This is a genomic window from Roseomonas elaeocarpi, from assembly GCF_042433915.1.
GTDB lineage: Bacteria > Pseudomonadota > Alphaproteobacteria > Acetobacterales > Acetobacteraceae > Roseomonas > Roseomonas elaeocarpi.
In genome coordinates, this window is record NZ_JBHLUN010000010.1 from 1 (window position 1) to 53944 (window position 53944).

Sequence of the window (53944 nt, forward strand, 5' to 3'; positions counted from 1 at the left end):
CGCCACCCGACTTCGCCAGCACCTTCGTGATCGCTGCCGTCAGCGACGTCTTGCCGTGATCCACGTGCCCGATCGTGCCGATGTTGCAGTGCGGCTTCGTCCGCTCGAACTTCGCCTTCGCCATGTGTGTCCTCGTACCTGCCTACGGTTCAGGGCGTGGTGCATGCGCCCCGGAGAAAAGCACCCCCAAGGAAACGTCAGTGACTGCGAAGTCGGGAAGTCCCGTTGGGGTTCTTGATTGGAGCGGGTGACGGGGATCGAACCCGCACAACCAGCTTGGAAGGCTGGGGCTCTACCATTGAGCTACACCCGCGCTCCCGTTGAGACGGGGAAAATGGAGGGGGTTGGATTTGAACCAACGTAGGCGCTAGCCAACGGATTTACAGTCCGTCCCCTTTAGCCACTCGGGCACCCCTCCGCACTGGCCCAGCCTGTGGGAGCGGCGCCGAGGTATCCGGTTTGCCCCCGGGGTGTCAACGTGGCCTGAGCAACTTTGCGCAGGCCCGCGCCGCGATGGGCGCCCCTGCCCTGTCGGGGATGCGAAAAAGCCGGTGTCCGGGCCGGGCGTGGGCGCCTAAACAGCGCCACCCGAAGAGTGTTTTCCCGCGCCGGCACGCCAGCACCCATGGTGCGACGCCACGCAAAGGGGCGGAAACGCGAGACCAGCCAGGACCACGCCGATGCCCACCACCCGCCGACCGGGCCCGCCCGGCCCCGCCCGCCCCGCCCGCGGCCCGTCACGCCCGGCCGATGCGGAGGGCCCCGCGCGCGGGGCGCGGCCGGCGCGCGGCAAGCCGGGTGAGCGTTCGGGCGAACGGGACGAACGCGGCGCGCAGCCCCCGCGTCGTGGCCGCCCCACGACGGAAGCGCCGTCCAGGCTGGCCAGCAAGAACGACGCGCGGGAGCGGCGGTCCTTCGCCGGCGACGAGGCCGGGGAGCGGGGCGGGCGTTTCGCGAAACCCGCCGGACGCCCCGCGGGCCGTTCCACCGGGCACGAGGACGGGCGTCCGGGCGATGCTGGCCGGGTGGGCAGGATGGGGCGCTCCGGCGGCGTCGCCCGTGCCGGGACCGGTGGCGAGAACCGCTCCCCCCGCGCCGAGGCCGGCCGTGATCCGGCGCGGCGCGGCGCGGCCGCTTGGCAGGAAGACGACCAGCCGCGCGGCAGGCCGGCCTCAGCCGAGCGCCGCAGCTTCGCCCCGCGCGGCGAGCCGGCCGAGGAGCGCCCCTTCGCGTCCCGGCGCGGCGAATCCCCGGCCGGTGCGGAGGCTCCGTCGCGCCCGGGCGGTCTGGTGAAGCCCGAGGCCGGGACGCTCTGGCTGCACGGGATGCACGCCGTGGCGGCGGCGCTGGCCAATCCGCGCCGGCAGCTGCGCCGCCTGCTGCTGACGGCCGAGGCGGAGGCCGAGCTCGCGACGCGCCTGCCCAAGCCCTGGCGCCTGCGGGCGGAGCGGGTCGAGGACCGCAGCCGCTTCCACACCTTCCTGCCCGAGGATTCGGTGCACCAGGGCGCGGCGCTGCTGGTGCAGCCCCTGCCCGCCGCCAGCCTGGACGCGGCGCTGGCCGCCTCGGACGGGCCGGTGCTGCTGCTGGACCAGGTGACCGACCCGCGCAACGTCGGCGCGATCCTGCGCTCGGCCGCGGCCTTCGGCGCCGCGGCGGTGGTGATGCAGGACCGCCATGCCCCGCCGGAAACCGGTGCGCTGGCGCGTGCGGCCTCGGGCGCGCTGGAGATCGTGCCAGTGGTGCGCGAGGTGAACCTGTCGCGCGTGATCCAGCAGCTGCAGCGCAACGGGGCCTGGGTGCTGGGGCTGGCCGGCGAGGCGCAGCGCACCCTGGCTGAGGCCGTGGCGCGCGACCGCCGCAACGTGCTGGTACTGGGTGCCGAGGACAGCGGGCTGCGCCGTCTCCAGCGCGAGCATTGCGATGAGCTGGTGCGGCTGCCGATCTCGGAGGCCATGGAAAGCCTCAACGTGTCGGCGGCAGCGACCGTGGCGCTCTACGAGTTGGCGCGGGACCGGGTGGCCTGAGCATCGCGGCGCCGCTCACCAGCCGTTAAGCCGAGGCGATGCAGAAAGATCCTGGGGGCGGTGGTCGCCCGAGGGTGAGGTGGTTCGGATGCACGCGTCGGACGGTGGGGCGGACTGGTGGGGGCTGAGCGACGAGAGCCAGCTCGCCTTGTCACGCGAAGCGCTGCGCCGGGCCTCCGAAACCCTGGCCGCGCATGCGGAACTCCTCGCCGAGGAAATGGAGATCGGCACGCTGTGCGACCGTGGCGGGCCCGACGCGCTGCGGCTCTTCGCGGCGGTGGTACGGAGCACCAGCAACGACGAGCTGGTGCCCCATGGCCGGGCCTGACGCCCACCCCGGCCGCTCCCTGCGGAGGCGCCGGGGGTTGGACGCTTGAGATGGGCAGGCCGTCGGTCTAGGAGAGCCGGGCGGCCGGGTTAGCACAGGGGTAGTGCAGCTGATTTGTAATCAGAAGGTCGGGGGTTCAAATCCCTCACCCGGCACCATAATTACAACGGTTTAGCAGCCTGCAAGCGAGCGAAGGCGGGACTACCCGGCTCTCCCGGACTCTTTCCGGACTCTTTTGCGCCAACTCCCTCCAGCCACGCCCGAGCCCCACGCGCCCAGCCCGGCCAGAAAAAGATTCGGCGTTTATCGCGGCATCACACGCGTGACCCCGGATCGGTCGCGGCCCCCAGTGCCCCAGAGATTTGCCCCCCCCCCCGGGGGTGGGTTGGTTGACCCGGCCGGGCACCTCGACCGTCCGTTCCGACCACCTCGCCGCACAACCCGGAGGCGAGTTCCTGTTCCGCGCCAACGCTGCGCGGTATCTACCCCCTTGCAGTTTTGTGGTGTTCCAGGTGTTCCAGGTGTTCCACCCTTATTAAGTCTCTGATCCTAAAGTGGATACCATGGAACACCTTGCCCTCGATCTTGGAACACCTCGATTTTGAGGTGTTCCAAGAACACGGCGTTCTTGATCTTAATGATCAACTAAAGGTCCGGTCTGTAACCTTATGAAGGCCTATCTCGGGTGTTCCGGATGGCAACCATTGGTTGAATAAGTGCCCGGATTAGCCGCCGATGGCGGGGTGCGGGATGGACGCGGATAGGAGCCTGCCGGCCAACCCCGGCCATCCCGCGCGCGGGACTAGGCTGCGCCTTCCTCGGCATCGAACAGGCTGGGCAGGATAGGATAGAGCCGCATCTTCGGATTGCCGGGCGGCGTCATGGACCGTGAGTGCTTGCCGCCCTTGTCGGGTGGCATGAGGTAGCCCCGAGCGGCGAGCACGCCTGTGGCGTCGCGCACCATCAGCCCCTTCAACGCCTCCTTCATGCCGTCCGGTGTCAGGTAGTAGTGCCAGGCAAAGGCGCTGCCCTCGGCCGCCTGCTGCCACCGCCGCCAGCCCGCACGGTTGACGGTGCGGTATCGCTCCGCTGGTGGCATGTCGGGGCGCGTCTGTTCGTCCTGCGCCTCGCTGGCGGCATCGCGCCACAGCTCGAAGCGCGCGGCACCATGGGCGTTCAGGAATCCTTGCAGCGCCACCACGGCCTGCGCGTCCTCCTTCGCCCCCACCGTGCCGCGCTCGCTCAGCCACGCCCGGAAGCACGTCGAGGCTGCTGCCTCGGCATCCGTCTCAGGCCACGGTGCGATCCCGGCCCGCGCCGCCATTTCGCCCGCCACCGCCGCCAGCGCGAAGGAGGCCGCCACGCTGCGAACCTGTCCGCCGGCCGCCTCGGGCAGCATGGCCCGCATCATGCTGTCGCGCTCATCCCGCAAGGCCGAGCAGAACCCCGCCTCATCCCGTTCCAGCTCGGACAGCAGCCAGCCCAGGAAGGCCCGCCCCGGCGCGCCGTAGCAGGCGGCGGTGGCAGCCTTGATGCGTTCCGCGAGGTTGCCCGGCCCGGCCTCGCCGTGCAGCGCCTCGAACAGCCCCAGGCCCGCGCCAGCGTCGGCAGGCACGTCCACGAGGCGCACTTCCTGCCCGGCGCGTGTGCGCTTGCCCGCTTCCGCGTTCTTGTCGGCAATCCCTTCCTCGCCGGTGGACAGGATCAGCACGCGCCACCGCAGCTCGGGCCGCGTCGCACCGCTGCGGGAGGCCCGTGTCTTGCCCCGCCCGTTCGCCAGCATGTACGCCGCCTCGCCAGCGTCGCGGGCATCCATCTGCCCCAGCTCGTCCATGGGCAGCAGCGCGTCGGAATGGGCTGCAGCCAGCCCTTCGATACCGTTGGACGTGGCCCGCCACTGCCGCACGAACCCCTGCGCCCCGCTGCCCGGCTCGCCACCCCACACAGAGGCCGCGACCCGCAGCGCCGTGGACTTGCCCAGGCGCGACGCGCCCTTGATGTTGAACCCGCCGCCATCCGCACCGGCCAGCATCATCAGCGGGCCAGCGAAGGCACAGGAGGCCGAGAACACCAGCCGGGAATTGCCGAGGCACAGCGCCCCGACCTGATCCCGCCACTGCGCCAGCGTGCCCGCCTGCCGGAAGGCGTGCGTCGCCCGTTCCTCGGCTGCCAGGATCACCCGCTCGGCCGTGGTGCCGAACACCTCGTCGGGCAGCACGAACACCAGGTTGCCACCGATGCGGTGCCAGCCCAGGCGCGGCACCGAGCGCGCACGCTGTTCCGAAATGACCGCAGACAGGTACTCCATCATGGCGGCACGGGCCTGCGGCTGCGGCGCCAGCGACAGGCCCGCATCACTCAGCATCTCACGCACCGCCACGCCGTCGCCCGCGAGATTCCGGCGCGGCAATGCGACCTCGTGCCGCTCGCCGTCACGGTCGCGGAAGCCCAGCAGCAGGCCCCAGGCACCGCCTTCCTCGTCGCGGGTTTCCGCCAGCAGATCGAAGGGGCCGCACAGCCACATGTCGGTTTCGCGGCTGGCATCGCGGGCCACGCGCCACAGCCCGTCCCGCTCCATCTTGAACCGGCCTCCCAGCCGATCCGGTGGCGACGGTGGCGGCTTCGCACCGTCGTTGGCGGGCGGCGGTGGCGACGCGCTGGGCTTCGCGGCGGAAGCGCCCTCGATCGCGCCGCGCACGGCGCTCCGGCCGCCCTTCTTCGCCGCGGTCATTCGCCATCCCCCGAGGTCAGCACATCGTTAAAGTCATCGGCGCCATCAGGCGGGAATGCGACGCGCACGTTGCGTGCCTCGCCAGCGAAGCGGTCGATCGCGCGCTGCAATCCGCGCGCGGCGGCCGGATTGTCACCGTCGTTGTCGGCGCACAGGATCACCGTGCGAACTGCTGGCGGCAGCTGCACCGAGCCCATGTTGCCCAGGCTCACCGCAGCCAGTACGCGCAGCTCCGGGCACGCCAACGCCACCGACAGCCCCGTCTCGATGCCCTCAGCCAGCGCCACCGTTTCGCCGTCGCGTGCCTCGCTCAGCGGCCGGCCGCTGGCGCCGCGCCACAGCCGCACCGTGCCGCCTGCGAAGCCGCCCAGCACCTTCTTCGCCTTCGCCAGCGACGCCTTGCGCCATGCGCCGTCAATCTCGGCCAACCAGGTGCGATGCGTGGCGACGTGCACGCCGTCGGGGCCGTGGATCGCCGCCAGCATGGCGGGCAGCGGGCACCCGACCTCCTGGCACCACACGTTGGGATGGAAGCGCAGGGCGCGCGGGACACGGCCCAGCTCGGCCAGTTCAATCCCCCTGCCCGCGAGGTAGAGCGCGGCCGGGGTGCCGGCGATGTTGTGCAGGGTGTCCGGATGGCCGAACAGGCCGCGCGCGGCACGGCGGCGGCCTTCCGCCTCGGCCTCGGCCGCCGCATCGTCGGCCGGCGCTGGCGCACGGCGCACGGTGGCGGGCACAGGCCCGGAGCGAGGATCTTCCGGCAGGCCCAGCCAGCGCCGCGACCACCCCATCGCCGCCTTCACGTCGCCGCCGAACAAGACCGCCGCCACGAGGTCGAGGGCATCGCCGCGCTCGCCGCTGGCGAAGTCGGACCACACGCCCGCACGCTCGCCGTGTAGCCGCACCGCAAGGGACTGACCCTTCTCGCCCGCTAGACTGCCACAGCGCCACTCAGGGCCGTCCCTGCGGCCGCCGGGCAGCAGTTCCCCCGCCAGCGCCGGCATCCGCCCCGCCAGCGCCGCAGCGAGGTCGCGGGCGTCATGTCGCGGCGCTGGCCTCATGCCGGCGCCTGCGCGGCTGCGGCGCCATCGGCGGGTGGTACCAGCATCGGGGGCGGCACGGCCTGCGGGTCGGTCATGAAGCCGATGCGGTGGCGCGTCAGCAGCTTGAGCAGCACGTCGACGCTGTGGTTCGGCTCCCCATCCGAGGGCATCTCGTGACCGGCTGCCGCACAGCGCAGGCAATGGGCCGCCTGCTGTGCCCAGTGCCGGATATCCCAGGGTCGCCATGGAAGCCGCTCGTGATGGATGAACGGTGTTTGCTGGCGCGGGACGCTGTGACGCTCGCTGGCCGCGCGCTGCATGGATGCGGCGATGGCCTCGCAACCCCAGGACGCCGGGACCAGCAGCGTATGCCACTCGCTCCACTGCGGGATCGGCCACAGCAGCGGATCGTGCGCGTGGACCTCGGCCACCGCCGCGTCCAGCAGGGCGGCGGATCGTGGCCGTTCCAGGAAGGCGTTGCCGGGCCAGCCATTGCGGCCGAGGTCCCGCGCCAGCGCCTCGCAGGCGGGCAGCAGCGCCGGCAGGCGGTGGTCGGGCTCGATCAGGCCCAGGGCGGCCAGACCGGACAGGTTGTGGCGCAGCGTGAAGGCGTGGACGCGCGGCGGACGGAACCTCATGCCCCGCACCCCCGATCTGCCATGCTGGCGCGCACAGTTGCGGCCGAGGTCGAAGTTGCCAGCCGCAGCCGCAGCCAAGTGTTGAGGTCGCTCAGCGGGTAGAGGGCGCGGCGCCCCACCAGCGAGAACGGCGGCCCCGCACCGTCGAGGGCGAGGCGTTCCAGCGTGCGGACGGACAGGCAGGCATGATCGGCGGCCTGACGGCGGCTCAGCCACCGATCCTCGGGGCGCGGTGCGGCCCCTGTCGTGTCTTTCATGGTGTCGGCTCCATGCCGCCAGGAGGCCCGATTGCGTCCCTGGCGCCGACACCAGTGCGGCACCACGCCGCATGGAGTCCTTGGAGCTTGTGGCGTTCTGGCTCAGGACTCCACAGGCTCCATGGCGGCGCCAGCCACGTAGGATGGGTATCGCTCGCTGAACCTGTCACGGAGGCGCTTGGCCCTGCTGTCCTCCGAACCGTTGCCCGCTGCCTTGTGCGCGAGCGCACGGGACGCATCAGTCATGTTCCGCGCCTGCTTCTCACGGATCATCTCGGCCATTTCAGCCACCAGCTTTGCGCCGGCCTCCCGGTAGTCGGGGCGGCCATGCACCTTGCGCTTCGCTGACGGCATCAGCGGCACAGGGATGGGCACTGGCAGCCTCGCCTCGGGTACCGCCACCGCGACGGTCGCAGGTGCCGCGATTGGCACGCCGGGCTTCACCCGCAGCCCGATCAGGACCCGCACCTCATCCGCTTCCAGCGAGCCGAGAAGCCGCCCATTCGGAGACAGCCACACACATTGATCGGTGGCGAAATCGGGGTCGATGAAGTGCAGGTTGGCTTTCACGAGAGAGGGACGGTCACTGGCGCGGATGGCGGCTTGATCATCCTGGATCAGCTCGCGCAGGTTCAGTGGTGCCACCCACTCGGCGTGGTCCTTTGCGGGGTCGCTGGCTGTAACCCGCAGCCGCCCCACCTGGATCTTGCCGAACAGCCGCCCCTCGGCCGCTGTCCACAGCGCGTCAGCTTCGTCGTCGTCACTTTCGCTGTAGCGGCCGAACGTCAGGGTGCCGGGCAGGAATCCCACGCTTCTGCACGGATAGCCCTGCGCTTTCAGCTGCGCGAGGCGCCGTACCTTGCCGGGTGGACAGCAGGCCAGCACAGCGTCCGGCCAGCGAAGACCAGCGTCCGGCCACCGCACCCGCACGTCATGGAAGGCGGGGCCGCCGCTTTTCGCGGCCGACGCCACCGCACCGTCCGGCCGGTCGCGCACGGCCAGCTGCGGCCATAGATCGGCGTCGATCTCCCGCCACGGGCCATCCGCCGCCCCGGCCCGGCCGTGCGCCACCAGGAGGCCGGCGTACAGCTCGGCCCACATCCTCGCCCTCGGCGCCGCCAGCTGTTCCGGCGTGGCACGCGGATCGTAGAAGCGCGCCCTGTCTTCCTCGGGCGTGAAGGCGTCCAGCGCGTCGCGCAGCGGCAGCCCGTACAGCTCCGCAGCGGACGCACCGCTCCCGTATGTTGTCATCGCCGCCTCATGCCGGCCTGTCTCATGCGAAGAAGACGGCGCGGCGGGCCGGGCATGAGGTCCCGGCGTTCGGCGGCCAAACCTAGCCGCGCCGAGGTGAACCTGCGCGAAGTCGGGCAGGCTCGGCAAGGAAGGCCGCACGGTGGCAGGCGTCATGCTTCGATCACCCCTGGCGCCAGGCGCACCAGGTCACGGCGCAGGCTTTCGGTCAGCCGCGCATCCGCCACGCCACCGCCCGTCTCGCTGGCGCGCACCAGCTGCGCCGCCTTCGCGCACACGCCCGCCAGCCCGGCCGCCGGCACCAACGCCATGCGGTCCACGATGGCGGCCCAGGCGTCGAAGGCGGCATCACGCGCCACTGCTGCGGCGACCTCGCTCTCTGTGCCTGCGGCGGCGCTGTAGGCGCAGCACGCGGCCTCTTCCTGCTCCAGCGCCGTGCGCAGCTCGACCGCGAGGTAGAGCAACAGCGAGTCGGGATCGGCGGTGGCCCCGGTGACCGCGGTGGCGGCAGCCTGGATGCCGCCGGCCGCAGCGAGCCCGCCACCGATGCCAGCCAGCGCCAGCGCGCCCCAGGCGCGGCGTGGAAGCCGGGCGCTCATGCCTCACCCGCCAGTCGCAGGAGGTCGTTCAGGAGGTCCCAAGCCCAATCTGCGGCCACGCAGCTGTGCGGCTGCTCGCTGCCGTCAGGCATCAGTGCCTCGCGCTTCGCTGCACGGGCCTTCGCCAGCATCCCGGCCAGCGTGTGCGCCTCGGCGCCGCCGATCGCCCTCACGCTGCCCAGGTAGGCGATGGCGAGCGGGCATTCCTCAGGCTCGAGGCGCCCGCCGTCCCGTTCGTAGGCGGCTTGCGCGACCTGGTGCTCAGCGCACAGGCGCAGCAGCTCGGCGTCGGGGTGGGCAGTAGCGACGGGCGCGGCCGGCACCGCCACCAGGGCGGGCGCGGCGGCCATCAGGGCGCGGCGATGGATGCTCTTCATCACGCATTGCCCTCCTCGTGCTGGCGGGCGATGCGGCTGAACGCCTCGGCCATGCCGGACGCCTCGCCCAACTGCTCGGCCAGGTGGTTCACCACCCATTGGAGGGCGCCTTGCAGCTGGTCAGCCTCGACGCCACCGCTCCGCAGGTCCTCGGCCTCGGTGAGGACGCGGACGGCGTGCAAACCGCTCCTCACGTCGAGCAGCAGGCCATCAAGGTCATTGAAGGTCGGCACAGGGGCCGGCGTGTGACGGGCCATCAGGCAGCCCTCCGCAGGCGGCGGTGGCGCACCACCGGCAGGGCGGGCGCGAGGGGCTGCAAGCTGGCCTCGTCGGCGTCGCCTTCCTCGTCGGGTTCGGGCTCCAGGTCGCAGAACGGCGCGTCGATGGCATCGAGCAGCGCCATGGCGCGGTCGATGATGTCGAGCAGTTCAGCCCGGCGGCGCGCGGCCTCGGCAGGCGTATAGAGGGATGGGGTCGCGACACGGCGTGCGCGCTTTGGCGCACCCGTGCTAAGGGCGTGATCAGCCATGATCCGGTTGCCTCATGCTTCCGGGTTGCGGTGAGGCCGGGTGGAGTGTTGGTAGCACGCCTCCCGGCCGCTGTTCCTTGAGGAACGGCACAGGTTGTGCCATCGTCAACCTATGAGCGCAATTCCAAATGACACAATAGATGCCATTTCGGCTGCGCAGGTCCGTGCAGCACGCGCTCTGGTGGGTATGACGCGCGAGGTTCTCGCGGAACAAAGTGGGGTGCCCATGCGGACCCTCGCCCGGCTTGAAATGGCTGAGGGCATGCCCCAACGCCGCACGGTGGCGGCAATCCGCACCACGCTAGAAGCAGCCGGCGTCGAGTTCATCGCGGAGAACGGTGGCGGTCCGGGTGTCCGGCTGCGGAAAGTGGCCGTATGAAGCTGCCGCTCGCCGCGTTTGTCGCTCCGTTGCTGGCCGCTCTCGGCGGCTGTTCGAGCGCCCGGCCCCCCTCGGCTGTTGAAACGGAGCTTGTGCGGCTCGCCCAGAATCGTCAGTCCGGTGACGCGCAGACTGTCTCAACGATCCTGGGAGCAACGCTGACACGGAAGGATCAGTGGAGAACCGAGACAGGGGCGGATTGCAAAGATCCCGCTGATATCAGAACCTTGATAGGCGAGCAGTACGCCGCCGCCAAACCTAGCGCTGGACGCTGGGATACGATCTTGTTTCGGCAAGACCGGGATGAGCTTTGCGACGGAACCATCCGGCACGCCGACCGCCTCCAGCTGCGCGGCCTTCGCATCCCCGAGTGCTCATCTTTGGCCTCGCTCAGCGATCGCTTCTCCACCGCTCTCCCCTGGCCTGGCACTGATGGAATCCCTTCGTTCATGGCGAGGGACTACGTGAATCCTGCTCTCGGCTCTTCAGTGAGGGCCGGCTTCGAGATGGTGGACTGGAACGACAAATCCGACTGCATCAGGAATGCGTACGTGCTCGCATTTTATCGGACGCGGCTATGAGCCTCGGTAAGAACGTCTCCCGCCTCCTGCCGGTCACCGCATTGGCGCTAGCTTCCTGCGCCGCCATACCGGAGAGACCAGAGTGCGTTGCTTCGGCTGAGCCACAAAGCTGGAACCAGACCGTTTCGCGGCGTCTTGCCTGCGTTGCTGAGTATCCAAATCCAACGGCCGACAGACCGGATTGGGCTGTGGGAACAGCGATCCTTCGGGCTGACATAGACCAGCAAGGCAACGTCTCCAATGCCACCGTGGCGCGTAGCTCAGGCTGGCCGCAGCTGGATCAGGCCGGCTTGAAGGCGTTACAGGCCGCCAGCCCGCTTCCGCCACCGCCACCGCCGGCGATCGATGAGAAGCCTGTTACGGGCATCAACGTGCCTTTCACTTACCGCGTCAGACCGCGGCCGGGCTCAGCATAGTGATGATTGACCTTCGTGGAGTTCGCCACAGCCGAAGTGTTGGGGTGCTTCCGCCCGTGCTCCTGCTGGTTCTGAATCTGGCCGGGTGGACGCCGCCGGCCGCTGCACAGCCCGCCGTCGATCCCGTCGCAGCCTTCGGTTCAGTCTGTTCCGATCTGAACAACGAAGAGAACCTGCGGCGCCAAGCAGAGGCTCAGGGCTTCCAGCCTGCCCCAGCCGCGACGGCGACGCAGATCCTCAGGGGTGAGAGGGGCAGCGTGTGGTACCGGCAGAGCCCCAACGGCACCACAATCCTCATCTCCCGCCCCGGGCAACACCGTTGCGAGATGGGATTGCAGCGCGCCGACGGGGCCGAGGCTGAGCGGCAGTTCGTCAAGCTGGCGGAGGGCATAGGCCGTCCAGAGGTGGCCGTTACGCGCGAGATCGACCGGGAGTTCCAGCAGGACGGCCGCACCTATCGGCAAATCCTCTACCGGCTCGCGTCCCGCGTCCGCCACCCGAACCAGCCCGACCGCGCCATGACGTACACGGGCAGCCAGTCGACTCCCGCTCCTGGGAAGCCGCAGGTGCTCATGTCCATGCAGATGACGCAGCCCAAGGGGCAATGACGACGGCCGATGCGGTGGCGCTACCGCTGCTCTAAGGCAAGGTCTTTTTTGACCTGCCGACGCCGGCCGCAGGCGTGTCAGCGAGGATCGCGACGCCCAAGAGCCGGCGCGCACGCCTCTCGTCCCCCACCGTCCGCCGCCGCCGCTGAAACCAGTCCTCGAAGCGTCGCAGCTCCTGGTCGATCCGCTCGTCGAGCTGGTGGAACTCGACGCGGTTGTTCGTCTCGCGGAAGGCGTGCCCCCAGCCGCGAACCTGGTCGTCGAGCAGGGTCAGTGTCTGCGCGTAGCAGCGCTCCCGCGAGCGGTGGTCCAGCACGCCACTATCCATGGTCTGCCTGGCCTGCTTGATCGTGTCTTCCACCATCTTGAGCAGGCTCGCCTTTGCTGCCCGTGACGGGGCCACGTAGCCGGGCCGCAGCGCAAACGACAGGAAGTCGAAGCCGGTGGCGGTGGTGCCATGCGCGGCCTTGGGATCGTCGCCAGCGAAGGGGTCACGTGCCGACAGGCCACGTGCCTTCAGCATCTGCAATCCCTGCTGGAACGCGCGCTGTGCCGTGCGGCGATCCTGCGCAAGCACCACGAAGTCATCAATGTAGCGCACGGTGACGGTGCCCGCGGTGTTCAACGCCCGGTCGAAGTCATGCAGCAGCAGGTTGCCGCACCACGCGGACAGCGAAGATCCCTGTGGCACGCCGGTCGTAGCGTCTGGAAAGTAGTGAAGCCACCCTCGCTCCCGCAGCTCGGCCTCGTTGGCGAGGTCAGTTCGCAAGGCTGCGCCGAGCATGGTGGCGAAGGCAGCATCGCCCGTTTCCTGCCGCACCTGGTCAAGGATGGGTGGCCGGGGGATGCGGGTGAAGAAGTCGCTGATGTCGGATCGCACGAAGTACCGGGCGCCGGCCTGCATGGCGGCCTGGATCAGCCGCACGGCGTCGGGTGGGCCACGCTCCGGGATGCCGCCAACGCTGGTAGGCGTTTCGACCAGTTCGGGCAGTCCGCCGAGGCGTTGCCGTATCTTCGGCTCACGGGTTTGCAGCACGTCGAGCATGGCGCGCTGCACCACCCTGTTGCGCAGCGGCGCGACGACGATGCCTCGGCGCGCGTCCGATCCAGGCTTCTTCCGCTTGGCGTAGCCCTGCTGGGGATCGAAGATCGGCTTGCCCTGCCGCAGGTCGCTTTGCAGTTCCCGCAGGAAGCCCGGCAACTCGCCACGGATGGCATCTACCTGGGCGCGCACCTCCGGGTTGCCTGATGTTCGTGCGCTGGTTTCCACGGCCTGCCACGCCGCCAGCAGGGCGCGTGTGGTCCGCATCCTGCCGAGCAACAGGGAGGGCGATCGCTGATCCCCCTCCCGCTGTGCTTCGACGGGTCCCACCACTAGGCCAATACCCGCCCCTGTCGCAGGTGTCGGGTGTCCCCGGAGGCGAAGGCCGGGCCGAAGCCCAGAGCTGCGCCGATCCGCACCTCGACGGCTAGGCCGCCTTGGCGTCCGGCTCGCTGGGTGGCCGCGTCGGGTGACGCGGGCCCGGTCGGGCCGGCAAGATCCGTGGCCGAGAGGATCACGAGGATCAACCCGGCCAAGCGCGCCGCGATGGCGCGAGGCTTGGGAGAACGTTGGGACATCTTCGCAGGCTCCACCCTAAAGGGTTTTTGCCGAGGTCAAGCCCCTTCGCCGCCCGGCCCGCCCCCCGGCTGCAAGAATGCGGAACGGCTGCCTGGTGGCCCCCAATCGTGAGGGTGGCAGCAGCCGTGGCCCGCAAGGCCCAGGGTCGGGTGTCCCCGGAGGCGAAGGCCGGGCCGAAGCCCAGAGCTGCGCCGATCCGCACCTCGACGGCTAGGCCGCCTTGGCGTCCGGCTCGCTGGGTGGCCGCGTCGGGTGACGCGGGCCCGGTCGAGTCGCATGAACAACGGAACGATAGCGCTGTTTACGGAGTGCACCAACAGCGTAGCTGACCGCAGGTCCTCCACCACGGGTAGATGCTGGCTAGCCTCAACGGAACGCGCCTCTAAGTTCGACCCCGCTCAACGGCTATCTCCCCAGCAGGGCTACTGCCCTGCGCGCTCCAAGCTAGGCACTCATGTCATCCTCGGTATCGAAGAGCCTCGACGAGAATGGCGAAAGCGGGCGTGGGCTGCCGCCGGCTCGGGTAGTAAAGGTGGTAGCCCGTGAAGGGTGGACACCAATCCTCGAGCACACGGATGAGCCGGCCGTCAGCAAGCTGCGCTGCCACATGATCTTCCATCACGAAGGCCAAGCCGAAGCCGTCCTCGGCAGCACGCGCCACCATGGCCGAGTTGTTAAACGCCAACTGACCTTCGACCCGGACCCGGACCTCCCGGCCGTCCTTTTCCAGCTCCCAAGCGTAGAAGCCGCCAGCCGTGGGAAGGCGCAGGTTGATGCAGCGGTGCCCTGCGAGGTCCTGTGGGACGAGGGGAATGGGATGGTTGGCGAAGTAGGTGGGTGAGCCAACCACAACCATCCGCAGGTCAGGTCCGATCCGGGTCGCCACCATGTCCCTCGCCACAGCCTCCCCGATCCGCACCCCCGCATCGAAGCGGCCGGACACGATGTCGACGAGGCTGGAGTCGATGCTCAACTCGACCTTGATGTCCGGATAGGCTGGCAGCAGTCGGTGGAGCGCCGGCCACAGCACGGTGGTCGCGGCATGCTCGGAGGCGGTGATGCGGACCGAGCCGGCTGGCCGCTCGCGCATAGCGCCGAGCGCGGCGAGCTGCCCCTCAATGCTGTCGAAGGCGGGAGTCAGCGTCCCTAGGAGGGCCTCCCCTGCTTCGGTGGGAACCACGCTGCGCGTGGTGCGCGTGAGCAGGCGGACGCCCAGCCGAGCTTCCAAACGCTTAATCGTGTGGCTGAGCGCTGATTGCGACGTGCCGAGCTTGGCCGCGGCGCGCGTGAAGCTCCCAGCCTCCGCCACGGCCATGAACGCTCCCAGGTCCGCAAGGTCCTCACGCCGCATTCATGAACCCCAGATATAGCTTCGTGCGGATTACAATGACTAATCGCATCCGAACACCTCGACTATGTCAGCCGTCACGCTGGAGGACGGCTCATGGACATCAAGCGCGTAGGATCCCAGCCCTCAGCCCGAGGGCCTGCTGATTACTTCACGGGTGCAGTTCGGGTGGATGCCCCCTTCGCCGGCAGTGGCGGACTTTCCGGGGCGCTCGTCACCTTTGAGCCTGGCGCCCGCACCGCGTGGCATACCCATCCGCTTGGACAGACAATCCTGATCGTGTCCGGTCTCGGCCGAGTGCAGCGCGAGGGCGGTGCGGCTGAGACGGTGCGCCCGGGTGACATCGTATTCTTCGCACCCGGCGAGAAGCACTGGCACGGGGCGACGGCACACTGCGCCATGAGCCACATCGCCATCGCCGAGAAGCAGGACGGCCAGGCAGTGACCTGGCTGGAGCAGGTGACGGACGAGCAATACGCGGCAGGAGGCGAATGATGCCGGTGGAGCAGAGCGCCGCACAGAAGGCCTACGGCGATGTGGCACCCGGCTTGGCTGACCTTTCTGACCGCGTGCTGTTCGGTGAGGTGTGGGAGCGTCCAGGCCTGTCCAAGCGGGACCGCAGCCTCATTACCGTGGCAGCCCTGGTTGCCGGCTACCGCCACAATGAGTTGCCGGGCCACTCCCGCCGCGCCCTCGCCAATGGCGTAACGCGGGAGGAGCTGACCGAACTCATCACTCACCTCGCCTTCTACGCGGGCTGGCCAGCAGCGAACACGGCCGTGCCCGTGCTGCGCGCCGCCTTCGCCGAGCTCGACAAGCAACCGGAGTAGGGATCATGCAGACACGCACGCTTGGGGCCAGCGGCCTCCAGGTTTCCGCACTCGGGTTGGGTTGCATGGGCCTGAGCTACGGCTATGGCCCGGCAACCGAGAGGCAAGCCGCCATCCAGCTCATCCGTGCTGCCTTTGAGCGCGGGGTCACGTTCTTCGACACGGCCGAAGCCTATGCGCAGGGTGCCAACGAGCAACTGCTCGGCGAAGCTGTGGCACCGTTCCGTGACCAGGTGGTGATCGCCACCAAGTTCGGCTTCCAGGACGGCGACGCCAGCAAGGGCCAGGACAGCCGACCGGAGCGAATCCGCGAAGTCGCCGACGCCGCCTTGAAGCGGCTGCAGACCGACCGCATCGACCTGTTTTACCAGCACCGCGTGGATGCCAACGTTCCCATGGAAGACGTGGCCGGCACCGTGCGTGACCTGATCCAGCAGGGCAAGGTGAAGCACTTCGGCATGTCTGAGGCTGGGGTGGAGTCGATCCGTCGTGCCCACGCCGTGCAGCCCGTGGCAGCGCTGCAGAGCGAGTATTCGCTGTGGTGGCGCCAGCCGGAGCAGGAGATCCTGCCGCTCTTGGAGGAGCTTGGCATCGGTTTCGTGCCGTTCAGCCCGCTTGGCAAAGGGTTCCTCACCGGGGCGATCAATGCTGGCACCAGCTTCGACAAGACGGACTTCCGCAACGTCGTGCCGCGCTTCTCGGAGGAGAACCGCCGGGCGAACCAGGGCTTAGTGGATGTGCTGGGGCAAATTGCCGCCGAACGCGGAGCCACGCCGGCTCAGATCGCGCTGGCCTGGCTGCTCGCGCAGAAGCCCTGGATCGCGCCCATTCCGGGCACCACCAAGCTGCACCGGTTGGAGGAGAACCTCGGCGGCGCTGACATCGTGCTGACCCCGGACGATCTCCTGGCCATCCAGGACGCTCTATCCGGGATCACCGTTCAGGGCGACCGCTACCCGGCGCACCTCCAAGCCAGGGTTGGGCGCTAAGCGCGGCACCGATGAGCAGTATGAAGAACGTCATCGTTGTGATTGGAGCCGGCTCGATCGGCCAAGCCATCGTGCGCCGCGTGGGTGCCGGCAAGCATATCCTGCTGGCTGACTTGCGGGCAGAGAATGCTGAGGCGGCGGCCAAGACCCTGACCGATGCCGGGTTTGAGGTTTCCACCGCAGAGGTGGATATCTCGTCGCGCAGTTCGGTTCACGCCCTGGTGGAAGCAGCGACAGGGCTGGGTGAAGTAACAGGCGTCATCCACGCCGCCGGTGTGTCGCCTTCCCAGGCATCACCGTACACGATCCTAAGAGTCGACCTCTATGGCACTGCCCTGGTGCTCGAGCTCTTCGGTGAGGTTATCGCTCGCGGTGGTGCTGGAGTGGTCATCGCGTCGCAGTCGGGCCATCGTTTGCCAGCGCTTTCGACGGAGCAGAATGCGCTGCTGGCCACCACCCCAACGGAAGAACTGCTAACTCTGCCCATGTTGCAGCCCAGCGAGGTGAAGGACTCACTGCATGCCTATCAGCTCTCCAAGCGAGGGAACTCGCTGCGGGTCATGGCTGAGGCCGTGCGTTGGGGGAAGCGTGGTGCCCGTGTCAACACGATTAGCCCCGGCATCATCATAACTCCGCTGGCAAACGACGAGCTGAAGGGACCTCGTGGGCCGGGCTACCGGCGCATGATGGAACTCTCGCCTGCTGGAAGGGCTGGCACCCCAGATGAGGTCGGGACCGTAGGCGCGCTGCTCATGAGCACCGAGGGCGCGTTCATCACGGGGAGCGACTTCCTCATGGATGGCGGGGTTACCGCATCATATTGGTTTGGTGATCTCAAGCCTCAGTAGGGGTTTGACGCTGACCTGACTGCCGTACTGGAAATCGCTCTTCGCTATCTGCGGAGGTGCACTTCCCTGGGACGGTCAGGGCCGGCATCCGTGGTTCTACCCCTAGGATGCGGTAAACACTGGCGCGGCCGATCCCCAGGCGCCGGGCAATGTCCACTGGCCGCACCCCCTCGGCCTTGAGGCGCGCGACCTCGGCCGCCTGGCGCTGCGCAGTGGGGGCGCGGCCCTGGTACTTTCCTTCCGACTTCGCCTTGACGATGCCCTCGCGCTGCCGCTCCAGCATGAGGCCACGCTCGAACTCCGCCACCGCGCCGAGCATGGTCAGCATGAGGCGCCCGGTGGGAGTGCTGGTGTCGAGTTCCTGCCCGCCCATGGACAGGACGCGCAGCGCCGCGCCGGCCGCCTCGATGCGGGCCAGCAGCGCCAGCAAGTCGGCCACCGAGCGGGCCAGGCGGTCTGGCTTCGTCACCACCAACGTGTCGCCCACGCGCAACTGGGCCAGTGCTGCGTCCAGCTGCGGGCGCTGCGCCACCGAGGACACGCGCTCCGACAGGATGCGCTGGCAGCCGGCGGCGCGCAGGTCGCGCTCCTGGCCTTCCAGGCCGGCAAGCTGTTCGACGGTCGAGGTGCGGGCGTAACCGATGTTCATGGCTGCAAACTGTCTCACAGGTTCTAAGACGTTCTAACGGGCAACCGTCCCAAATGGCAAGAACCATCCTTGCGAGACACTTTGAGGTATGCGGCGGCGATGGCGTGAGACGCCTCACAAGGGGTTGCCCTATTTAGACAACCGACCAGCGCATCGATTGCGTCCTGGGCAGGCACGAATTGCAAGCAGAGCCGTTACGCCACCAGACCCAAGCGCTGAGGCGAGGTACCATCATCGATTGTACGCGCGTCAGCCCACTCACAGGCGGTCGAGAAGGAACCAGTGCTTGACCGATGAAGGAGCCGGCGACGGCCTCAGCGGCTTGGTTACCAGCCTGCCGCAACTCGTCTTCGGCTGCCGCGGCAGCGGCGAGCGCACTTGGCCCAGTCCGCAGTGGGCGGTGTTCACCGGCCTTCCCGCAGCCAGGAGCCTCGCTTTCGGCTGGCTCGCTGCGCTGCACCCCGACGATCGCCGGGCAACCGTGGACGCGTGGGCCGGCGCAGCGACGACGGGCGAGTACGTCGTCGAGCACCGTATACGCCGGGCTTCGGACGACACCTACCGATGGCACCAGACCCGCGCTGTGCCTCTCCAAGGACCTCCGCTTACCCTACCGGGTGGCACTGTGGAGTGGGTGGGCGCCTCGGTGGACGTGGAAGACCTGTACCGCTTGCGGCTGGAGGTGGCGCAGGCCGAGGAGCAGCTGCGCACCCTGGTTGAAGGTGTGCCCCAACTTCTCTGGCGTTCCTGTGACATGGGTAATTGGACGTGGGCCAGCCCGCAGTGGCTGAACTTCACCGGCCAGACACAGGAGGAGACCCACGGGCGCGGCTGGCTCAATGTGGTCCACCCTGAAGACCGCGAAGCCACCATGGCGGCTTGGTCCGTGGCGCGGCCGCACGGCAATCTTGATGTCGAATTCCGGGTGCGCCGCGCCGACGATGGCGCCTACCTCTGGCACCGCACGCGTTCGATGCCGGTGCGCGACGGGCAGGGTCGCATCGTCGAGTGGCTCGGCACCACCACGGACGTTCAGGATCTCAAGGAACTGCAGGAACAACAGCAAACGCTCCTGGTCCAGCTGCAGAACAGGACCCACGACTTGGCCGGCGAGATCAGGGAGCGGCAGGGGGTCGAGGCACGGCTGCGGCATGCCGCCGAGCACGACGACCTGACTGGCCTATGCAGCCGTAGCTTCCTCCTGGACCGCCTTGAGCTTGTGCTGAGCCGCCAGGACAACAGGGCGTTGCCCCGCTGCGCCGTGCTTTTTCTGGATCTCGACCGATTTAAGCTGGTCAACGACAGCCTTGGTCACCAAGCGGGCGACTTGCTGCTGGTCGAGGTCGGCAAGCGGCTGCGTGCCTGCCTGGGTCCGCAGGACACGGTGGCCCGCTTTGGCGGCGACGAGTTCGCCTTGCTGGTTGAAGGTGTCGGACACCCCGACGCCGCGGTGACGCTCGCCGGGCGGATCATCAAAGTCTTGCAACGACCCGTCCGGCTCGAACAGCGGGAGGTTTTCACCTCGTGTAGCATCGGTATTGTGCATGTGGACCACAATCACCCGGTCGCCGAGGCGGTGCTGCGCGATGCCGACATCGCCATGTACCACGCCAAGCGACAGGGCAGCGGCGGTTACGCCGTGTTCTCTCCGGCCATGCGCGACAACGCCGTCGAGGCGCTGGAACTCGGCACCGACCTGCGCAACGCCATCAGCCGAGGCGAATTCCGTCTGCACTATCAGCCGATCTACGACACCGCCGCAGGTACCGTGACGGGGGTCGAGGCGCTGGTTCGCTGGCAGCACCCGCAGCGGGGGCTGGTATCGCCTGCAGCTTTTATCGCGCTCGCCGAGGAAAGCGGGCTGATCCGGGAGATCGGCCACTGGGTGCTGCGGGAAGCCTGCACCCAGCTACGCGCCTGGTGCGACGCCTTTCCAGGGCTGAACCTCTACCTCAACGTGAACACCTCGGGGGCGGAGCTGCGTGATCCTGCCTACGTTGCCCACGTGCGGGAAGCTCTGTCTGCCATGCAGCTCGACCCTGGGAAGCTGCAGATCGAGGTCACGGAAAGCATCTTCCTGCAGCATGCCCAGCTGGTGGGCGGGGTGCTGAGCAGCATACGGGCGCTCGGCGTACGGGTGGCGTTGGACGATTTCGGCACCGGCTACTCGTCGTTGAGCTACCTGGACCGCTATCAGGTCGACACCATCAAGATTGATCGCTCCTTCGTGGCAGGAATGCCTGCCCGTCCTAAGGCGATCGCAATCGTCAGGGCTGTTGTCGAACTCGGGCACGCGATCGGGATCGGTGTCGTGGCGGAAGGTGTGGAGGAGGATGCCGAATTGCAGGTCCTGCGCGAGGTGGGCTGCAACTGCGTGCAGGGCTACCTTCTGGGCCGGCCCCTTCCAGCAAGCGACATCACCGGCCTTCTGGCCGCGCAGGTCGGAACAGCGCCGCGTTGATATTCCGGCGTGCGTGTTCACCGGTCTGCTGAACTACGCGTCTGCTCAACTGGATCCCGGTTTGGATAGACCGGTGATTGAGAGCATGCCAACCCCTACTAAGACAGCCGGGCCGGATCAGGCTGGCAGGAGGGGCCTCGATCCGCTCGCCCTGACCTACCGGGTACGCACAGGCAGCACGAGGACGTTGCTGGCCCGCGCTTGGCGGCCGGGCACAGTGGCGACGCGCAGGACGTAGCGCGCCCAGGTCCGCAGCGCCGCTTCCCGCTCGGTCAAGAACTCGTGCCGCTGGTAGATCGCCGCGACACCGTGGATCGTGCCTTGAACGTGGTTCAGCAGCCGATCCGCAACGTGCGGTGCCACGCCTTCCTGCGCCAACGCCGTCACACCCGTGCGGCGGAAGTCATGGAAGCGCCATGCTGGCGGCTCCGGTGGCGCTTCCTCATCGTCGGCGGTAGCGTCAGCGGCCTCAGCCGCTTCCTTTACCATTACCCGCAACAGCCGTTCCTTAGCGTTGGAGAAGCCGGAGATCGGCGTCTTGCCCGTGGTGCTGAACACCAGCTCGGCCCCCTTCGTCCGTGGGATGCTCCGCAGCTCGGCGCGTACCGGCTCTGCCAGGTGGACCAGGTGCGCCTTGCCGTTCTTCGCGCGCTCGGCCGGCACAGTCCAGGTGGACATGTCTGCGGCCAGCTCGGCCCAGCGCATACCGGCAACCTCGCCCTCGCGTTGCAGCGTCAGCAGCAGGACACGCACCCAGGGGCCATAGGGGAAGCCCAGCGCGGCCGATGCTCGCCATAGCGCCCCCAGCTCGGCATCCGACAGGCAACGGTCGCGGGGCACGTCCCTGCCCTCGGTCACGCGGCCAGAGAACGGGTTCAGTGGCACCAAGCCGCGCCGAGCTGCCCAGCCGAACATGGCGCGGGCATAAGCAAGACTGCGCCGCGCCATGACAGGGCCTCGATCCTCGGAAATGCCGTCGAGAGCGCGCTGCGCACCTGCCGCGTCAATGGAGTGCGCCGGCTTCTCCTTCAGCTTGGCGAGGTTCACCAGGAGCGCGCGGCGTGCCTCGGTGCGGTAGCTGGGCCGCCTGTCCCGCAAGCCGATGGATGCCCAGCGTTCCACCAATGCTCCGAAGGTCAGCGCATCGGCCTCGCTTTGCTTCCGCGCCGCCGCTTCAGCGGCCAGGGTGGAGCGGTTCTTCTCCCGCCGATCTGCCACCGGGTCGCCGCCGCCACGGGCCTGCGCACGGGCCTGCTCGGCTGCCGCCCGCGCCTGTGCTGGCGTCATCGCGCCGTAGTCGCCCAGAGTGAGGCGACGCACTGCGCCTGATCCAAGGCGATACTGGAACAGGAAGACCTTGCGGCCGGTGTCGGTGACGCGCACCCCGAAGCCCGGCAGCTCCGCATCGAACAGCATCAAGTCGCGGCGTCCAGGCGGACATGCGAGGGCGTCTATTTCCCGCTTACCCAGTCGGACCTTCCTGCGCGGTGGATCTTCGGAGCTGCCCACGCCTCTATCCCTTGGAACACCTGGAACACCTCACGAAAGGTAAGGTGTTCCAGCCTTACCGAGCCTAGAACACTGAAAGTGCTAATACTTCTATGTGTGGAACACCAAGAACACCTAGAACACCGCACTTTTCGTGTTCCCGGCCGCAGAGCAGAACATGCCTCGAACGTCCGACCCTGCACAGGGCGCAGACGCCGGTTTCCCGGACTCTTCCCGGACTCATTTGAGCGAGTAGTTGGGGCGGTTCCTGTCGCTCGATGGCGGAAGGCCCACTGGATATTGCTCTGTTATCGCTTGATTGTGTCGGCGCCTGGCGCGTGGCGGCGGGTCGTGGCGGGCTGCCCGAGCATTTTTGTAATCAGAAGGTCGGGGGTTCAAATCCCTCACCCGGCACCACGCCCCGCCAGAACTGAAACTCGCCAGGAAGTTTCTCAGATCGGCGACCTGCGGCAGCACCCCACGCCGACGAAGCACGAAGTCCTGCAGATCGTTAGGCCACCAGAGCGTCATCGATGTCGGCTTCAAGCCGCGGCTGGGCTCACCTTTCGTTTTTCATCTCGCCGAATGTCTTAAACAGAACTTAAAATGTCCTCTGGATTACGCCGGGCTCACGACCCTCGGCCGAAATGGGCTCTTCTGAGGACCGTCCATGGCACCCAGGCCTATCAACATCGAGCTGGTCCTATGGCGGACCCGCCGTGGCCTGACGCCGCTCGAGGCGGCCTCAGCGCTGTCGGTCGCGACCGAGGATTACCGGGGATGGGAGCGTGGTAAGCCCTGCCCCACCCCTGAGAACATCCTGGCGCTGATCTCCGGGATGGACGTTGCGATGCGCATCGACCGCATCGAGGCCGCGCCGGCGCCCATGGCCCGGGAAAGGTCCGGGATGCTGTCGCGCCTTCGTGGCGGGCTGTCCCAGCTGGTGCCGCGTGGGTTGCTGGACGGGGACTAGCGACCTCGCCAGCCGGACGTACCCTGTTCCGCTTATCCAGGGGCGGCATACTCAACAGGCACCACGGCCAGTGTTACGAGCCCGCCGGTGAGTTCTCTGGAGGGGTCCGTGTTCCTGCTACGCTGGCTGAGGTTCGATGGCCGCATTTCGCTGGGACGCTACTGGCTGACCTACGTGCTGCCGATTGGTGCCGCCTACATCCTGACCATCGCGCTTGATGCCTTGCTGTTCGGCAGCTCGGTCTTGCAGCAGGCCCCGACGATCGTTCCCACGGCCAGGGCTGCCGAGGCCACAGGCTACGAGTACCAGGTCGCCTTCCACGCCAACGCTCCCCTGACGATCGGCTGGTTCTGGCTGTCGCTGATCCCCGGCTTCGCCGGCATGACCAAGAGATGGCACGATCGCGGGCGCAGCGGCTGGTGGAACGCCCTGGTGCTGATCCCGGTGATCGGCTGGATCTGGCTCTTTATCAGCCTCGGGTGCCGCGACGGCCAGCGGGGGGCCAACCGCTATGGCCCCGATCCGATCACCCTGGCGATCTGAGAGGTTCCTGCCGGCAGGCAGGGCGGAAAGGGGCGGCCGGCACTGCCTCCTGCGCCCCTTCCCCGGCCTGCCGGTATGGCGCTGAGCAGACCGCCGGGACCGGATCTCGTCCGGCCCCGCCGCCCCTCTCAGTTCAGCCGCCGGCCTTCAGCAGCCCGGCGCGCAGCTCCGGCACCTGGGTCTGCGGCCCGATAAAGGTCGCCAGGATCACCCGCGCGAAGTTCTGGTCGCTGATATGGCCCAGCGGACGATTGTTCATGGTCACGTCCAGCCCCTGACGGGTGAACAGCAGCACGCCCGTGTCGCCCTGGCGGACCGCCGGCACCGAGGCCAGGAACTGCGCCACCTCGTCGGGGGGAAGCTTGCAGGGCGAGGTGCAATTCGCGTTCAGCCCGTCCTGCCAGGACTTGCGCGCGTCCTCCGCCTTGATGTCGCGCGAGAAGACGAACTGCACCAGCTTGGTCTCGTTGGAGTTCAGGATGGCGTTGGCGTTGGTGTTGGGGCGCTCGAGGTAGAGACCCGCGACGTAGATATGGACGTGCAGCACCGAGTAGGTGCGCATCCCCATCCCGTTCAGCACCAGGTTCTGCCCACCGATCTGGATGGTGTCCGCCATCCGGACCCCGCCCAACTCCGCCGCGGAAGCGCCGGATGCCCAGAAGAGGAAGCAAGCGGCCAGCAGGCGCTTCAACATGGTGACGACTCCGAAATTCGAGATGGAAGGACTTTGCTGAGCCTTTAGCGGAACGCCAGCGTACGAACTTGCACGAATGGGCGAGCACGGCTGCGGCGACGATCCACGATCGATCTTCGTCTTTCATCACATTTCACAAAATTCTCGCCGCCCCTGGCTGAAAGATCCCCCGCTCGGTGCCATCCTCCCGGGCAACCCGTTTCGCTGCCGAGGAAGCATCATGTCCCGCATCCACGTGATCCACGAGAATCCAGCGTGGCTTCCCCCGTTGGCGGAAGCCTTCGACCGCCGCGGCCTGCCCTGGACCGAGTGGGATCTGTCGGGCGGCGTGTTCGACCTCGCCGCCCCGCCGCCGGAGGGCGTGTTCTACAACCGCATGAGCGCCTCCTCGCACACGCGCGGCCACCGCTACGCGGCGGAGTTGACCGCGGCGGTGCTGGCCTGGCTGACGCAGCACGGGCGCCGGGTGGTCAACGGCCCGCGTGCCCTCGACCTCGAGATCAGCAAGGCCCGGCAGTACGCCGCCCTCGAGGCCGCCGGCGTCGCGGTGCCGCGCACGGTACTGGCGCTGGGCGACACGGACCGCGTGGTGAGCGCGGCGCGCGAGCATTTCGCGGGCGGCCCGGTGATCCTGAAGCCCAATCGCGGCGGCAAGGGCCTGGGCGTGCGGCTCTTCTCGGGCGCCGAGGCGCTGGAAGCGCATCTGCGCGCTCTGCCGGAGGACGAGCACCCCGCCGACGGGCTGTGGCTGCTGCAGGAACACATCCGAGCCGAGCGCCCGGTGATCACCCGCGCTGAGTTCGTGGGTGGCCGGTTCCTGTACGCGGTGGAGGTCGACACCTCGGCCGGCTTCGAGTTGTGCCCCGCCGATGTCTGCGCCGTGGACGACGCCTTCTGCCCGGTGGGCGAAACGCCGGCGGCGAATGCCTCGCTGGCCCCGGCCGCCCCGCGCTTCCGCGTGCTGGAGGAAGGCATCGATGCCGGGCTGCGCAGCCGCCTCGAAGCCTTCCTGGCCGCCAACGGCACCGAGGTCGCGGGCGTCGAGTTCATCCGCGGCACTGATGGCCGGTTGCTGACCTACGACCTCAACACCAACACCAACTACAATGCCGAGGCCGAGGAAAAGGCCGGCATCCTGGGCACCGACCGCTCCGGCCCCGGCGCCATCGCGCGCTTCCTGGGCGAGGAGTTGGGTCGCACCGTCAGCGCGGCTGCCTGATCTCGCCGACGGGGCGCCTCAGTCGAGGTGTGCCCCGCCGTCGCGACCCACGGCGATCACCGGCGGCAGCCGGTGCGCCCGCTCAGGCTGGGCGGCCTCCCCTGCCCCCACCAGTCCCCAGAAGCGCAGGATCTGCCCCGGCGCGTCGATCCCGACATCGAGCAGGAAGGGACCGGCGACGCCGCTCTGGTTCTCGCCCGTGCCCGGGGCCAGCGGCACGCCGTGGCCCATCCCGGTGATCAGGTGGCTTTCCACCACCACGCGCCCTGAGGCATCGCGCCAGCGCTGCTGGTGATCCTGGCCTTCCACGCGGCGTTCCGCCGTGTCCGGCGAAAGCCCGTGCAGCGGCAGCCACTGCTTCACGATTTCCTCGGCATTCACCGGGCGGACGGTGTGGTCGGCCTCGCCCTGCCAGACCGCGAGGCGCGGCCAGGGACCGCGATGGGGCGAGGCGGTGCGGACCAGCTGCGCCCATTCCTCGGCCGGGCGCGGACGGCCGGTGTACATCGCCTCGAAGGCCTGGCCCACGCCCTGCGCCGCGGCGTAGGGAAGGCCGCCGATGATGGCGCCGCCGGCGAAAACCTCCGGATAGGTGGCCAGCATCACCGCCGTCATGCCGCCGCCCGCCGACAGGCCGGTGACGAAGACGCGGCCCTCGTCCAGCCGGTGGTGCTCCACCGCCCAGGCGATCATGGCACGGATCGAGGCGGCCTCGCCCTGCCCGCGCGTGGTGTCGCCGGGCTCGAACCAGTTGAAGCAGGTCTTGGGGTTGTTGGCGCTCCGCTGCTCGGGCAGCAGGACGGCGAAGCCGTGCCGGTCCGCCAGCGTGGACCAGCCGCAGCCGCTGTTGAAGCCCGCCGCGTCCTGGGTGCAGCCGTGCAGCGCCACCACCAGCGGGGCACCGGGCGGCAGCTCGGCCGGAACGTGAAGGAACATCCGCAGCGCGCCGGGATCGGGGGCAAAGCCGGTGACCTCCCGCAGCGCGCCGCCCTCATCCGCGGTGGCGGGGCGGGCGGTGTCGGCCTGCTGGAAAGGCGAGAAGCCCGTCGTGCCGGCCTGCGAAAACGGTGCGAAGCCTGCGGCGCCGGCCAAAGGGTTGCCCAATGGGTTGCCCAGGGGATTACCCAGCGGGTTGCCGAAGCCGGCCATCGGGGTGCCGGGCATGTTCCAGGACTTACGCTGACGCAGCAGGTCTGAGATGGGCCGACGCGGTACGCGCATGCTGGCATCCTCTCCGTAGGTGGGAGGGGGCGCCGTTCTTGGCAGCGTCATCCCTGTGCGCAGATAGTTGGGCCTCTTGCTGCACCGCAGCAAGAGGCCCCACGAAGCTGTGCCTCCAGGGGAGCCCTCAGGATGTCAGGCCGGCGTCAGCCCGCGGCGTTGCCGGCCGTGATGGCGTCTGCGAAGCTGCGGTCCAGCACCTCGGCCGCCGAGATCTCGCTGCGCACCAGTCGCGCGCGGCGGTACAGCTCGATGTTGCGCTGCTCATCCGCCACCACGCTGTCGTCGATCGCCACCACCCGGGTGCGGGCGCGGGTGAACCAGCGCTCCGCCACGGGCTCCGGGATGCTCATCAGCTCCGACCAACTCTTGCTGTAGCCGGCGACGTTCTCGTTGGCCCAGCGGCGCGCCGCGGCGAGGCGGCGGACGAACTCCGTCAATTCCGGCCGGCGTGCCGCGATGGCGTCGCTGCGGGCGGCCTGGAAGCTCAGCCCCGGGGTGATGCGGTTGCCGTTCACCAGTGCGCGGGAGCCCGCGAGCACTTCCTCCTGCGACACGTAGGGTTCCCAGGTGGACCAGGCATCCACCGCGCCGCTGGAATAGGCGGCCTTGGCATCGGCGGGCAGCAGGAAGACGAGCTGCACGAAGTCGGCCGGCAGCTTCGCGTCCTCCAGCGCCGCCAGCACCAGCTGGTGCCCGATGGAGCCGCGCCCGGTGGCCACGCGCTTACCCTTGAGGTCCGCCAGCGACTTCGCCGGGCTGTCCTTGGTCACCAGGATGGCGAGGCCGTCCTGCCCCTGCCGGGTGGCGGCGATGGCCTTGATCGGCGCGCCCGCCGCCACGCCGAAAGTGAAGGGCGCGTCGCCCACGAGGCCGGTCTCGATGGCGTTGGCGTTCAGCGCCTCCACCAGCGGGGCGGCGGCGGGAAACTCGCTCCAGGTGATGGGCACGGGAAAGTCCTTGAGGACGCCCGCGGCCTCCATCACCGCACGGGCATTGCCGCGCTGGTCGCCGACGCGCAGCGCCGTGCCCTGGGCGCGCAGCAGTCGGGGCGCCGCGAGGACCGCGGAGCCGGCCAGCGCACCGAGGAGGATCTGACGACGCTGCACGGTCATTCCGCCGCCACCTGGAAGCCGCCCGCCGCGGAGGCCGCGAGACGCTCGCGCACCAGTCGCCGGGTGATCGGCAGCAGTTCGCGCCCGTATTCCACCGCATCCTCCAGCGGGTTGAAGCCGCGGATCAGGAAGGTGGTCACGCCCAGCGCGTGGTATTCAAGGAAGGCCTCCGCCACCTGCTCCGGCGTGCCCACCAGGGCGGTGGTGTTGCCGCGTGCCCCGGTTTCGCGGGCGATGGCGGTGTAGAGGCGCCCTTCCGGCCGGTCGCCCTGCGCCGCCGCGGCCAGCAGCCGCTGCGAGCCCGCATTGGCCGGCGCCCCGCCACGGCCCAGCGCCGCCTGCCCGCGCACCTCGCGCACGCGGCCCAGGATGCGCTCGGCCTTTGCCCAGGCCTCATCCTCGGTGGGGGCCAGGATGGGGCGGAAGCTCAGGGAGAAGCGGACCTCGTTCTCGCGGCCGTGCTTCGCCGCTTCCTCGCGAACGCGGCCCACGATCTCGCGCACCTGGGCCTGCGTTTCACCCCACAGGGCGTAAACGTCGGCATGCTTGCCGGCGACGCGCAGCGCCGCTTCGGACGCACCGCCAAAATAGATCGGGATGCGCGGCCGCTGCACCGTGTGGACCTCGGGCGAGGCACCCTTGATCCGGTAATAGGTGCCCTCGTGGTCCACCGGCCCATCGGCGGCCCAGATGCGCTTGAGGATGTCGACGTACTCGTCCGTCCGGGCGTAGCGGTCGTCCTTGCCCAGCCAGTCACCGTCGCGCGCCTGATCGGTGTCGTCGCCGCCGGAGATCACGTGGATCGCGGCGCGGCCGCCGGTCAGCTGGTCCAGCGTGGCGTAGTCGCGGGCGGCCAGGCTCGGCGCGCGGAAGCCCGGGCGGTGCGCCACCAGGAAGCCGACCTTCTTGGTGTGCGCCCCGGCATGCGCCGCGATCTGGAAGCCGTCGGGACCGTTGCTGTACCAGCCAATCAGGATACGGTCGAAGCCACCCTCGTCATGCGCCTGCGCCGAGGCCACGAGGTAGCCGGGGTCGATGGCCGGACCGCTGGCGGGATGGATCTCGCTCTGCTGACGCGGCTGGATCATGCCGATGAACTCGACGTCGCCGGGGTTCAGGGCTGCGGGATTGGTCATGGTGGAACTCTCCTCAGCGGGTGGCGAGGGCGCGGCGGCCGGCGGCGGCATAGGCACTGTCGGGCTGCGGCGTGTGGATACGGGCGCAAAGAACGTCGCGCAGGTGGCGCTCCAGCGGATTGGCGCGGGCGATGCCGTGGTTGCCGCACAGCGCCACGGCCTCGTTAACGGCGGCGATGCTGTTCTCGGCGGCGAGCGTCTTGATCAGCCCGGCCTCGGTGGCGGGCAGCGCCTCCTCGGCAGCGCCCGAGGCGATGAGGCGGTCATTGGCGAGAAGCAGCGCGTCGATGCGGCCCACCGCCTCCTGCATGCGCGGCAGGGTGGCGAGCGGCGCGCCGAGGCTGGTGGGCACGCGCTCGCGCAGGAACTGCACCAGCCAGTCGCGCGCAGACCAGGCGACGCCGGTATAAAGCGCCGCGATCGGCAGGGTGTTCCAGCCGGCCTGCCGCGCATCGGGCGGCGGCCAGTCGGCCGGCAGACGCAGTTCCACCGCGTGATCCAGCGGCACCAGCACGTCCTCGAACACCACGTCGTGGCTGCCCGAAGCGCGCAGGCCGGCGGCGTCCCAGGTTTCCTCGATGCGGATGCCCGGCGTGTCGGCGCGCACGGCGATCATGCCGGTGCGCGGCGCGGCTTCGTCGGTGCGCAGCCACACCAGCATCCAGCGCAGCGCCGGGCTGCCGGTGGAATAAATCTTCCGCCCGCTGATGCGCCAGCCCTCCGGCGTCAGGCGCGCCGTGGTGGCAGGCAGCCCGCCGCGGGCCGGCGTGCCGAGCTCGGGCTCCACGCGCAGGGCATTGATCAGTTCGCCACGCTCCACCGCGCCACGGCCGATCAGGCGCACCAGCGCTTCAGGCGCGTTTCCGTTGGTGGTGAGGCCGCGCAACTGGATCAGCTGCATGGCCAGCACCAGCGCGGTGGCCGGGCAGCCGCGCGCGACGCGGCCCACCAGCCGGGTGACGCGCTGCAGCCCTGCTTCCTCGCCCCCGTCGGCCCGGCGGGCGGTGAGGCCCAGCAGGCCGGCCTCGTGCAGGGCGGCGAAGTTCTCGTGCGGGAAGCTGCCGTCACGGTCGTGACGGGCCGCGCGCGCCGCGAAGTCGCGCACGAGGTCGCCCAGCGGGTCGGAGCGCAGGAGGATGCCGTCCATCATGCCGCGAGTTCCAGCCGGCGCGCGAAATCGCGGTCCCACAGCGGCGCCACCTGAACGCCGGCGGGCAAGAGGCCCAGCGTGGCGAACTCGTCGGCCACCGCTTGGTGCGAGGCAACCGCCGCGTCGTCCGGCACGGCAAGGCGCCGCGGCTGGCTGACGTGGTCGAGCAGGTCGCGGATCAGGTTCTCTGGCACGTTCAGCGCGCGAGACTGCGCCGCCGCGTAGTCCGCGTGGTGGTCGTCGATCCACAGGAAGGCGCGGGAGATGCGCCCGAGATGGTCAGCAATGGCGGCGGCCCGCGCCGGGTCCGCCAGCGCATCCGGATGCGCGAAGACGAGGTAGTTGCCCGACAGGATGCCGGCGGCGTTGCGCAGCTGCCGCGCCCCGGCCTGCCGCGCCAGCGGCACGGAATAGCCGTAGATCGCCCAGGCATCGAGCGCACCGCTGCGGAAGGCCGCCTGCCCGTCGCTGGGCGAAAGGTTCACCGCCTGGATGTCGCGGAACGTCAGGCCCGCGTCGCGCAGCATCCGGTTCAGGTAGTAGTGCGTGGTGGTGCCGCGCACGTAGCCGACGCGCTTGCCCCGCAGTCCGGCGATGTCCTTCACCTCGGAGCCCTCCGGCACCAGCACCACCTGCTCGTTCACGTCGCCACGGATCACCGCGATCACCTTGATCCGCGCGCCCGAGGCGGCGGCGAAGGCGGGCGGGATCTCGCTGCCGTAGGCGAGGTCGATGGCGCCGGCGTTCATCGCCTCCACCATCAGGTTGCCGCCGCTGAACTCGGACCAGTCCACGCGGTAGGGCGGGTGGTCCTGCCCGGCGAGGCGCAGCAGCAGGGCGTCGCCGGCCTTGTACTGCGCGGCGCGCAGCGTGGTGCCGGCAGGCACCTGGGAGGCAGGAGTGCCGGCAGGCACTCGGGAGGCAGTGCCGCCAGCGGGCGACGGGGCGGCATCGGCGGGCGCCGTGGCGGCCCGGGCAACGCCGCGCAACAGGAAGGGCGTGGCGAGCGCACCCAGCAACAGGGCGCGACGATCAGGGGCACGCATCACGCGGCGCTCCGGACGTGTTCCTCGACGCCCAGTTCCCGCAGCAGCCGCCCGCGCAGCGCGGCGAAGCCGTGGTCAGCATGGGCGCGCGGACGATCCAGCGCCACGGGGATATCGGCGGCGATGCGGCCACGGTCGAGCACCAGCACGCGGTCGGCCAGCAGGATCGCCTCGTCCACGTCGTGGGTGACGATCAGCGTGGTCGGCCCGTGGGCGCGCCACAGGTCCAGCACCAGCGCGTGCATGCGAATGCGCGTCAGCGCGTCCAGCGCGGCGAAGGGTTCGTCCAGCAGCAGCAGCTGCGGCTCCCGCACCAGGGCACGGGCGAGCGCGGAACGCTGCGCCTCGCCGCCCGACAGCGTGGCCGGCCAGGCGGTCAGGCGGTGCGCCAGCCCGACCTCGCCCAGCGCGCGCTCGGCCCGGCCGCGCGTGTCGGCGCCACCCAGGCCCAGCGTCACGTTCTCCCAGACCTTTTTCCAGGGCAGCAGGCGCGGCTCCTGGAACACCGCCGACACGGTGGCGGGCAGCGCGATATCGGCATCCGCCGGCACCGGGTCGAGGCCCGCCAGCGTGCGCAGCAGCGTGGTCTTGCCCGATCCGCTGCGGCCCAGCAGCGCAGTGAAGGAGCCGGGCTCGAGCTGGAGGTCCAGCGCGTCGAGCACGGTGTTGTCGCCGAAGCGGCGGGTCAGCCCGCGGACGGAAACGCCGCGGCGATCATTCGTGGTCATGGGGTTCAGCCCTTCACCAGGGTCGGACGCCAGGCGAGCGCGCGGCGTTCCACGGCGCGCATCAGCGCGTCGGCACCCAGGCCTAGCAGCGCGTAGACCACGAGGCCCACCACGATCACGTCGGTGCGCAGGAAGTCGCGGGCGTCGTTGATCAGGTAGCCGATGCCCGAGGTGGCATTGATCTGCTCGGCGATCACCAGGCTCAGCCAGGCGGTGCCCAGCGCGTAGCGCAGGCCGACGATGCCCGACGGCAGCGCGCCGGGCAGGATCACGTGGCGGATCATGCCGCGCCGGTCGAGACCGAAGACGCGCCCGGCCTCCACCAGCTTCGGGTCGACGCCGCGGATGCCGGCGAACAGCGTGAGGTAGACCGGGAAGCTGGTGCCCAGCGCGACCAGGGCGATCTTGGGTGTCTCCCCAATGCCGAACCACAGGATGAACAGCGGCACCAGCGCCAGGAAGGGCAGCGTGCGCAGCATCTGCAGCGGCGCGTCCACGATCTCTTCGCCGAGCTTCGACAGGCCGGCGACCAGTGCGAAGGCGGTACCCAGCGTCACGCCGATGGCGAGACCGCTGGCGACCCGGCCCAGCGACACCAGCAGGTGGTGCGGCAGCTCGCCAGACAGGGTCAGCTCCCAGGCGGAGGCGATCACGGTGGACGGCGCCGCCAGGGTGCGCGGGGCGATCAGCCCGGCCATGGAGGCCGCCTGCCACAGCAGAACGAGCACCAGGGGCGACAGGAAGCGGCGATAGCGCGCGAGGTCGAGGCGCGGCGCTGCCGCGGCGCCACGGCTGGCGAAGGAGGGCGAGGCGGAAGCCGGCGCGGCGGCGCGCGTCACGGCGCGGGCGGCAGCGCGCCGGGTGGCGCCGAGAACCTGCGTGTCGGACATGGAAAACTCCGGGCGGCACCGGGCCGCGGGCGGGTGGGGAGGTTCGGTGGCGAAGGGGCTCGGCAGATCAGGCCCGACACATCGACATCACGCGCGCGCCGCAACGGCCCCGCGCACCGGGCACGGGCGGGAGGAACGAATCAGTCGGAGGCGGTGCGTGAAGCATGCCCCGAAGGTAGGGAGGGATATTAACACGATAAATAGTCGTGTTTTCTGAACTTCTTCCCCTCGCCAGCAGGAAGAATCTCCCGCGCCATGGCCGCGGGGTGGTTATTCCTCCCCGCCCTCCCCCGGCTGCCCCCGATCACGGAAAGCGGCGCGATTCAGCGGGTAGGCGGTGGTGTGCTTGATCCGCTCCATCGCGAAGCGGGAGGTCACGTTGCGCAGCGGCACGGCCTCGATCAGGCGCTTGTAGAAGCCGTCATAGGCGGCCATGTCCGCGACGGCCACGTGCAGCATGTAGTCGATCTCGCCCGCCATGCGGTGGGCTTCCATGATCTCGGGCATGCGCTGCACCATGTCGGCGAACTTCGCCAGCCAGGCCGGCGTGTGGTCGGCCGCCTCGATCGCCACGAAGACCGTCAGGCCGACGCCGACCTTCTCGGGCGCCACCAGCGCCACGCGCCGGGTGATGACGCCGCTGGCTTCCAGCTTCTGCACGCGCTTCCAGCAGGGCGTGGCCGAAAGCCCCACGCGATCCGCCATCTGGGCGATCGACAGGGTGGCATCGGCCTGAAGCAGCGTCAGGAGCTTGCGGTCGATCTCGTCCATCGGGTGTTCCACGCTTTGCTATCGCGTGATGTTGCGACCACGCGGCGGCCGGGGCGTCAAGCCGCCGCCTCCCCTGAGACAGCATGCGCCGCGGCGGCGTCGATGGTGCCGAAAAGGTCACGGCGGAGTCGCAATCAATCGTCAGGGTTAAACCTTCGGTCATTCCGGGCGCTGAACCTCCGGCCTGGGAGACGGAAAAAAGGACGATTCCGTGTGTGACGTGCTCGTGGTGGACGATGATGACCTGGTGCGGATGACCCTCTCCTCGGTGCTGGAAATGGAGGGGTGGGACGTGCGCGAGGCGGGCTCGCCGCAGGAAGCCCTGCGGGCCGGCGAGATGGGGGCGCACTGCCACCTCCTGGTCACCGACATCGACCTCGGCACGGAGGAGAACGGCTTCGACCTTGCCGCCCGGCTCCGCCGCGTGCATCCGGAGGTGCCGGTCGTCTACGTCAGCGGCCGTCCCTGGCTGTTCGATGGCCGCGTCATGGGTGCCGACGAGCGCAGCCTGGCGAAACCTTTCCGGACGGAGGACCTGACCCGCATGGTGCGCGAGCTGCTGCAGGGTCGCTGCTGAGGCCCTTGCCCATCCGGGTCGATGACATCTCCGCGCAGCCTCGCTGAAATTCCCCGCGGGCGGGTTGCCAGCGGAACAATCCTGCATCACCCTCGGGCATGACATTGAAATCCCTGGCATATTTGTCTCCACCTCTTCAACTGAACAGGTGTCGAGATATCGTTGCACCGCTGGGGCGGGCACCGTGCTGAGCCAGCCCAGCCTTCCCGAGGTTCACCGCTCCGTCGCGGTGCCGCGCGCCGGCGGCGTCCTCCGCCGCTTCGCGGCCTTCGTGGGCCCCGGCTACCTGGTGGCCACGGGCTACATGGACCCGGGCAACTGGGCCACCTCAATCGCCGGCGGCTCGGCCTTCGGCTACACGCTGCTGGCGGTGGCGCTGCTGTCGTCGCTGATGGCGATGCTGTTGCAGTCGATCTGCGCGCGGGTCGGTATCGCCACCGGCCGCGACCTCGCCCAGCTGTGCCGGGAGCGGTTCCCCCGCGCCACCTACCCGCTCTGGATCCTGGCGGAGCTGGCGATCTGCGCCACCGACCTGGCGGAGCTGATCGGCACGGCGATCGCGCTGGAACTGCTGTTCGGCATTCCGATGATGCTGGGCGTGGTACTGACCGCGCTGGACGCCTTCCTGATCCTGTGGCTGCAGAACAAGGGCGTGCGCTGGCTCGAGGCGCTGGTGGCGGGCTTCCTGCTGCTGATCTGCCTGAGCTTCCTGGCGCAGGTGGTGCTGTCGCACCCCGTCTGGGGCGACCTGCTGCGCGGCTACATCCCCTCGACCTCGATCCTGAGCAACCGCGAGCAGCTCTACCTCGCCATGGGCATCATCGGCGCCACGGTGATGCCCCATAACCTTTATCTCCACACCGCCATGGTGCAGTCGCGCGATGTCGGCCGGGACGAGGCCGGCAAGCGCGAGGCGATCCGCTTCGCCGGCTGGGACAGCACCATCGCGCTGACCGTGGCGTTGCTGGTGAATTCGGCGATCCTGGTGGTGGCCTCGGCGGTGTTTCACGTGGGCGGCCAGCACGAGGTGGCGGAGCTGCAGGACGCCTACCGGCTGTTGACGCCGATGGTGGGCGCCGGCGCGCCGTTCCTGTTCGCGGTGGCACTGCTGCTGTGCGGGTTGAACTCTACCGTCACCGCGACGCTGGCGGGACAGGTGGTGATGGAAGGCTTCGTCCGGCTGAAGCTGCGGCCGATGGTGCGGCGTCTGGTGACGCGCAGCATCGCCATCGTTCCGGCCCTCGTCGTCACCTGGCTCTACGGGGATGGGGGAACGGCGGAGCTGCTGCTGCTGAGCCAGGTGGTGCTGTCGCTGCAGCTTCCCTTCGCGGTGATCCCGCTGATGCTGGTGGCCTCGGATCGTCGGGTCATGGGCAGGCTGGTGGCGCCGGGCTGGCAGCGCCTCCTCGGCTGGGCCATCGCGGCGCTGATCGTGACGCTGAACGTGAAGCTGCTGTGGGACACCGCGACCGGCGGCTGAGGGGCGGCGGCCGGGAAGCCAGGGGCGAGCAGCTGGGGGCGAGAATTCAGGGCGGGGCGTTCCGCGTGGCGCCTCAGCCCAGCGCTTCCCCCACACCCTCCGCCGCAGCGCCGTGCGCCGGGTCGTCGCAATGGCCGTGGTCGAAGTCCGCCAGGGTTTCCAGCACGCGGCACACCTCGACCCGGCCGCCGCGGCAGCCCTCAGCCATGTGCAGCAGTTCCCGCCGCAGCGCCGCGAGGCGGACGAGGCGCCGGTCGATCTCCGCCACCTGCGCCATGGCGATGTCGTGGGCCGAGGCGCAGTTGTCCGCCGGATGCCGCTCCAGCTCCAGCAGCGCCCGGATCGCGGGCATCGGGAAGCCGAGTTCCCGCGCGTGGCGGATGAAGCCCAGGCGGCGCAGGTGGGTCTCGCCGAAGACGCGATGGCCGCCCTCGGTGCGGGACGGCGGCGGCAAGAGCCGCTCCGCCTCGTAGAAGCGGATCGTGGTGGGCTTCACCCCGGCGCGGCGCGAAAGCTCACCGATGCTGAGGGCCGGGCCTGCGGGACTGGGCTGGGTCATCCCCGACATCTTGGGCGCCGCGCCCCGCGAGTCCAGCGCGAAACCCCCTTGAACCTCCAGTCGCTGGAAGTCCCATCTCCCTCACCGGTTGAGAGCGGGAGCGGCGGTGATGGGCGATCGGCGCGAGGCGGAGCGGCTGGCGTGGCGCGTGGAAGGGATGGACTGCCCTTCCTGCGCTGCCAAGGTAGAGCGGGCGGTGCTGCGGTTGCCGGGTGTGCGGGAACCGGCGCTGAACTTCGCCGCGGAACGGCTGAGCCTGATGCTGGACGGCGCCACCGCCCCGGAAGCGGTGGAGAAGGCCGTCGCCGCCCTGGGCTACCGGCCCCGGCGCCTCCAGGCGGCGGCGCCCACCTCCCGCGAGGCTTCGGCCGGCGCGGCCTGCGGCTGCGGCCACGACCATGCCCCTGCCGGGATCGGGAATGGCGAACATCGCCACGATCACGGCGGGCATGGCCACGGCGACCATGACGGCCATGGTCATGAGGGCCACGGCCTGCGGCAGGGTGGCGGCCAGGGCCGGACCGATCACGACCATCATGGCCACGGGCACCACGACCACGGGCATTCCCACCACGGTGACGGGCATGACCACCCGGCCGCGCCGGATGCTCACCATGGTCACGCCGGGACCGCCGCCTCCGGTGCGGCAGCGCCCGCCGGCCACGCCCACAGCCACGGCGGCCTCGCGCACGCGCACGACCACGACGACCCCGCCGAGCGGGACCTGCCTCTTTGGCGCACCGCCAAGGCGCGGCTCGTGGTTCTTCTCGCCGGCGTGGCGGCACTGGCCTGGGTGCTCGCCACGCTGATCCCCCGGGCGGAGCACGCGCTCTACCTCCTGGCCACGATCCTGGTGGTGGCGCCCTTCGCCAGGCGCGCCTGGACGCTGGCGCGCTACGGCACGCCCTTCTCGATCGAGGCGCTGATGGTGCTGGCGGCGCTGGGCGCCGCGGCGATCGGCGCTGCGGGCGAGGCCATGACGGTGGTGCTGCTGTTTGCCCTGGGGGAGCTGCTGGAAGGCGTTGCCGCCGGGCGGGCGCGCTCCGGCATCCGGGCGCTGGTGGCGCTGATGCCCGACCAGGCCACCCGCATCGGCACGAACGGGGGCACCGAAGCCGTGACCGCCGCGTCGCTGCGCCCGGGCGACCTCGTGCTGGTGAAGCCGGGCGAGCGTGTTCCGGCGGACGGTGTCGTGGAGGACGGGCAGGCCGCCCTCGACGAGAGCGCCGTCACCGGGGAAAGCATCCCCGTCACGCGCGGTCCTGGCGAGGCGGTGGCGGCCGGCAGCATCTGCACCGACGCGGCGCTGCGCCTGCGCGTCGCGCGCACCGGCGCCGACAGCACGCTGGCCCGCATCGCCCGCATGGTGGAGGAAGCCACCGCCGCGCGCGGGCGGACGCAACGCTTCGTGGAACGCTTCGCCGCCTGGTGGACGCCCGGCGCCATGGCGGTGTCCGCGGCGGTGATCCTGCTGCCGCCGCTGCTGTTCGGCGGGGAATGGACGGTGTGGCTGTATCGCGGCCTGGCGCTGCTGCTGGTGGCCTGCCCCTGCGCGCTGGTGATCTCGGTGCCGGCGGCGGTGGCCTCGGGACTGTCGGCCGGCGCCCGGCGCGGGCTGCTGGTGAAAGGCGGCGAGGCGCTGGAAGCCATGGGTGCGGCCAGGACCGTGGGTTTCGACAAGACCGGCACGTTGACCGCGGGGCGCCCCCGCCTGGGCCAGGTGGTTCCGGCACCCGGCGTGGCGGAAGATGAGGCGCTGCGCCTCGCCGCCGCGGTGGAGGCGGGCTCGGCCCACCCGCTGGCGCGCGCCGTCACCGAGGCCGCCACCTCGCGCGGGCTGATGGTTCCCGAAGCCCGGGATGCCTCGGCCCTCGCCGGCCGCGCCGCCACCGCGCGGGTGGAAGGACGGCTGCTGGGCGTCGGCAGCCTCGGCTGGGCGGCGGAACAGGCTGGTCCCCTGCCGCCGGCCCTCGAGGCCGAGGCCGGGCGCCTGCAGGAGAGCGGCCACACCGTCTCCGCGCTGGTGGGGGACGGCGCGGTGCTGGCGCTGCTGGCAATGCGCGACGAACCGCGCCCCGATGCCGCCGCGGCCCTGGCCGCCCTGCACCGCGACGGCGTGGCCACGGTGATGCTGACCGGCGACGCGCCGCGCACCGCCGCCGCCATCGCGCGCGAGCTCGGCATCGAGGCACGGGGCGGGCTGAGCCCGGACGACAAGCTGCGCGCCATCTCCGAACTGCGGGCGCGCGGCCCGGTGGTGATGGTGGGCGACGGCATCAACGACGCCCCCGCCCTGGCGGCGGCCACCGTGGGCGTGGCCATGGGCGGCGGCACCGAGGTCGCGCTGGAAGCGGCCGATGCCGCCCTGCCTGGCGGCCGGGTTTCCGGCATCGCGGAGCTGATGGCGCTGTCGCGCGCGACGCTGGGCAATATCCGGCAGAATGTCGGCATCGCGGTGGGGCTGAAGGCGGTGTTCCTGGTGACCACCGTGATCGGCGTCACCGGGTTGTGGCCGGCGATCCTGGCCGATACCGGCGCCACGGTGCTGGTGACGCTGAACGCCCTGCGGCTGCTGCGCTGGAGGCCGCCCGCCGCGGCGTGAGGGCGGCGGTCAGCCGTGCCCGAGGTGCGCGGCGAAGCGGATACCCGGTGCACCCGACGCGGGCGTGGCAAAAACGCGCCACCCCGCCGCCACCGGCGCCGGCCCCCGTGACATCCGGGACCCGCCTCCCCAGATCGAACGCATCATGAACCTGATCACGCCGCCCATGCTGTTCGAGCCGCCGAAGCGGCGTGCCCCGGCCCTGCTCAAGCCGCTGCGGGTCGACAGCCCCTATCAGCCCGCGGGCGACCAGCCGCAGGCGATCACCGACCTCGTGGCCGGCCTCGGGCGCGGGGAACGGGACCAGGTGCTGCTGGGCGTCACGGGCTCGGGCAAGACCTTCACCATGGCCAAGGTGATCGAGACGGCGCAGCGCCCGGCGCTGGTGCTGGCGCCCAACAAGACGCTGGCGGCGCAGCTCTACGGCGAGATGAAGAGCTTCTTCCCCGACAACGCGGTGGAATACTTCGTCTCGTACTACGACTACTACCAGCCGGAAGCCTACGTCCCGCGCACGGACACCTATATCGAGAAGGATTCGGCGATCAACGAGCAGATCGACCGGATGCGCCACTCCGCCACCCAGGCACTGCTGGAGCGCGGCGACGTCATCATCGTGAGCTCCGTGTCCTGCATCTACGGCATCGGCTCGGTGGAAACCTACGGCGCCATGACGGTGCGGCTGGAGGTCGGCGGCCGCATCGACCGCGACACGCTGATCAAGGGGCTGGTGGAGCTGCAGTACCGCCGCAACGACGCGGCCTTCACGCGCGGCACCTTCCGCGTGCGCGGCGAGACGATCGACGTCTGGCCCTCGCATATGGAAGACCGCGGCTGGCGCATCTCCCTCTTCGGGGACGAGATCGACGGCTTGCGCGAGTTCGACCCGCTGACCGGTGAGGTCGCAGGCGAGATGGAGCGCATCGCGATCTACGCGAACTCGCACTACGTCACGCCGCGCCCGACGATGATCCAGGCCATTCGGCAGATCAAAGCGGAACTGCGCGAGCGCCTGGATGAGCTGACCGCCCAGGGCAAGCTGCTGGAAGCGCAGCGGCTGGAACAGCGCACCACCTTCGACATCGAGATGCTGGAGACCACCGGCGTCTGCAAGGGCATCGAGAACTACTCGCGCTACCTGTCGGGCCGCGGCCCCGGCAACCCGCCGCCGACGCTGTTCGAGTACCTGCCGCAGAACGCGCTGCTCATCGTCGATGAGAGCCACGTCACCGTGCCGCAGATCGGCGGCATGTATCGCGGTGACTTCGCGCGCAAGTCGATCCTGGCGGAGCACGGCTTCCGCCTGCCCTCCTGCATGGACAACCGCCCCCTCAAGTTCGAGGAGTGGGACAGCTTCCGCCCCGAAACCGTGTTCGTTTCCGCGACGCCCGGGCCGTGGGAGATGGAGCGCACCGGTGGTTCCTTCGCCGAACAGGTGATCCGCCCCACCGGGCTGATCGACCCGCCCTGCGAGATCCGCCCCGTGGAAGGCCAGGTGGACGACCTCCTCGCCGAGTGCCGCCTGGCGCGCGAGGCCGGCGGCCGCGTGCTGGTCACCACGCTGACCAAGCGCATGGCCGAGGACCTGACGGAATACATGACCGAGGTCGGGCTGCGCGTCCGCTACCTCCATTCCGACGTGGACACGCTGGAGCGCATCGAGATCATCCGCGACCTGCGCAAAGGCGTGTTCGAGGTGCTGATCGGCATTAACCTCCTGCGCGAGGGCCTGGACATTCCCGAGTGTTCGCTGGTGGCGATCCTGGATGCCGACAAGGAGGGCTTCCTGCGCTCCACCACCTCGCTGATCCAGACCATCGGCCGCGCCGCGCGCAACAGCGAGGGTCGCGTGATCCTTTACGCCGACCGCATGACCAACAGCTTGACCAACGCGCTGGGCGAAACGGAGCGGCGCCGTGCCAAGCAGATGGCCTATAACACCGAGCACGGCATCACGCCGCAGACCATCCGGCGCGACATCTCCGACGTGCTGCAGTCGGTCTACGAGCAGGACTACGTCACCGTGGACGCGGTGGAAGGCGCCGACACGGCGGAGTTCGTGGGCAAGGACCTGCGCTCCTCGATCGCCGAGCTCGAGAAGCGGATGCGCGCCGCCGCCGCCGACCTGGAGTTCGAGACCGCCGCCCGGATGCGCGACGAGATCAAGCGGCTGGAGGCGATGGAGCTCGGCCTCGACGCGCCGCCGCCCTCTGGGCGAGAGGTGCGGGCGGGTGGCGGCAAGCAGGCCTGGAAGCCGACGCCGCTGGGCTCCGGCGGTGGCGGCTACGACCCCAAGGACAACAAGAAGGGCAGCGGCCGTTCCCGCGGCCGGCGGAGCGGCAGCAACCGCTGAGGCCGGCGGCTCAGGGCAGCAGCCGCCGGTACAGGGTCAGGCTGCGGTAGCGCTTGCGCGGACCCTGGACGCGCCAGCTCTCCGCCCAGCAGCCGGCGTCGCGTCGCAGGAAGCGGCCAAGATAGGTGTCCTCGCCGCAGCGGTGCTGGATGGCGCCGCCGTGGTCGAGGTCCAGACTGAAGAACGGCGTGCCGTCCTCGTGCAGGACGAGCAGGACAGCCTGCCGCCGGAGCAGCTGGTAGCTGCGCGTGGCAGCCATCGTGCTGCCGTTCGCCCGCATCACCCCGGTTTCCCGGAACTGGGTCGGGGTGATGTGCGCCTGCCCCTCGAAGACGTAGTGGCTGCGGGCGCGGTGGTCCACGATCCTGCGCCGGACCAGCCAGTCTCCATGGAGATCCCCGGTCCAGGCCAAGCCTTGTTCCCCCGCTGCGGCACGCCGCACGGCGCGGCGGCGGAGCCTGTTGCCCCGGTACGTCGGATACGCGCGTGAGCGACCGTGGCAACCCCGCATCCGAAGCCGGCGTTGCCCCGGCAACAATGTTAAAGGACGCCGCGCCATGCAGCAGACCATCTCCATCCAGTGCTCCGCCGATCAGGCCTTCGGGTTCCTGAGCGATCCGGCCAACCTGCCCCACTGGGTGCCGCAGCTGCGACGCGACGATGCCGACATTCCCGAGGACGGTCTGGAGGCCGATGCCCAATCCCGCACGGTGCGCTGGAGCTTCGAGCCGGCCGGCGAGTGGCAGGTGTCCGGCGACAAGAAGACGACGACGCTGCGCCTGACGCTGCACCGCGACACGGCGCAGCCCTCCGACCCGACCGAGGACGAGACGCCCGAGGAAGCCGCTGCCCATGGGGCCGAGGCCGCGCTGCAAAGCGTCAAGTCGCACCTGGAAGGCGTCGACGGCGGTGACCCGGGCGACCTGAGCCACGATGCGCCCAGCCGCCTTTACGGCCACAGCGCCACCCAGGACCCCGATATCTGAGCTGCCAGCCCCGCCACCCCGGGTGACGGGGCCGGTCCCGGCGGCTAGGATGTTCCGGAGATGTTCGAGATCGAGCCCGAAATCCCCCGCACGGCCCTGGTCACCGGCGCCGCCAAGCGGCTCGGCCGCGCCATGGCGCTGAGCCTGGCCGAGGCCGGCTTCGACGTCGCCGTCCACTACGGGCACAGCGCCGACGAGGCGGCCGACACGGTGCGGGAGATCGAGGCGCGTGGCCGCCGGGCCGTGGCGCTGCGGGCCGACCTGGCGCATGAGGCCGAGGTCGCGACGCTGCTGCCGCGCGCGGAGGCGGCCCTTGGCCCGGTCGGCGTGCTGGTGAACAGCGCCTCCACTTTTGAGCGCGACGAGTGGGACGGCGTGACGCGCGACAGCTGGGATGGGCACCTGGAGCCGAACCTGCGCGCCCCCTTCGTGCTGACCCAGACCCTGGCGCGGGCGCTGCCGGCCGGGGCGCGCGGCGTCGTGGTCAACATGCTGGACCAGCGCGTTTGGTCCCCCACGCCGCACTTCACCTCCTACAGCCTGAGCAAGGCCGGCCTCTGGTGGCTGACACAGAGCCTCGCCCTGGCGCTGGCGCCGCGCGTGCGGGTGGTGGGCATCGGCCCCGGCCCCGCCATGCCCAGCGCCCGGCAGAGCGCCGAACAGTTCGCCGCCCAGTGCGAATCCGTGCCACTGGGCCGCGGCACCTCGCCGGAGGAGATCGGGCGGGCGCTGCTGACGCTGCTGGCGCTGCCTTCCTTCACCGGGCAGATGCTGGCGCTCGACGGCGGGCAACACCTGCAATGGTCGCCGGCACGCGGCGGAGCGCCCGAGGAATGACCGCCGCCCCACCGCTCCACCCCGATGCGGCACGCGGGCTGCGCCGGGTCTTCGTGCGCGGGCTCGAGGTCCAGGCCAGCATCGGCGTGCTGGAGCACGAGCACCGCGAGCGTCAGCGCGTGGTGATCCATATCGAGCTGCTGGTGGAGGACGACGCGGCCCCCCACGGCGTCGGTGAGGACCGTTTCGCCCGGGTGGTGGACTACGGCCGGGTCACGGAGCGCGCGCGCCAGGCGGCGCTGGCCGGGCATACAAGGCTGGCGGAAACCCTGGCCGAGCGGATCGCCGTCCTATCGCTCGAGGACCCACGCGTGGTGGCGGCGCAGGTCACCGTGGAGAAGCCCGACGTGCTCACCGAAGCGGCAGCCGTGGGCGTCACCGTGGAGCGGCTGAGACCTGCTCGCTAATGTGATGATTCTGTTACTCAACCCTGCCCGATATCGGGAAGCGGCGTTGCGGCACATCTCGTCCCCAAGCGGGGTGACTCAGCGCGGTCAAGCGGAACTTCGTGAGAACACGCACGAGGAAGAAAGGCCGCAAATTTGTTTAGTGAGTGAAAACAATTCTTTAGCCTGATGCACAGAGAAGAGGCAGCGGGCTGTAAGCAAGGCGTGACGTGGCTTTTCCGGGGTTTGCCGCCACTTCATCCACGGGGTTATCCACAGCTTCCGGGGATAACCCATATCAGCCTCCAGGCACCCCCCATCACCCAAGGATCATGGAGGCAGCATGGCCTTCGCCCATGAGGAAGCCGCCCCTCTGCCCTCCGCCGAGGGTCGCGAGGTCATCGAGAAGGCGCTGGCCACCCTGCCGATGTCGCCCGGCGTGTACCGGATGCTCGATGCCAAGGGCGACGCGCTCTACGTCGGCAAGGCCCGGCAGCTGCGCAAGCGCGTCTACAACTACACCCAGGTCAACCGGCTTCCGGACCGGCTGAAGCGCATGGTCTTCGAGACGCGCTCGCTGGAGGTGATCACCACCGCCTCGGAGGCCGAGGCGCTGCTGCTCGAAGCCAACCTGATCAAGAAGCTGCGGCCGCGCTTCAACATCGTGTTGCGTGACGACAAGTCCTATCCCTGGCTGGTGATCACCGAGGACCAGCCCTACCCGCAGATCACCAAGCACCGGGGCGAGCGGCGCAAGGGCGCCTCCTACTGGGGGCCCTTCGCCTCGGCCTGGGCGGTGAACCAGACGCTGACGGCGCTGCAGCGGGTCTTCCTGCTGCGCTCCTGCCGCGACAGCGTGTTCAACACCCGCGACCGGCCCTGCCTGCTGCACCAGATCCGCCGCTGCTCGGCCCCCTGCGTGGACCGGATCAGCCAGGAGGACTACGGCGACCTCGTCCGGCAGGCGAAGCAGTTCCTCAGCGGCGAAACCCCCTCGATCCAGCGCAAGCTGGCGCGCGAGATGGAGGAAGCGGCCGAGGCACTGGAGTTCGAGCGCGCTGCCGCCATCCGGGATCGCATCCGCGGCCTGACCCACGTTCAGGGGCGCGACCGCATCAACATGGAAGGCGTCGGCGACGCCGACGTGGTGGCCGTCCACCAGGCGGCCGGCCAGTGCTGCGTGCAGGTCTTTTTCTTCCGCGGCGGCCGCAACAACGGCAACCGCGCCTTCTTTCCCTCGCACGCCCGGCAGGACATCCCACCCGAGGAGGTGCTGGAAAGCTTCCTGGCCCAGCTCTACGACGACCTGCCGCCGCCGCCGCTGGTGCTGATCAGCCACGACCTGCCCGAGGCCGCGCTGCTGGCCGAGGCGCTGACGCTGAAGGCCCAGGCGCTGGGGTCCAGCCGCCGGGTCGAGGTCCACGCCCCCAAGCGCGGCGACAAGCGCGCGGCGGTGGAGCACGCCGCCACCAACGCGCGCGAGGCGCTGGAGCGCAAGCTGGCCGAGGGCGCGACCCAGGCGGTGCTGCTGGAAGGCGTGGCCTCGGTCTTCGACCTGCCCGCCGTGCCGGAACGGATCGAGATCTACGACAACAGCCACATCCAGGGCACCAACGCCTACGGCGTGATGGTGGTGGCGGGGCCGGGCGGCTTCATCAAGCCGGCCTACCGCAAGTACTCGATCAAGGGCCCGATCACGCCCGGCGACGACTTCGCCATGATGCGCGAGGTCTTCGAGCGCCGCTTCGGCCGCGCGCTGAAGGAAGACCCGGAGCGCGAGGACGGCGGCTGGCCGGACCTGGTGCTGATCGACGGCGGCCTGGGCCAGCTCAACGCCGCGCGGGAGATCCTGGCGGAGATGGGCGTCCACGACATCCCGCTGGTGGCGGTAGCCAAGGGGCCGGACCGCGACGCGGGCCGCGAATGGTTCCACCGCCCCGGCCTCGACCCGATCCAGCTGCCGCCGCGCGACCCGGTGCTGTATTACCTCCAGCGCCTGCGCGACGAGGCGCACCGCTTCGCCATCACCACCCACCGCGCCGGCCGCTCCAAGTCGCTGGTCCGGTCGGAACTGGACGAGATCCCCGGCGTCGGCACCGCCATCAAGCGCCGGCTGCTCAACCATTTCGGCTCCTCGCGCGGGGTGCGCAACGCCGGGCTGGAGGATCTGGAGAACTCGCCCGGCATCGGGCCGTCCATGGCACGCCGGATCTACGAGCACTTCCATCCCGGCGTGGTGGCGTCGCGCGGAGGAGCGGGCTAGAACGGCACGCGAAGCGCCATGCCGACAGATCTGCCCAACCTTCTGACGATGTCGCGCATCGCGGCCGTCCCCGTCCTGGTGCTGCTCGCCTTTACCGGCGGCGGCTGGGGGGACTTCGCGGCCAGCATGCTCTTCGCCGCGGCCGCGATCACCGACTACTTCGACGGCAAGATCGCGCGCGATCGGCAGATGACCTCCGCCTTCGGGCGGATGCTCGACCCGATCGCCGACAAGCTGCTGGTGGGCGCCGCGCTGATGCTGCTGGCCGGCCTCGGGCGGCTCAGCCTCCTGGGCCTGCTGCCCGCCATCGTGATCCTGCTGCGCGAGATCCTGGTGTCGGGCCTGCGCGAGTACCTGGCCAGCCTGCGGGTCAGCATGCCGGTCACCAACCTCGCGAAGTGGAAGACCGGCTTTCAGATGGGGGCGCTGGGCGTGCTGCTGGCCGGCGACTCCGCCGGTGCCGTGCTGGGGATCCCCTGGGCGCGGCTCTCGCTGCTGGGTGAAATCGGCCTCTGGGTCGCGGCGGGCCTCACCCTCATCACCGGTTGGGACTACATGCAGGCGGGGCTGCGTCATGCCGGGGCACAGGATGCCCAGGCCGTCGGAACGGCGCGCAGCCGATCTTGAGGGCTTACTGACACCGGTGCATGTTGCGCCGCAAAGAGTTTTGGGGAAGTCGGATATGCGCCACGGTTCGGTCGCCAAACAGGGCGGTGCCTCGCTGCTCCTGCTGCTGGCGCTGGCGGGTTGCTCGAATGGCCTGATCGCGCCCTTTGGCCGCAAGCAGGCCCTCGTTGCCCCGGACAGCATCACGGCGGCCCGCATCGCCGGGCAGGACGTGGACGTGGATGTGCTGCAGCCCGAGGCCGGCAATGTCTGGCCCGACGAGGAGCCGGTCCGCACGACGCTGATGAACCCCGATTCCCCCGGCATGCGGGAAAACGTGACCACGCCGGCGCTGGATCGCGCGGCGCGCGAACGCGGCCCCTCGCCGCAGCCGCGCCTGCCCTATACCGACGAGCGCGGCCCGGCCGTTCCGCCGGAACAGGCACCCAACCCGCGCGCGCCCGCGCCGGGCACGCGCCGGCCCGGCGGCTATCCGGGCAGCAGCGGCTACGTCGCGCCGCTGCCGCGTGACCCGGCGCCCACGCCCACGCCCGACCCGCTCGCCCAGCAGCCGGTGTCGCCGCCCGAGCCGCGCGTCGATGGGCGCGTGATCCCGGTTCCGGGCGGGGCGCCGGCCACCACCACCGGCGGCACCCGCAACTACCAGACCTATACCCAGCCCGGCGGCGGCTCCGGCATCGCGGTGCCGGACGGGGCCGGCAGCACCACGCTGCTCACCCCCGGCACCAGCCCGCAGATCGTGCCGGCGCCGCGTTGAGCAACCGCTGATGCGCGTCCTCTACTTCGCCTGGCTGCGGCAACGCACCGGCACCGGGCAGGAGGACGTCTCACCCCCGCCTGAGGTGGCGACGGTGGGCGCGCTGATGCGGTGGCTGGCCGGACGCTCCGCCGGCCATGCCGCGGCCTTTGCCGAGCCGCGCCAGGTCCGCGCCGCCGTCAACCAGGCCTTCTGCGGCCCCGAGGCCCCGATCGCCCCGGGGGACGAGGTCGCTTTCTTTCCGCCGGTCACCGGCGGCTGACGCCGGGGAACGGTCGCGCATGACGGAGCAGTTGCCGCCTCCCCTCCCCGGCCACGTCACCGTGACGGAAGCGGATTTCGACCTCGCGGCCGAGAGCGCGGCGCTGACCGGCGGGCGTGAGGACGTGGGCGGCCTCGCCTCCTTCGTCGGCCTGTGCCGGGGCGGCGACGGGCTGCAGGCGCTGGTGCTGGAACACTACCCCGGCATGACCGAGCGCTCGCTGGGCGCGATCCGCGACGAGGCCGCGCGCCGCTGGCCGCTGCTGGGCTGCACGCTGATCCACCGCTACGGCCGGATCCGGCCGGGCGAGAACATCGTACTGGTTCTCACCGTCAGTGCCCACCGCGTGGCGGCGCTGGAAGCCTGCGCCTTCCTGATCGACTGGTTGAAAACCGGGGCGCCTTTCTGGAAGAGCGAGGAATTCGCCGACGGCACGATCCGCTGGGTGGAGGCGAAGGCCACCGACGACGCCCTGGCGGATCGCTGGCGATAAGGGTTGCGGCGGGGGAGAGAAGGAATTCTCTCCCCCGGACCCCCACTCATCTTTTTTCGGGACGCTGCCGCGGAAAGGTTAAAGGTGGGCCGCGGTACGGCAGCCGCCGGCGCTGCTGGAAACGAAAAAAGGCTTCCTGCCAGCTCTGGCTGGAAATGGCCCTCGCTCCGGCTCGATGAGCCGGAGCGCACACCACCGGCCACGCTCCTGCGGCAGTGTCTGGGAAAAAAGATGAGGGCGGAGGGGTTCGGGGAGGGGGAGAATTCCTTCTCCCCCTCCCCGGAGCAACGGCAGCCACCCGTGTGACGGGCGGCCGGACCTTCAGGCCGCCAGGCGACGGACCTCGTCGGGGCCCATGCGCACCAGCTTCTCGTAGTCGCCGAGCAGCGTTTCGGTGATCTGGCCCGGGGTATAGGTGTGCTCGCCGATGGCGCGCACCGGCGTCACCTCGGCGGCGGTGCCGGCCAGGAAGACCTCGGTGGCGCGGCCCAGTTCCTCGGCCTTGATGGTGCGCTCGACCACCTTCATCTGGCGGTTCTGCGCCAGGCGCATCACGGTGCGGCGGGTGATGCCGTCGAGGAAGCAGACCGGGGTCGGCGTGTGCACCTCGCCGTCGAACACGAAGAAGGCGTTGGCGCCGGTCGCCTCGGCCACGTCGCCCTTGTAGTCGAGCATCATGGCGTCGTCGAAGCCCTGCGCCTCGGCGTCGTGCTTGCTCAGCGTGCCGATCATGTAGAGGCCGGCCGCCTTGGAGGCGGTGGGCGCCGTATCGGGCGCGGGGCGGCGCCACTTGGCCATGCCGAGGCGGACGCCCTTCATGCGGTTGTCGCCGAACAGGTTCGGCCAGCCCCAGCACGCGATGGCGAGGTGGATCTTGGTGTGCTGCGCCGACACGGCCAGCATCTCGGAGCCGCGCCAGGCGATCGGGCGGACATAGGCGTCGGTGTGGCCGTTGCGCCGCACCGTTTCGATGCAGGCGGCGTCGATCTCGTCCGCGGTCCAGGGAATGTCGAAGCCCAGCAGCTTGCCGGACTGGATCAGCCGGTCGGTGTGCTCGCGCAGCTTGAAGATGTTGCCGGCGTAGCAGCGCTCGCCCTCGAAGACGCCCGAGGCATAGTGCAGCCCGTGCGTCAGCACGTGGAGCTTCGCGTCGCGCCAGCTGACGAACTCACCGTCCATCCAGATCCAGCCGTCACGGTCATCGAAGGGGATCAGCGCCATCTTCTGATACTTTCTATCGGGTTGAAGCAATAATATTTCTTGTACGGCCGGAAGCTAGACCCGTTGATTGTTTTGTGTCAATGAAGCTGACCCAACAAGGAGTCATGCCGGCCATGCCCGACGTGCCCCCCCACCCGGCTCTCCGCGCCGGCTTCTCCCGCGCTGCCGAGCCCTCGGCGATCGCCGCCGGGCGCGAGCACCTGTTCCTGCGGGAGGAGGAGCTGCGCCTCGCCCAGGACCTGATGTTCTTCGGCTATCGCGACTTCACCGCCGGCGCCGACTGCATCCTGGACGAGCTCGGCATGGGCCGGGCACATCACCGGGTGCTGCACTTCGTCGGACGCCGCCCCGGCCTGACGGTGGGAACCCTGCTGACGATCCTGGGCATCACCAAGCAGTCGCTCGGCCGGGTGCTGACGCCGATGATCGAGGGTGGCTACATCACCCAGGCCACCGGCCGCACCGACCGGCGGCAGCGGCTGCTGACCCTCACCGAGGCGGGCCAGGCGCTGGAGCGCCGGCTGTTCGAGCGGCAGCGCGAAACCGTGGTGCGCGCTTATCGCGAGGCCGGACCGGCGGCGGTGGACGGCTTCCGGCGGGTGATGCGGGGCATGATGACGCCGCAGGGGCAGGAGATGCTCGATGCCCTGTCCGGCGATCCGACCAAGCCCGCCCGTCCCGCTGCCGGCCGCACCCTGCCCAACGGACTCGGCCCCCTCCGATGAGCGAGCAGCCCCACCTCCTCGTGGTGGATGACGATCCGCGCCTGCGCAGCCTCCTGCAGCGCTTCCTGGCCGACCAGGGTTTCCGGGTCTCGGTGGCGGGTGACGCGGCGGCGGCACGGCAGGCGCTGGGCAGCATGACCTTCGACCTGCTGGTGCTCGACGTGATGATGCCGGGCGAGACCGGTCTGTCGCTGGTGGAATCGCTGCGCCGGCAGGGGCAGGAGGTGCCGGTGCTGATGCTCACCGCCGCGGGCTCGCCCGATGACCGCGTGGCGGGCTTCGAGCACGGGGCCGACGACTACCTGGCCAAGCCCTTCGACCCGCGCGAGCTGGCGCAGCGGGTGCGCGCCATCCTGCGGCGCGCCACCGCCGCCCCGCCCGCCACCCCCGTGGCGGCGCCGGTGCAGCTGGGCAGCCGCTGGTTCGATCCCGAGCGCGGGGAGCTGCGCGGCGCCGACGGCACCCAGCGCCTGACCGGCGGCGAGGCGGCGCTGCTGTCGGCGCTGGCCGTCCGCGCCGGCGAGGTGCTGTCGCGCGAGGACATCGCGGTGGCGCTGGGTACGCCCGACGCCGGCGAGCGCGCGGTGGACGTGCAGGTCACGCGCCTGCGCCGCAAGATTGAGCCCGACCCGCGCGAGCCGCGCTTCTTGCAGACGGTGCGTCACCGCGGCTACGTGCTGCGCCCCGGGGCCTGAACCCCACGCTCCGGCGCTGGCTGCGGGACGCGCAGGCGTTGCGACGGCGGCGCGCGGCCGGAACAGCCTCCGCGGGTCGCCCTGACCGGGGCGGCTGCGGAAGCAGCAGCCGGCGACGGCACGGATGAGCCTGCCAGGACACGCGACCCCACGGCCGGTCACGGCAAGACCGGACATACCGGGACCGGCTACAACGGCACCGGCCATAACAGGACCGGGCACGCACCGGACCGGCGGAGACACTGCATGAGCGACCGCACCACCGGCTTCGGTCTGCCCGCCGACCTCGCGGAGGAAGCGGAAAGCACCGCCGCCCGCACCGCCGCCCGCAGGCGTCGTTCCCGGCGCGGCCCCTTACGCCGCTGGCTGCACGCGATCGTGCCGCGCGGGCTGCTGGGGCGCGCGCTGCTGATCATCCTGGTGCCGCTGCTGGTGCTCCAGGGCATCGCGCTGCAGCTCTTCTACGGCAACCACCTGGGCGTCATCTCGCGCCGTCTCGCGGCCGGCATGGCGGGCGAGATCGGCATGGTGGTGGAGATGATCCAGCACTCGCCACCGGGCGCCGACCGCGGCTGGATCTTTCGCGAGGCTGCCTGGCGCCTCGACCTCAGCATGGCCTTCGAGCCGGGCGCGGTGCTCTCGGCGCGAGACCAGCCGCGCGCCGCCTCGCTGCCGCTGCTGCCGCTGGAGGAGGACCTAGAACAGGCACTGCGGGAACGGCTGCTGCTGCGCTTCGATGCCGACTGGCAGAGCGACCCCCGCAGCGTGATCGTGCGCGTGCAACTGCCCGACGGCATCCTTCACGTCGAGGCGCCGCGCAAGCGCCTTTTCACCGGCACGCTCTACCTGTTCGTGATCTGGCTGGTGGGTGCCTCGGCGCTGCTCTTCGTCGTCGCGGCGCTGTTCATGAAGAACCAGGTGCGGGCGCTGCGGCGCCTGGCCGTCGCTGTGGAAAGCTTCGGGCTGGGGCGTGACCACGGGCCGGTGAAGCCCGAGGGCGCGGCCGAGGTCCGTCGCGCCGCCACTGCCTTCAACCGCATGCACGCGCGCATCCGTCGCTTCGTGACGCAGCGCACCGACATGCTGGCCGGCATCAGCCACGACCTGCGTACCCCCCTCACCCGGATGCGTCTGGCGCTGGCCATGCTGCCCTCGGCCATCGGGCCGGAAGGCGCCGCCGCGGCGGAGCAGGACCTGGCGGAGCTCAACACCGACGTGGCCGAGATGGAGCGGATGGTGGCCGGCTACCTGGCCTTCGCGCGCGGCGAGGTCGAGGGCAAAACGGCGCCGGCCGATATGGTGGCGCTGGTGGAGCAGGTGGCGGCGCAGGCACGCCGCGAAGGGGCCGCGATCGCGCTACGCACGCCGCCGGCGCTGATCTGGCCGGTGCGGCAGGACGCGCTGCGCCGCTGCGTCGCCAACCTCGTGGACAATGCCCGCAAGCACGCCGGCCGGATCACGCTGACGGTGGAACAGGCCGACGAGCGCTGGGCGCAGGTGATCGTGGACGACGACGGCCCCGGCATCCGGGCCGAGGCGCGCGAAGAGGCCTTCAAGCCCTTCGCGACCCTGTCGGACGGCGGCACCGGCCTCGGACTTGCCATCGCCCGGGACATCGCCCGCGCGCATGGCGGCGACGTGATGCTGGAGGACAGCCCGCTCGGCGGGTTGCGCGCCCGGGTTCGCCTGCCGGCCTGAACAGGCGCGAGGTCGGCGCGGCCGCCGGCGCGGGGGAGGCCGGGCGGGAAACCGCATGGCGGGCGGCGAAACCCGGCGCGCAGCGCCGGGGTGTTGGCGACGGGAACCGTGGCTTCGCGCGCGGGCGACAGACATCGCGGAGGAAGCGCAGCCTCCTCCGCGCGGGCCTCAGACGTTGAAGCGGAACAGCAGGACGTCGCCGTCCTTGACCACGTATTCCTTGCCCTCGACGCGCATCTTGCCGGCTTCCTTGGCCCCCTGCTCGCCGCCCAGCGCCACGTAGTCCTCGTAGGCGATGGTTTCGCAGGCGATGAAGCCGCGCTCGAAGTCGTTGTGGATCACGGCCGCGGCCTGCGGCGCCTTGGTGCCCTTGGTGATGGTCCAGGCGCGAGCCTCCTTCGGCCCGCAGGTGAAGTAGGTGGCCAGGCCCAGCAGCGCGTAGCCGGCGCGGATGATGCGATCGAGTCCGCTGTCTTCCAGCCCCAAGCTGCCGAGGAACTCGGCGCGGTCGTCGGCGGCCATCTGGCTGATCTCAGCCTCGATCGCGGCGGACACGACTACGGCCTTCGCTCCCTCGGCCGCGGCGCGCTCGAAGACACGGGCGCTGAAGCTGTTGCCCTCGGCGGCCGAGGCTTCCTCGACGTTGCAGACGTAGAGAACGGGCTTGGTGGTCATCAGCCCGAGGCGCGAGGCCGCCGCTTCCTCACCCTTGGGGATGGCGGTGCGGGCAGGCTTGCCCTCGGTGAGGGCCGCGATGATCGGCTCCACCAGCGCTACGAAGGCCGCACTTTCCTTGTCGCCGTTCTTCGCCTTCTTCTGCGCGGCCGGCAGGCGCTTTTCCAGGCTGTCGAGGTCGGCCAGCATCAGCTCGGTCTCAACCGTTTCGGCATCGCGGATCGGGTCCACGCTGCCCTCGACATGGGTGATGTCGCCGTCCTCGAAGCAGCGCAGGACGTGGACGATGGCGTCCACCTCGCGGATATTGGCCAGGAACTGGTTGCCCAGCCCCTCTCCGCGCGACGCACCACGGACGAGGCCCGCGATGTCCACGAATTCCAGGCTGGTGGGCACGATCTTCTGCGACTTGCCCACGCGCGCGAGCTCATCCAGGCGGCGGTCCGGCACGGCGACGCGGCCCACATTCGGCTCGATGGTGCAGAAGGGATAGTTCGCCGCCTGCGCCGCGGCGGTCTGCGTCAGGGCGTTGAACAGGGTGGACTTGCCGACATTGGGCAGGCCGACGATGCCGCAGTTGAAACCCATGGTGGCTCTTTCTCGGTCGGGGCGGCACCGGGGGCGCAGCGCCGCAGCGGGGATGGGCGGGGCGAACCCGCGAATTGCGGCCCGCCATACGCTGCGGGCACGGTGAAGGCCAGAGGAGCGAAGGCCGGCCCGCGAGGGCGGCGATCAGCCCCGGATCACGGCGCCCGGCACGATCTCGGACACCAGCTCCGGCGGGCGGCACAGCCGGGCGCCGCCGGGCGCCAGCACCACGGGGCGCTCGATCAGCTCCGGCTCCTCCACGATGGCGTCCAGGAGGTCGCCCTCGCTCAGCTGCGGGGTATCGAGCTCCAGCCGGGCGTAGGCCGGCGCCTTGCGGCGGAGCAGGTCGCGCACCTTGATGTTCATGCGGCGGCAGGCGGCGCGGATTTCGTCGCGCGACGGCGGGTCGCGCAGGTATTCCACCACCACCGGCTCGACGCCCGCCCCGCGGATCGCGGCCAGGACCTTGCGCGAGGTGGCGCAGGCGGGGTTGTGCCAGATGGTGACGTTGCTGGTGCGGTCGGCAGTGGTCATCGGGGGTCAGCTTTCCTGCGTCAGGAGGGCGACGCGGCTCATGAACTCCTCCGGCTTCGCGGAGATCAGCAGCGGCGCGGCGTCGGCCACGGCGTCGAGCAGGGGCGAAACCCAGGTGTCCACCTTGGCGAAGTCGCCCAGG

Annotated in this window: 57 protein-coding genes, 3 tRNA genes and 1 pseudogene (1 of these 61 cut by a window edge); 30 read left to right on the plus strand and 31 right to left on the minus strand. The window is 70.1% G+C overall.

Annotated elements, in window-relative coordinates; translation table 11 throughout:
- The 3 genes from ACFFGY_RS14645 to ACFFGY_RS14655 form a co-directional block, all read right to left on the minus strand.
- Window positions 1–124, minus strand: a 124-nt coding sequence (locus tag ACFFGY_RS14645; protein ID WP_377045554.1) for a GTP-binding protein, incomplete at its 3' end; no start/stop codon positions are given.
- 115 nt (window positions 125–239) lie between these two features.
- Window positions 240–313: transfer RNA gene (locus tag ACFFGY_RS14650), tRNA-Gly, on the minus strand.
- 22 nt (window positions 314–335) lie between these two features.
- Window positions 336–418: transfer RNA gene (locus ACFFGY_RS14655), tRNA-Tyr, on the minus strand.
- A gap of 907 nt (window positions 419–1325) precedes the next feature.
- Here ACFFGY_RS14655 and rlmB point away from each other — a divergent pair.
- The 3 genes from rlmB (at window position 1326) to ACFFGY_RS14670 (ending at window position 2513) form a co-directional block, all read left to right on the plus strand.
- Window positions 1326–2027, plus strand: a complete 702-nt coding sequence (rlmB, locus tag ACFFGY_RS14660) for a 23S rRNA (guanosine(2251)-2'-O)-methyltransferase RlmB (RefSeq protein WP_377045555.1) — start codon at window positions 1326–1328, stop codon at window positions 2025–2027.
- Between the two features lie 88 nt (window positions 2028–2115).
- A complete protein-coding gene (locus ACFFGY_RS14665) occupies window positions 2116–2355 on the plus strand; it encodes a hypothetical protein (protein WP_377045247.1) in 240 nt (79 codons plus the stop codon).
- An 83-nt stretch (window positions 2356–2438) separates the two neighbouring features.
- Window positions 2439–2513 (plus strand) — tRNA-Thr (locus ACFFGY_RS14670).
- 644 nt (window positions 2514–3157) lie between these two features.
- Here the strand turns inward: ACFFGY_RS14670 and ACFFGY_RS14675 are convergent.
- From ACFFGY_RS14675 to ACFFGY_RS14715, 9 genes are all read right to left on the minus strand, one after another.
- Entirely contained in the window at window positions 3158–5086 is a 1929-nt protein-coding gene (locus tag ACFFGY_RS14675; RefSeq protein WP_377045248.1) for a DUF927 domain-containing protein, read from the minus strand.
- Window positions 5083–6090 carry a DUF7146 domain-containing protein gene (locus ACFFGY_RS14680; protein WP_377045249.1) on the minus strand — a complete coding sequence of 336 codons (1008 nt, stop codon included), beginning with the start codon at window positions 6088–6090 and terminating at the stop codon, window positions 5083–5085. Before ACFFGY_RS14680 ends, ACFFGY_RS14675 begins: the two co-directional genes overlap by 4 nt.
- Window positions 6091–6143: 53 nt before the next feature.
- Window positions 6144–6767 carry a hypothetical protein gene (locus tag ACFFGY_RS14685; RefSeq protein ID WP_377045250.1) on the minus strand — a complete coding sequence of 208 codons (624 nt, stop codon included), beginning with the start codon at window positions 6765–6767 and terminating at the stop codon, window positions 6144–6146.
- Window positions 6764–7024, minus strand: coding sequence for a helix-turn-helix transcriptional regulator (locus tag ACFFGY_RS14690; RefSeq protein ID WP_377045251.1), 261 nt, complete (start codon window positions 7022–7024; stop codon window positions 6764–6766). Before ACFFGY_RS14690 ends, ACFFGY_RS14685 begins: the two co-directional genes overlap by 4 nt.
- Window positions 7025–7126: 102 nt before the next feature.
- Window positions 7127–8431 (minus strand): hypothetical protein, encoded by a 1305-nt coding sequence (locus tag ACFFGY_RS14695; RefSeq protein ID WP_377045252.1) that lies wholly within the window; start codon window positions 8429–8431, stop codon window positions 7127–7129.
- Window positions 8428–8874: a hypothetical protein gene (locus ACFFGY_RS14700; protein WP_377045253.1), complete on the minus strand. Its 447-nt coding sequence runs from the start codon at window positions 8872–8874 to the stop codon at window positions 8428–8430. Before ACFFGY_RS14700 ends, ACFFGY_RS14695 begins: the two co-directional genes overlap by 4 nt.
- Window positions 8871–9251, minus strand: a complete 381-nt coding sequence (locus ACFFGY_RS14705) for a hypothetical protein (RefSeq protein WP_377045254.1) — start codon at window positions 9249–9251, stop codon at window positions 8871–8873. Before ACFFGY_RS14705 ends, ACFFGY_RS14700 begins: the two co-directional genes overlap by 4 nt.
- Window positions 9251–9508, minus strand: a complete 258-nt coding sequence (locus tag ACFFGY_RS14710) for a hypothetical protein (RefSeq protein ID WP_377045255.1) — start codon at window positions 9506–9508, stop codon at window positions 9251–9253. Before ACFFGY_RS14710 ends, ACFFGY_RS14705 begins: the two co-directional genes overlap by 1 nt.
- Complete coding sequence (locus tag ACFFGY_RS14715; RefSeq protein WP_377045256.1) at window positions 9508–9780, minus strand: hypothetical protein; 273 nt, start codon at window positions 9778–9780, stop codon at window positions 9508–9510. Before ACFFGY_RS14715 ends, ACFFGY_RS14710 begins: the two co-directional genes overlap by 1 nt.
- Window positions 9781–9892: 112 nt before the next feature.
- Here ACFFGY_RS14715 and ACFFGY_RS14720 point away from each other — a divergent pair, with 112 nt between their 5' ends.
- Genes ACFFGY_RS14720 through ACFFGY_RS14735 form a run of 4 tightly spaced genes read left to right on the plus strand, consistent with a single transcriptional unit; the run spans window position 9893 to window position 11764 of the window.
- On the plus strand, window positions 9893–10159 hold the full coding sequence (locus ACFFGY_RS14720) for a helix-turn-helix domain-containing protein (RefSeq protein WP_377045257.1): 267 nt from the start codon (window positions 9893–9895) through the stop codon (window positions 10157–10159).
- Window positions 10156–10740: a hypothetical protein gene (locus ACFFGY_RS14725; RefSeq protein WP_377045258.1), complete on the plus strand. Its 585-nt coding sequence runs from the start codon at window positions 10156–10158 to the stop codon at window positions 10738–10740. The genes ACFFGY_RS14720 and ACFFGY_RS14725 overlap by 4 nt, the downstream gene beginning before the upstream one ends.
- Window positions 10737–11156, plus strand: coding sequence for an energy transducer TonB (locus ACFFGY_RS14730; RefSeq protein WP_377045259.1), 420 nt, complete (start codon window positions 10737–10739; stop codon window positions 11154–11156). Before ACFFGY_RS14725 ends, ACFFGY_RS14730 begins: the two co-directional genes overlap by 4 nt.
- 56 nt (window positions 11157–11212) lie before the next feature.
- On the plus strand, window positions 11213–11764 hold the full coding sequence (locus tag ACFFGY_RS14735; RefSeq protein ID WP_377045260.1) for an NMCC_0638 family (lipo)protein: 552 nt from the start codon (window positions 11213–11215) through the stop codon (window positions 11762–11764).
- 31 nt (window positions 11765–11795) lie between these two features.
- Here the strand turns inward: ACFFGY_RS14735 and ACFFGY_RS14740 are convergent, their stop codons facing one another.
- A complete protein-coding gene (locus ACFFGY_RS14740; protein ID WP_377045261.1) occupies window positions 11796–13073 on the minus strand; it encodes a reverse transcriptase domain-containing protein in 1278 nt (425 codons plus the stop codon).
- Window positions 13074–13842: 769 nt separating this feature from the next.
- Complete coding sequence (locus ACFFGY_RS14745) at window positions 13843–14736, minus strand: LysR family transcriptional regulator (protein WP_377045262.1); 894 nt, start codon at window positions 14734–14736, stop codon at window positions 13843–13845.
- A 93-nt stretch (window positions 14737–14829) separates the two neighbouring features.
- Between ACFFGY_RS14745 and ACFFGY_RS14750 the strand changes: the two genes are divergently transcribed.
- Genes ACFFGY_RS14750 through ACFFGY_RS14765 form a run of 4 tightly spaced genes read left to right on the plus strand, consistent with a single transcriptional unit; the run spans window position 14830 to window position 17400 of the window.
- The gene (locus ACFFGY_RS14750) at window positions 14830–15228 is read left to right on the plus strand and encodes a (R)-mandelonitrile lyase (protein WP_377045263.1); all 399 of its coding nucleotides are present in this window, start codon (window positions 14830–14832) and stop codon (window positions 15226–15228) included.
- Window positions 15225–15563, plus strand: coding sequence for a carboxymuconolactone decarboxylase family protein (locus ACFFGY_RS14755; RefSeq protein ID WP_377045264.1), 339 nt, complete (start codon window positions 15225–15227; stop codon window positions 15561–15563). Before ACFFGY_RS14750 ends, ACFFGY_RS14755 begins: the two co-directional genes overlap by 4 nt.
- A 5-nt stretch (window positions 15564–15568) precedes the next feature.
- Window positions 15569–16552 carry an aldo/keto reductase gene (locus ACFFGY_RS14760; protein WP_377045265.1) on the plus strand — a complete coding sequence of 328 codons (984 nt, stop codon included), beginning with the start codon at window positions 15569–15571 and terminating at the stop codon, window positions 16550–16552.
- Between the two features lie 11 nt (window positions 16553–16563).
- On the plus strand, window positions 16564–17400 hold the full coding sequence (locus ACFFGY_RS14765; protein WP_377045266.1) for an SDR family oxidoreductase: 837 nt from the start codon (window positions 16564–16566) through the stop codon (window positions 17398–17400).
- A 100-nt stretch (window positions 17401–17500) separates the two neighbouring features.
- Here the strand turns inward: ACFFGY_RS14765 and ACFFGY_RS14770 are convergent.
- Window positions 17501–18049, minus strand: a pseudogene (locus tag ACFFGY_RS14770) (recombinase family protein); the annotation flags it as partial.
- A gap of 286 nt (window positions 18050–18335) precedes the next feature.
- Here ACFFGY_RS14770 and ACFFGY_RS14775 point away from each other — a divergent pair.
- Entirely contained in the window at window positions 18336–20510 is a 2175-nt protein-coding gene (locus ACFFGY_RS14775; protein ID WP_377045268.1) for a putative bifunctional diguanylate cyclase/phosphodiesterase, read from the plus strand.
- Window positions 20511–20666: 156 nt separating this feature from the next.
- On the opposite strand, the gene ACFFGY_RS14780 is transcribed toward ACFFGY_RS14775, so the two are convergent.
- On the minus strand, window positions 20667–22019 hold the full coding sequence (locus ACFFGY_RS14780) for a tyrosine-type recombinase/integrase (RefSeq protein WP_377045269.1): 1353 nt from the start codon (window positions 22017–22019) through the stop codon (window positions 20667–20669).
- Window positions 22020–22668: 649 nt separating this feature from the next.
- On the opposite strand from ACFFGY_RS14780, the gene ACFFGY_RS14785 reads away from it, so the two are divergent.
- Window positions 22669–22971 (plus strand): helix-turn-helix domain-containing protein, encoded by a 303-nt coding sequence (locus ACFFGY_RS14785; protein ID WP_377045270.1) that lies wholly within the window; start codon window positions 22669–22671, stop codon window positions 22969–22971.
- 108 nt (window positions 22972–23079) lie between these two features.
- On the plus strand, window positions 23080–23514 hold the full coding sequence (locus ACFFGY_RS14790; protein ID WP_377045271.1) for a DUF805 domain-containing protein: 435 nt from the start codon (window positions 23080–23082) through the stop codon (window positions 23512–23514).
- Between the two features lie 133 nt (window positions 23515–23647).
- Here ACFFGY_RS14790 and ACFFGY_RS14795 read toward each other — a convergent pair whose 3' ends face one another.
- Window positions 23648–24208: a chalcone isomerase family protein gene (locus tag ACFFGY_RS14795; protein WP_377045272.1), complete on the minus strand. Its 561-nt coding sequence runs from the start codon at window positions 24206–24208 to the stop codon at window positions 23648–23650.
- Between the two features lie 220 nt (window positions 24209–24428).
- Here ACFFGY_RS14795 and ACFFGY_RS14800 point away from each other — a divergent pair, with 220 nt between their 5' ends.
- The gene (locus ACFFGY_RS14800; protein ID WP_377045273.1) at window positions 24429–25427 is read left to right on the plus strand and encodes an ATP-grasp domain-containing protein; all 999 of its coding nucleotides are present in this window, start codon (window positions 24429–24431) and stop codon (window positions 25425–25427) included.
- Between the two features lie 18 nt (window positions 25428–25445).
- Here the strand turns inward: ACFFGY_RS14800 and ACFFGY_RS14805 are convergent, their stop codons facing one another.
- The 8 genes from ACFFGY_RS14805 to ACFFGY_RS14840 all read right to left on the minus strand — a co-directional run bounded on the left by ACFFGY_RS14805 (window position 25446) and on the right by ACFFGY_RS14840 (window position 33484).
- Complete coding sequence (locus tag ACFFGY_RS14805; protein WP_377045274.1) at window positions 25446–26648, minus strand: extracellular catalytic domain type 1 short-chain-length polyhydroxyalkanoate depolymerase; 1203 nt, start codon at window positions 26646–26648, stop codon at window positions 25446–25448.
- A 146-nt stretch (window positions 26649–26794) separates the two neighbouring features.
- On the minus strand, window positions 26795–27763 hold the full coding sequence (locus tag ACFFGY_RS14810) for an ABC transporter substrate-binding protein (protein ID WP_377045275.1): 969 nt from the start codon (window positions 27761–27763) through the stop codon (window positions 26795–26797).
- The gene (locus tag ACFFGY_RS14815) at window positions 27760–28899 is read right to left on the minus strand and encodes an LLM class flavin-dependent oxidoreductase (protein WP_377045276.1); all 1140 of its coding nucleotides are present in this window, start codon (window positions 28897–28899) and stop codon (window positions 27760–27762) included. Before ACFFGY_RS14815 ends, ACFFGY_RS14810 begins: the two co-directional genes overlap by 4 nt.
- Before the next feature lie 13 nt (window positions 28900–28912).
- Complete coding sequence (locus ACFFGY_RS14820) at window positions 28913–30049, minus strand: acyl-CoA dehydrogenase family protein (RefSeq protein ID WP_377045277.1); 1137 nt, start codon at window positions 30047–30049, stop codon at window positions 28913–28915.
- The gene (locus ACFFGY_RS14825) at window positions 30046–31095 is read right to left on the minus strand and encodes an ABC transporter substrate-binding protein (protein WP_377045278.1); all 1050 of its coding nucleotides are present in this window, start codon (window positions 31093–31095) and stop codon (window positions 30046–30048) included. The genes ACFFGY_RS14820 and ACFFGY_RS14825 overlap by 4 nt, the downstream gene beginning before the upstream one ends.
- Window positions 31095–31823, minus strand: coding sequence for an ABC transporter ATP-binding protein (locus ACFFGY_RS14830; protein WP_377045279.1), 729 nt, complete (start codon window positions 31821–31823; stop codon window positions 31095–31097). The genes ACFFGY_RS14825 and ACFFGY_RS14830 overlap by 1 nt, the downstream gene beginning before the upstream one ends.
- 5 nt (window positions 31824–31828) lie before the next feature.
- Complete coding sequence (locus ACFFGY_RS14835; protein WP_377045280.1) at window positions 31829–32713, minus strand: ABC transporter permease; 885 nt, start codon at window positions 32711–32713, stop codon at window positions 31829–31831.
- A 270-nt stretch (window positions 32714–32983) separates the two neighbouring features.
- Window positions 32984–33484, minus strand: coding sequence for an Lrp/AsnC family transcriptional regulator (locus ACFFGY_RS14840; RefSeq protein ID WP_377045281.1), 501 nt, complete (start codon window positions 33482–33484; stop codon window positions 32984–32986).
- A gap of 211 nt (window positions 33485–33695) precedes the next feature.
- On the opposite strand from ACFFGY_RS14840, the gene ACFFGY_RS14845 reads away from it, so the two are divergent.
- Both ACFFGY_RS14845 and ACFFGY_RS14850 read left to right on the plus strand, forming a co-directional pair.
- Window positions 33696–34061, plus strand: coding sequence for a response regulator (locus tag ACFFGY_RS14845; RefSeq protein ID WP_377045282.1), 366 nt, complete (start codon window positions 33696–33698; stop codon window positions 34059–34061).
- Window positions 34062–34245: 184 nt separating this feature from the next.
- On the plus strand, window positions 34246–35541 hold the full coding sequence (locus ACFFGY_RS14850; protein ID WP_377045283.1) for an Nramp family divalent metal transporter: 1296 nt from the start codon (window positions 34246–34248) through the stop codon (window positions 35539–35541).
- 73 nt (window positions 35542–35614) lie between these two features.
- Here the strand turns inward: ACFFGY_RS14850 and ACFFGY_RS14855 are convergent, their stop codons facing one another.
- On the minus strand, window positions 35615–36100 hold the full coding sequence (locus tag ACFFGY_RS14855; RefSeq protein WP_377045284.1) for a MerR family transcriptional regulator: 486 nt from the start codon (window positions 36098–36100) through the stop codon (window positions 35615–35617).
- A gap of 109 nt (window positions 36101–36209) precedes the next feature.
- On the opposite strand from ACFFGY_RS14855, the gene ACFFGY_RS14860 reads away from it, so the two are divergent.
- Both ACFFGY_RS14860 and uvrB read left to right on the plus strand, forming a co-directional pair.
- Complete coding sequence (locus tag ACFFGY_RS14860) at window positions 36210–38702, plus strand: heavy metal translocating P-type ATPase (RefSeq protein WP_377045285.1); 2493 nt, start codon at window positions 36210–36212, stop codon at window positions 38700–38702.
- Between the two features lie 145 nt (window positions 38703–38847).
- On the plus strand, window positions 38848–41055 hold the full coding sequence (uvrB, locus tag ACFFGY_RS14865) for an excinuclease ABC subunit UvrB (RefSeq protein WP_377045286.1): 2208 nt from the start codon (window positions 38848–38850) through the stop codon (window positions 41053–41055).
- Window positions 41056–41065: 10 nt separating this feature from the next.
- Here the strand turns inward: uvrB and ACFFGY_RS14870 are convergent, their stop codons facing one another.
- Entirely contained in the window at window positions 41066–41467 is a 402-nt protein-coding gene (locus ACFFGY_RS14870; RefSeq protein WP_377045287.1) for a DUF6314 family protein, read from the minus strand.
- Window positions 41468–41612: 145 nt separating this feature from the next.
- Between ACFFGY_RS14870 and ACFFGY_RS14875 the strand changes: the two genes are divergently transcribed.
- The 8 genes from ACFFGY_RS14875 (at window position 41613) to ACFFGY_RS14910 (ending at window position 47666) form a co-directional block, all read left to right on the plus strand.
- On the plus strand, window positions 41613–42041 hold the full coding sequence (locus ACFFGY_RS14875) for a hypothetical protein (RefSeq protein WP_377045288.1): 429 nt from the start codon (window positions 41613–41615) through the stop codon (window positions 42039–42041).
- 60 nt (window positions 42042–42101) lie between these two features.
- Window positions 42102–42878 (plus strand): SDR family oxidoreductase, encoded by a 777-nt coding sequence (locus ACFFGY_RS14880; RefSeq protein ID WP_377045289.1) that lies wholly within the window; start codon window positions 42102–42104, stop codon window positions 42876–42878.
- Complete coding sequence (locus ACFFGY_RS14885; protein ID WP_377045290.1) at window positions 42875–43285, plus strand: dihydroneopterin aldolase; 411 nt, start codon at window positions 42875–42877, stop codon at window positions 43283–43285. The genes ACFFGY_RS14880 and ACFFGY_RS14885 overlap by 4 nt, the downstream gene beginning before the upstream one ends.
- Window positions 43286–43607: 322 nt before the next feature.
- Entirely contained in the window at window positions 43608–45527 is a 1920-nt protein-coding gene (gene uvrC, locus ACFFGY_RS14890) for an excinuclease ABC subunit UvrC (RefSeq protein ID WP_377045291.1), read from the plus strand.
- A gap of 18 nt (window positions 45528–45545) precedes the next feature.
- Window positions 45546–46154: a CDP-diacylglycerol--glycerol-3-phosphate 3-phosphatidyltransferase gene (pgsA, locus tag ACFFGY_RS14895; RefSeq protein WP_377045292.1), complete on the plus strand. Its 609-nt coding sequence runs from the start codon at window positions 45546–45548 to the stop codon at window positions 46152–46154.
- A gap of 55 nt (window positions 46155–46209) precedes the next feature.
- The gene (locus ACFFGY_RS14900) at window positions 46210–46911 is read left to right on the plus strand and encodes a hypothetical protein (RefSeq protein ID WP_377045293.1); all 702 of its coding nucleotides are present in this window, start codon (window positions 46210–46212) and stop codon (window positions 46909–46911) included.
- Window positions 46912–46921: 10 nt separating this feature from the next.
- Complete coding sequence (gene moaD / locus ACFFGY_RS14905; protein WP_377045294.1) at window positions 46922–47173, plus strand: molybdopterin converting factor subunit 1; 252 nt, start codon at window positions 46922–46924, stop codon at window positions 47171–47173.
- A 19-nt stretch (window positions 47174–47192) separates the two neighbouring features.
- Window positions 47193–47666, plus strand: coding sequence for a molybdenum cofactor biosynthesis protein MoaE (locus ACFFGY_RS14910; RefSeq protein WP_377045295.1), 474 nt, complete (start codon window positions 47193–47195; stop codon window positions 47664–47666).
- Between the two features lie 321 nt (window positions 47667–47987).
- On the opposite strand, the gene ACFFGY_RS14915 is transcribed toward ACFFGY_RS14910, so the two are convergent.
- A complete protein-coding gene (locus tag ACFFGY_RS14915; RefSeq protein WP_377045296.1) occupies window positions 47988–48887 on the minus strand; it encodes a branched-chain amino acid aminotransferase in 900 nt (299 codons plus the stop codon).
- Window positions 48888–49000: 113 nt separating this feature from the next.
- On the opposite strand from ACFFGY_RS14915, the gene ACFFGY_RS14920 reads away from it, so the two are divergent.
- The 3 genes from ACFFGY_RS14920 to ACFFGY_RS14930 all read left to right on the plus strand — a co-directional run bounded on the left by ACFFGY_RS14920 (window position 49001) and on the right by ACFFGY_RS14930 (window position 52005).
- Window positions 49001–49612 (plus strand): MarR family winged helix-turn-helix transcriptional regulator, encoded by a 612-nt coding sequence (locus ACFFGY_RS14920; RefSeq protein ID WP_377045297.1) that lies wholly within the window; start codon window positions 49001–49003, stop codon window positions 49610–49612.
- Window positions 49609–50307: a response regulator gene (locus tag ACFFGY_RS14925; RefSeq protein ID WP_377045298.1), complete on the plus strand. Its 699-nt coding sequence runs from the start codon at window positions 49609–49611 to the stop codon at window positions 50305–50307. The genes ACFFGY_RS14920 and ACFFGY_RS14925 overlap by 4 nt, the downstream gene beginning before the upstream one ends.
- A 246-nt stretch (window positions 50308–50553) precedes the next feature.
- On the plus strand, window positions 50554–52005 hold the full coding sequence (locus tag ACFFGY_RS14930) for an ATP-binding protein (RefSeq protein WP_377045299.1): 1452 nt from the start codon (window positions 50554–50556) through the stop codon (window positions 52003–52005).
- 168 nt (window positions 52006–52173) lie between these two features.
- On the opposite strand, the gene ychF is transcribed toward ACFFGY_RS14930, so the two are convergent.
- From ychF to pth, 3 genes are all read right to left on the minus strand, one after another.
- The gene (gene ychF, locus ACFFGY_RS14935; RefSeq protein ID WP_377045300.1) at window positions 52174–53268 is read right to left on the minus strand and encodes a redox-regulated ATPase YchF; all 1095 of its coding nucleotides are present in this window, start codon (window positions 53266–53268) and stop codon (window positions 52174–52176) included.
- Between the two features lie 144 nt (window positions 53269–53412).
- Entirely contained in the window at window positions 53413–53802 is a 390-nt protein-coding gene (gene arsC, locus ACFFGY_RS14940) for an arsenate reductase (glutaredoxin) (RefSeq protein WP_377045301.1), read from the minus strand.
- Window positions 53803–53808: 6 nt separating this feature from the next.
- Window positions 53809–53944, minus strand: partial view of an aminoacyl-tRNA hydrolase gene (gene pth, locus ACFFGY_RS14945; protein WP_377045302.1) — the 3' end only. 437 nt of this gene lie beyond the right edge of the window; the window shows 136 of its 573 coding nt (coding positions 438–573); its start codon lies beyond the right edge, outside the window; its stop codon occupies window positions 53809–53811.

Coding starts and splice junctions, on each gene's coding strand:
- rlmB (WP_377045555.1), top strand. CDS start 1,326: ATGCACGCCGTGGCGGCGGCGCTGGCCAATCCGCGCCGGCAGCTGCGC.
- ACFFGY_RS14665 (WP_377045247.1), top strand. CDS start 2,116: ATGCACGCGTCGGACGGTGGGGCGGACTGGTGGGGGCTGAGCGACGAG.
- ACFFGY_RS14675 (WP_377045248.1), bottom strand. CDS start 5,086: ATGACCGCGGCGAAGAAGGGCGGCCGGAGCGCCGTGCGCGGCGCGATC.
- ACFFGY_RS14680 (WP_377045249.1), bottom strand. CDS start 6,090: ATGCCGGCGCTGGCGGGGGAACTGCTGCCCGGCGGCCGCAGGGACGGC.
- ACFFGY_RS14685 (WP_377045250.1), bottom strand. CDS start 6,767: ATGAGGTTCCGTCCGCCGCGCGTCCACGCCTTCACGCTGCGCCACAAC.
- ACFFGY_RS14690 (WP_377045251.1), bottom strand. CDS start 7,024: ATGAAAGACACGACAGGGGCCGCACCGCGCCCCGAGGATCGGTGGCTG.
- ACFFGY_RS14695 (WP_377045252.1), bottom strand. CDS start 8,431: ATGACGCCTGCCACCGTGCGGCCTTCCTTGCCGAGCCTGCCCGACTTC.
- ACFFGY_RS14700 (WP_377045253.1), bottom strand. CDS start 8,874: ATGAGCGCCCGGCTTCCACGCCGCGCCTGGGGCGCGCTGGCGCTGGCT.
- ACFFGY_RS14705 (WP_377045254.1), bottom strand. CDS start 9,251: ATGAAGAGCATCCATCGCCGCGCCCTGATGGCCGCCGCGCCCGCCCTG.
- ACFFGY_RS14710 (WP_377045255.1), bottom strand. CDS start 9,508: ATGGCCCGTCACACGCCGGCCCCTGTGCCGACCTTCAATGACCTTGAT.
- ACFFGY_RS14715 (WP_377045256.1), bottom strand. CDS start 9,780: ATGGCTGATCACGCCCTTAGCACGGGTGCGCCAAAGCGCGCACGCCGT.
- ACFFGY_RS14720 (WP_377045257.1), top strand. CDS start 9,893: ATGAGCGCAATTCCAAATGACACAATAGATGCCATTTCGGCTGCGCAG.
- ACFFGY_RS14725 (WP_377045258.1), top strand. CDS start 10,156: ATGAAGCTGCCGCTCGCCGCGTTTGTCGCTCCGTTGCTGGCCGCTCTC.
- ACFFGY_RS14730 (WP_377045259.1), top strand. CDS start 10,737: ATGAGCCTCGGTAAGAACGTCTCCCGCCTCCTGCCGGTCACCGCATTG.
- ACFFGY_RS14740 (WP_377045261.1), bottom strand. CDS start 13,073: ATGCGGACCACACGCGCCCTGCTGGCGGCGTGGCAGGCCGTGGAAACC.
- ACFFGY_RS14745 (WP_377045262.1), bottom strand. CDS start 14,736: ATGCGGCGTGAGGACCTTGCGGACCTGGGAGCGTTCATGGCCGTGGCG.
- ACFFGY_RS14750 (WP_377045263.1), top strand. CDS start 14,830: ATGGACATCAAGCGCGTAGGATCCCAGCCCTCAGCCCGAGGGCCTGCT.
- ACFFGY_RS14755 (WP_377045264.1), top strand. CDS start 15,225: ATGATGCCGGTGGAGCAGAGCGCCGCACAGAAGGCCTACGGCGATGTG.
- ACFFGY_RS14760 (WP_377045265.1), top strand. CDS start 15,569: ATGCAGACACGCACGCTTGGGGCCAGCGGCCTCCAGGTTTCCGCACTC.
- ACFFGY_RS14765 (WP_377045266.1), top strand. CDS start 16,564: ATGAGCAGTATGAAGAACGTCATCGTTGTGATTGGAGCCGGCTCGATC.
- ACFFGY_RS14785 (WP_377045270.1), top strand. CDS start 22,669: ATGGCACCCAGGCCTATCAACATCGAGCTGGTCCTATGGCGGACCCGC.
- ACFFGY_RS14795 (WP_377045272.1), bottom strand. CDS start 24,208: ATGTTGAAGCGCCTGCTGGCCGCTTGCTTCCTCTTCTGGGCATCCGGC.
- ACFFGY_RS14800 (WP_377045273.1), top strand. CDS start 24,429: ATGTCCCGCATCCACGTGATCCACGAGAATCCAGCGTGGCTTCCCCCG.
- ACFFGY_RS14805 (WP_377045274.1), bottom strand. CDS start 26,648: ATGCGCGTACCGCGTCGGCCCATCTCAGACCTGCTGCGTCAGCGTAAG.
- ACFFGY_RS14810 (WP_377045275.1), bottom strand. CDS start 27,763: ATGACCGTGCAGCGTCGTCAGATCCTCCTCGGTGCGCTGGCCGGCTCC.
- ACFFGY_RS14815 (WP_377045276.1), bottom strand. CDS start 28,899: ATGACCAATCCCGCAGCCCTGAACCCCGGCGACGTCGAGTTCATCGGC.
- ACFFGY_RS14820 (WP_377045277.1), bottom strand. CDS start 30,049: ATGATGGACGGCATCCTCCTGCGCTCCGACCCGCTGGGCGACCTCGTG.
- ACFFGY_RS14825 (WP_377045278.1), bottom strand. CDS start 31,095: ATGCGTGCCCCTGATCGTCGCGCCCTGTTGCTGGGTGCGCTCGCCACG.
- ACFFGY_RS14830 (WP_377045279.1), bottom strand. CDS start 31,823: ATGACCACGAATGATCGCCGCGGCGTTTCCGTCCGCGGGCTGACCCGC.
- ACFFGY_RS14835 (WP_377045280.1), bottom strand. CDS start 32,713: ATGTCCGACACGCAGGTTCTCGGCGCCACCCGGCGCGCTGCCGCCCGC.
- ACFFGY_RS14840 (WP_377045281.1), bottom strand. CDS start 33,484: ATGGACGAGATCGACCGCAAGCTCCTGACGCTGCTTCAGGCCGATGCC.
- ACFFGY_RS14855 (WP_377045284.1), bottom strand. CDS start 36,100: ATGACCCAGCCCAGTCCCGCAGGCCCGGCCCTCAGCATCGGTGAGCTT.
- ACFFGY_RS14860 (WP_377045285.1), top strand. CDS start 36,210: ATGGGCGATCGGCGCGAGGCGGAGCGGCTGGCGTGGCGCGTGGAAGGG.
- uvrB (WP_377045286.1), top strand. CDS start 38,848: ATGAACCTGATCACGCCGCCCATGCTGTTCGAGCCGCCGAAGCGGCGT.
- ACFFGY_RS14875 (WP_377045288.1), top strand. CDS start 41,613: ATGCAGCAGACCATCTCCATCCAGTGCTCCGCCGATCAGGCCTTCGGG.
- ACFFGY_RS14880 (WP_377045289.1), top strand. CDS start 42,102: ATGTTCGAGATCGAGCCCGAAATCCCCCGCACGGCCCTGGTCACCGGC.
- ACFFGY_RS14885 (WP_377045290.1), top strand. CDS start 42,875: ATGACCGCCGCCCCACCGCTCCACCCCGATGCGGCACGCGGGCTGCGC.
- uvrC (WP_377045291.1), top strand. CDS start 43,608: ATGGCCTTCGCCCATGAGGAAGCCGCCCCTCTGCCCTCCGCCGAGGGT.
- pgsA (WP_377045292.1), top strand. CDS start 45,546: ATGCCGACAGATCTGCCCAACCTTCTGACGATGTCGCGCATCGCGGCC.
- ACFFGY_RS14900 (WP_377045293.1), top strand. CDS start 46,210: ATGCGCCACGGTTCGGTCGCCAAACAGGGCGGTGCCTCGCTGCTCCTG.
- moaD (WP_377045294.1), top strand. CDS start 46,922: ATGCGCGTCCTCTACTTCGCCTGGCTGCGGCAACGCACCGGCACCGGG.
- ACFFGY_RS14910 (WP_377045295.1), top strand. CDS start 47,193: ATGACGGAGCAGTTGCCGCCTCCCCTCCCCGGCCACGTCACCGTGACG.
- ACFFGY_RS14915 (WP_377045296.1), bottom strand. CDS start 48,887: ATGGCGCTGATCCCCTTCGATGACCGTGACGGCTGGATCTGGATGGAC.
- ACFFGY_RS14920 (WP_377045297.1), top strand. CDS start 49,001: ATGCCCGACGTGCCCCCCCACCCGGCTCTCCGCGCCGGCTTCTCCCGC.
- ACFFGY_RS14925 (WP_377045298.1), top strand. CDS start 49,609: ATGAGCGAGCAGCCCCACCTCCTCGTGGTGGATGACGATCCGCGCCTG.
- ACFFGY_RS14930 (WP_377045299.1), top strand. CDS start 50,554: ATGAGCGACCGCACCACCGGCTTCGGTCTGCCCGCCGACCTCGCGGAG.
- ychF (WP_377045300.1), bottom strand. CDS start 53,268: ATGGGTTTCAACTGCGGCATCGTCGGCCTGCCCAATGTCGGCAAGTCC.
- arsC (WP_377045301.1), bottom strand. CDS start 53,802: ATGACCACTGCCGACCGCACCAGCAACGTCACCATCTGGCACAACCCC.